Source organism: Trichocoleus sp. ST-U1 (assembly GCF_039961835.1).
In the GTDB taxonomy this organism is placed as follows: domain Bacteria; phylum Cyanobacteriota; class Cyanobacteriia; order Cyanobacteriales; family FACHB-T130; genus FACHB-T130.
On record NZ_JAMPJZ010000041.1, the window covers coordinates 1 to 54824 of the forward strand.

The following is a 54824-nucleotide window of genomic DNA, read 5'->3' on the forward strand; positions in this document are numbered from 1 at the left end:
AATTGCTTCGTCAACTTGGTCTGCGGCTTGATTGCCTACTGTCACCAGCCCAAGAAGCCTTCCCTGCTCATTGATGCGGCTTTGCCTGCTTCTGCTTAACCCGAACTGACGTTACTTAAGTTTACTTTTTATCTCAGACAGAGACTTTTCAGTTTCTTTGATTTTTGCTTCTTTTTTTAATTTTTCTAATTTCTCATCCAAAATAATTTCTATCCCTTTTTTTAGACTACTAAAATGATTCAAGCAATCTTCTTCACTTAACTCATGAATTCCTTTACTTAGAATTGAATAAATAATTGTATTTTTAACTAATGATTCAGGCAAAATATCTTTCAATAAACCGATTTTTTCATTAACTCGACTACTGTTGTAAAATTCTTCGTCCCATGCATCTGTTTTTTTAGCTTCTTGATGAGCTTCTTCGACTAAATTTTCAAATATTCTTCTTAAATAAACAAAAGAGCCAATACCGATTTTATGACTGACAAGCCCAATAGCCCTACTGAATTCCTTATATTTTGTTTCACCTAATACTTTTCTATACTTTCCTATCTCGGTCATATTCAAATCAGCAATTGAAGGATATTGACCAATTTTTTGAATTTTACCTTCGCATACTTTAAAACAAAAATGCATCCTATGACTGTTATCCCTGGCGCAGGAAAAATTGACATTAAATATTCTATTATTTAGATTAGATTCTTGCCAACGAATTAGTAAAGGATTTTGATTTTTAGCATTAGCAAGTATTTTCTTGTCCTTAATCGATTTTGACAAATGTCCTAATATAGGTTCGTTAATACCAACCATTTTTTTGAAGGTACTTGGCTTTTTACAATTCAGGCAGAAAGCATCAATCGAACCTTTGAAATTTTCAATTTCCTTAATTAGTTCGGAATTAGGCTCTACTTCAAAAGAACCATAAAGAGGAATTTCCAGAAAAAACTCTATAGGAGAAGGAAATTCATTGTTTAAATTTGCCACCTTTGATACTCCTTGGTAATAAAACTTAAAGCTAAACCTATACCCTAGAACCATAAGCTAGTAGGGTTAGGTGAAAGCTTATGAGTTACATAATAACTACCATATCATCCGATTAGCTTATGTTCACGCCTTCAATTTCTGCCTCCGATAATTCATACAATTCGCGTAACTTCTGTAATTTCTCCTCAGAAGGTTGCCAGAAACCTCGCCCATTTGCTTCTATCATTCTCGCAACAATATTGCGGAAAGCTTCGGGATTCGCCTCGCGCAATTTATTTGCCATTTCTGCATCTAAAGCATAGGTATCTGCTGCTTGGTTGTATACCCAATCATCGGTAAAACCAACCGTACCACCCCAACCAATTAGTGCTGTCATGCGCTGGGAAATTTCGTAAGCGCCACCGGAACCTTGATTCGCCATTGCTTCTGCCCATTTGGGGTTTAGCAATTTGGTACGGTACTCCATCCTCAGCAAGTCGTCTAAATTGCGAGGCGTGGTGTCTTTGGAGAAGCTTTCGACGAAGCTGGCGCTAACTTTTTTACCGCGTTGTTTTTCTGCGGCTTTTTTCAAGCCGCCAGTGTTGGCGTAATATTCTTGAATATCGGTAAGACCATATTCAACCGAGTCGATTTCTTGGACAATGCGATCGCTTGTTTGCAACAACTGCGTCAGCACTTCCGGTCTAGCTTGTCCTTTGTCTTGTCTACCGTAGCTGAAGACATTGCGATCGCGCCAAGTATCACCCAATTCATCGCCAGATTCCCAGTTACCATCAGTGACGCGATCGTTCACTAGAGAACCAAAATCACCAGCAGGGTTAGAAAATAATCGTGCTGAAGCATTGTCTACACCTTGAGATTTCAAAGCTAAGGTGTGTTTGCGGATAAAGTTTTGGTCTTCCGGTTCCTCAGCATTCGCGGCGCGTTGAAACAAATCATCCAACAATTCAATAATGTTGATAAAGGTATCGCGGAAAATTCCCGAAAGATTCCCTAACACATCAATACGCGGATGACCGACTTCTGCAATTGGTTTCAATTCATAACGGACAATTCTTCCCGTACCTTCCTTAACAGGTTCAGCACCCACTAATTCCAGCAAAATTCCCAGAGATTCGCCCTTCGTTTTAATCGCATCCAATCCCCATAACATCACTGCCACAGTTTCCGGATAAGAACCCTGTTCCTTAAGATGTTGGGCGATAATCTTTCTAGCAACTTCTCGACCCCTTTCGTAAGCGGCTGGGGAAGGCATCCGATAGGGATCTAAAGCATGAATATTCCTGCCTGTTGGCAACACACCAGCACCATCCCGCAACAAATCACCACCCGGCGCAGGCGGAATATATTCACCATTAAGCCCCCGCAACAGATTCGTAAGTTCATCGCTGTTTTGTAGTAATAAATCGCGGACTTTTATCGTTTCATCTATTAATTCTGGAAGATTAGGATTGATGCGAAACATAACATCAGGATATGTTTGTCTTATGTATTTCCAGTTTGCTGACAACGCTGCCTGTTTGTCTGCGCCTTTAGCAACTGCCTCAATAATGACTTTTGGCAATTCAAAATAAGCATCTAAATAGCTAATTAACCCTTCTTGAGTTGGTGGTTCTCCTAGTGTATGCAAGCCAGAGGAGAAAAGACGATTTTCTAGAACTTGCAGATATTCGTACAGCTCTAGTAAGTAAGCATTAAAAACATCTGCACTAAACATTCTGGCATTCTCAGGAGTGAAGAAAATTCCTAGACGTTTGGCATCCTCCAATGGGCAATCTGCATCAATTCCAGTATCTACAATCTTTTTGCAAATGGCTTCCTTAAGGGCATAATTCTTCTCTGGGTCTTCCCGATACTCGAAGATTAAATCGCGCAACGACACCAATTCTTTGTATAATCCCGCACGACCATAAGGCGGCACATTATGGGAAATCAGAACCCCATAGCCACGGCGCTTTGCCAACATTGATTCAGAGGGATTGTTCGCCGCATAGATATATAGATTGGGTAGATTTCCTAGCAGAATATCCGACCAAGAATAGCCTGTATTGCCCAGCGGAGATCCAGGCAACCATTCAACCGTTCCGTGCATTCCGAAGTGAACGACAGCATCAGCTTGAAAGTCATTTTGCAACCACTTATAAAAGGCGGCGTACTGAGGATGAGGTGTCAAATCGCGCTCAAACATTAGCCGCATCGGGTCGCCGGAAATGCCCAATGGTGGCTGTACGCCTATCCAAATATTTCCTAGTTGTATCCCACCAATTTGAAATTCATCTCCATAAGTTTTAATGCCAGTTCCAGTAAGGGATTTCCACTGTTTTTCGATGCGAGTCGTTAGCAAATATCCCAGCCAATTTTCTAGGGTTTTAGCGTTAACGCTTGTACTTCCCTGAACCCCACCGTCAACAGAGGTGAATAATCTTGCCCCCTCCCCGTTCACGGGGAGGGTTGGGGTGGGGTTCTCATCCGCTTCTTTCACCAGTTGAATTAATTCTTCCCCATCTTCTGGTAATTCTCCAACGTTGTAGCCTTGTTCTTTGAGAGCGTGGAGGAATTTAATTAGACTTCGCGGTACATTCAATAAAGCCGCTGTACCCGTCGCACCATATCCAGGCGGAAATCCATATAAAATTACGGCAATTTTGCGTTCAGCAATTGGTTTTTGGCGTAGGGAAATCCATTTTTTCAACCTTCCTGTTAAACGCTGAACTCGTTCTGGAATTAAGTAAATATCTTCTCCCACCAAACCGCCGAGAGGAACTGGATCGATTGCCCCATCCAGTTCTGGCAAAGCATATAAAACGACACTTTGCAATCCGCCAACACCCTGCCGCGTCCAAGAATGAATATCTTGAATTAGTAGCGGTGCAGCAACGATATAGGGTACATTCTTGGCGGTGAGAATGCGTTTGGCTACTTCTACTTGTCGTCCTGCCTCCATCGACCCCGCAGGGCCACCGACGAGAGGAAAACCAATCGTAGAGACAATTGCATCCACTGGCACTGCTTGATCAGATAGGGAAGGAGTTTCAATATTACCGAGTTTTCGTTGGGCGATTTCGTAATTTGTTGTCATCCAATCCCGCACCGCTACATGACCTTCGACGCCGTTGATAAAGATTGGCAAAGGTATCAACCCAGCTTTCTCAAAGTGGCGAATTAGTTGGGGAATGTATGGCTGTTTGGTAATAACGTGCTTGCGATAAAGCAGAATTCCAACAGTTGAGTAGGGACACGGCAGTGCCGTATCCCTACTTTGATACCATTCCAAATATGCCCTTGGAGATTCAAAAAAGCCTTGATAATCGGGATGCAGCAACCCCATATTTGGAGTTTCAACGGGCGGCGGAATTTCTCCCGCCTTCAACTGCAAATATTTTTCTGCCAGCGTCCAGAACATGGACGCGACATTTTCGGTTCCACCAGCGTTCCAATAACCGTAAATAATCAGCCAGTTGCGTAAGTCTTGCACTTTCTGCACTGGCACAAATTTTAATAACTTTGGCCCAACTTTTAAAAAGCTAATATAACCCGCAAGTTTGTCTTCTTCTCGCCCGTTGCTGAATTTGTCGAGGATGAATTTAACAGGTTTGGGCATTCCCTTGGGTTTGTCGCCAATTTTGAACGCGCCTATCTGCGTGAGGCTCATCAATTCCAAGGCTGACTCGAAAACGAGGCGAATCGGAATATTTTGCACCCTTTGGCGCAACCACATCACTTGGTCGTAATCAAATAGCAGACTGCCGAAAAAGACATCTGCTCCTTGGAGTGCAGCTTCTACGGCTTCTGGTTCCGTCGTGAGGGCGCGATCGCTAAACACCCGAATATCCAACTCCGGACACCTAGCCTGAGCCAAATGAGCTGCCTTCCGGTACAAGTCAGCGTTGAATGATTCAAACCCAGCAATTAGAACAATGCGTTTCATGCCCAGAGAGATTAAAGGTTCCTACTTTCGATCTTAAGCAGGAACCTTGGGGATGGGACGCCTAAGCCCACCCCGACCTCAGATTGCTTTTAGTAACTCGCCCTGAGCATCCCGCTGAAGATATTAAAGTTCTTATCAATCAAACCGATTAAACTCTGAGCATTAGAGAGCGATCGCGGTGGGTTAGAAATCAGCGTATCTAAGGCAATCAAGCGATTAAAATCAACTTTGATGTCACCAGTCCGCTCGGTTTTCCCATCGCTTTCATAAAACTTGACCCCCGCCTTCTTGTGCATAATCTCAATCAACTCCTGCGCCATGATGCCATAGCCAATGGTAGTAGGATGAATACCATCCAAAGAGAATAAGCCGCCTTGAGTGCGACCCGTTGCATCAGATTTAAAAAAGCGGGAATCTGGTACAGGTGAAAGTGCCTGAAGCTCAGGTGGCAACTCGTACTGACCACCCACTTCATCCCACCAAGTCGGTCTGGCTTCCGGGTCTTGGATATAGCGCCTGGATGCCAAGCGATCCAACAAGCCAGCCATTTCAAACAGATACCAATCTCTGCCTTCCTGTCGAGCCTGACGCACCGCATCGGTTATATAGTCGTTGTACTGGTCGATGGCACTATCGATTGCTCGTGCCTCCTCCTCTGTCAGGTACGGGTGCTTATCCGGATCGAATTCTTCTTCGGTAAGCCAAGGCAAGGAGTAGTAAGGGAAGTATCGAGATCCCGGATTAGCTTTATTCCCCTCTTTATTTTTGTTGATACCACGGGCAAAAGGAACGATCGTGACGTGAGGAACCGTTGCCAAGATTACATGGCGAGCGCCGATTTGCTTAACTTCCTTAACTAGCTTGTCCAGTTCCGCCTTAAAGTGAATCGGACGCCAGACGGTATAGCGATCGTTGACCGCCATATCGTCATAGCCATCAGCGCTCCAAGCCGCCTTGAATGTCAGAATACTACCCAGCGCATTATTGCCACCGATAACCACAATCAGCGTTTCAATGCCGTCTCCATCGCCAGTTTCTTGCATCCCCTCAGCACCTAGTGCTGCTGCCGCTTGTAGTGGTGTCAGCGCGTTGCCTCGTGCATCTCGTGCCGAATTCAAAACTCGGATAGCAGCGCGTTCGTTATGGTACTCGACAACCTGCCGGAGATAATCGTCTTTAGGCGGATTTTTCCGAATGATGTCTAGGCAAATGTCCGCAGTGCGCGACAGGGTATTCCGCAAATCCCACCCATAGACTGCCAGGTTGTGATTAATCCCTCGTTGAATTGGGAAGCGGGAACCTGCGTCACGTTCCCAATAATCCTCTATATCGTCCATGTAGCGGCGTATAAACAACAGCGCTGGGGCGAAATCCAACCAGTTGATGTCACCAAATTCCCGATCGAGTTGTCGAGCCAGATGTTCTAGGTTGATCGGAAACCCATCTCCTGGCCCCTCATAGGTGGGATAACGCATCTGGTTAGACCAGCCCATTTCCTTGGCAATCATCATCGGATAGGAGAGGCTAGTATTAAAAATTGCCCCACTTTGAAAGCCGTGAGAGAGAGAGTCCCCAATCGTGACCAGCCGATGCTGGGGAGTGCCTTGTCTATTCACTTCAACGGAAATGCCCAAGCTGGGATCTGTAATGGGTTTCCGCGCCTGTGCCTGAATAATTACATCGTCTGGCGTGCGATCGCGCATTCGATTTCCAGAGTCTGCCATAAAGTCTCCTTATTAAAAAAAGCGAACATTCGTTACCAGATGCTCCACAACCGATTAGATAAAATCCGGAATTTGTGTTAAATCAGCAGCGGTTTCAAATTAGCCGGTAGAATCTCTAAGACGATAAGATTCAATTAAATATTGTAGCAATTTGTAACAATATTTAAATCTTTTATTTGAAAACTGGACAGAAGATTAGGTAGAGGTTTTACTATAAAAGCCACCTCAAGTTCAAGAAAATTTAATTTCATAAAAAAGCCAGATAATTAATTAACTATTAATTATCATAAGTTGGAGGATTGATTTTAGGCATAATGTATTTTCCAAAATGTAATTATTAGAATTAAATAAGAAGATAAACAGAAGATGGAAATAATAACTAAAGTTATATTATCGAAACTTATTAAGCATTAAGTTATAAAATGCAAGTGTATCGCACAAGCAGTGTAACTCTCATCTGCTGCGTTCTTTTGTAGCGTTAAAATAGCACAAAAGCTAGACTTGCTCGATGGCTTTTTCTTGGCTAGTTAACAGAAAAGTTAGCAATACTGAATTCAGGTGGAATCTATGGCTTTTAATATCAGTGCGCTGAAATTACCTACACTCAAAATCGGCTCTAATGGAGCAGCAGTCAGTGCTTGGCAAAGCTTTTTAAAAGAGGCTGGTTATCCGATAGGAACCGTTGATGGAGACTTTGGCAAGATTAGCGATACAGCTACCCGTAGTTATCAGCAAAGGAATAACTTGCCGGTTAATGGAGTTGTGGATAATACCACCTACACCAAAGCTTTGAGCGACGGTTTTCTTTATAAAGTTCCCAATCTTACGGCAGCAATGTTGCTTGCTTATCTGCGCTTTGGCGAGGCAGAGGTTAAAGATTTACAAAAGTCTTTGAATACTATATTGGTTCCCGACTTAACCGTAGATGGAGACTTTGGAGCTAGAAGTAGCCAAGGGTTAGCCCAAGCTTATCTCCAAAGAGATGTGCGCTTGCGTGATGAATTGGAAAATCTACTTTCTGCAACGACTAAGCAGAAATTAGGCGCAGATTTTATCCCAGCAATGGATATCCTCAACGCCTATGCCAAAAGAATCCGATTTCGCTTGAGTGGTCCGCATTGGTATGACAACTTTCCGACTAGCCGCTCGATTTCTGATTTAGCTTCGCCTTTCCGAGAAAAGGTAGCAGCTTTTCAAAAAGCTTTAATTGATGCGGGTGCCCAAACCATTATTGCCGCTACCTATCGACCTCCACAAAGAGCTTATATGATGCACTATTCGGCTCGGATTAGTCGAGGAGAAATCAGAGCAGAAAATGTACCAAATATGGCGGGAGTTGACATTGAATGGGTACATTATACGAACGCTGTAGCTGTGCAAGCCGCACAACTGATGGTAGATGAATTCGGCATTGGGGGGAATCCGGTGGCTCTAAGATCTCGCCATACTGAAAGGCTAGCCATCGATTGGAACATTACCTGGGAAGGAATTCTAAAAATAAAAAAGAGAGATGGCACCCTGGTGAATATTGGCGCTCCCACGAATGGTGCCAACAATACGGCTCTCTATAGTGTGGGTGCATCTTATGGCGTATTTAAGCTAGCAAATGACCCGCCCCACTGGTCAGTTGATGGTCGCTAAGGCTGAGGAGTTTTTTGAGTTAAGATTTTGAGTTTAGATTGTAGAGACGCGATTTATTGCGTCTCTATTTATCGATAGTTCAGAAATTTAGATTGGGCAACAGTAAAGCAAAATGGTATGAAAACAAAAGGTAAACTTTGCTGATTGCCGAACATCTACCCAACTGAGAGCTATGCAAGTTCAAAGATTTGACCTTAGCGCGGTTATCATCCGCACTACTGCGATCGCTCTACTGGCATTAATTGCTGGCTGTTCATCCGATCCCTATACAGAATCAGCACTCCAGCCAACCAAATCCTCGAATCGCGCCGCTACTACAGCAGAAGTGGGTTTAGCACGTCACTTGAAACGCACCAAAGCCAAATTTTACGGTGCATATTGGTGCCCTTTCTGCACAAAACAGAAAGAACTGTTTCCAAAAGAGGCGCTTGGCTATATAAACTACATTGAGTGCGATGCGGGCGGTAAAAATCCGCGTCCAGACCTCTGCACGAAGGCAAAAATCAAAGGCTTTCCCACTTGGGAAATTAAGGGGCGGCGTTACTCAGGTCTGCTTTCTTTAGAAGAACTCGCCGAGCTATCCGGGTATAAAGGCGATCGCAACTTCCAAAACCGAATTTGATCCGTGTCGCCAAACGCTTCGCTCAAACGAACAATGCCATGCCCCTCCGATGGTTCCCTCATTGTGGCTGCACAGCGGCTGGAGAGGAAATGGGTTGTGCTTGTCCGGCTTGTACTAGAGCTTGATAAATTGCAGCAGCTACCTCAGCACGAGTCGCCGCTTGATTCGGTTTGAGCAAGTTTTGATTCGGATAGTTAATCACAAGACCGGCGGCTGTAGACGCTGCGACACCTTGGGTCGCGTACTTAGGAATCTCCTTGGCGTCTTGATAAGTCTGCAAAGCTTGAGCCGGATTGGACGGTGGTTTCAGCCCTAAGCCGCTAGCAAGCGCAACCAAAACTTGCGCTCTCGGAATTTCTTGGTTGGGTAGAAACCGATTTCCCGGATATCCTTTCAGAAAACCCGTTGCTACAGCCTGCTTGATCCCTGTTTCAGCCCAGTACCCAGCGGGGACATCTTGAAAGTTTGAAGCATTCTGAGCCGGTTTTTGACTAAAAGCTTTTCGCAACGGAGCCGTAAATTCCGCTCTCGTGATCGGTTGATCGGGGCGAAAAGTGCCATCGGTGAAACCCGCGAGGATGTTGCGTTCAACCAGCGCTTGAATGTAAGGACGCGCCCAGTAATTGTCGGGGATATCGGAAAAGTTGATCGGTTTAGCTGGGGCAGAAGCTGTGGGGGCTGGTACGGGAACAACCGCCGCTGGCGCGGAAGGCGCAGGCGCGGGTACTGTGGCGGGGGCGACTGACGGCGCTGGGGCGGAAGGCGCGGGTACGGGTACGGGAATAATCGGGACGCTTCTCGATACCGTGTTTGGCTCGTCCGGTATGAGTAGCGTTGAGTTTGGGTCGCTCGGTGAAGCAGAAGGTGCCGGAAGCGTTTGTTGAGTGGGCGATTCTCCGGGTATCACCGTTGGTAGCGGCGCTGCTGGCGTTGGACTCGCCGTGGCGTCAGGAGTCGGCAATCCGGTCAAATTCAACCCTGGCTCCCTTCTACCAATTGACCAGAAGAAAATCGTGCCAATCACGCCGAAGGCAACAACAATGCCAATCAACTCATCAAAGCCAAGCCGAGAGGAACGTGGATCGGGGGGAGGTGATGTCATTTACCTGAGTTCATGCAGCAAGTAGCTTATACCCTAAAATGCCTAGCTAAGTCATCCTTCTTAAAGCAAGAATTAAAAATTTTTGGAGGACAGAACATGAAACTTGTTTTGATAGAAAGTCCTGGCAAACGGCAGAAATGGCAGAAAAGCCTTGGTTCTGGCTACCGAGTGATGGCAAGCATGGGTCATGTTGTTGAGCTAGCGAAAGACGGGGAAGATGCACTGGGATTTGACCTATCAGGCGATCGCGTTACTTGTCGATTTGTCCCCCGTGGCGACCGAGGCAAAAAGGTTCTCACAGAATTAAAACAAGCCGTCAAATCAGCAACCGAAGTTATATTTGCAACAGACCCAGACCGGGAAGGGGAGGTAATTTCTTGGCATCTCGCACGAGAACTCAAGGTAAAAAATCCCCGGCGCGTAGTGACGAGCGAGATTACAGAAACTGCGATTAAAAAAGCAGTGAGCAAACCCCGTCCCCTCGACCAGAACTTAGTAGATGCAGCTCTTTTGAGGACGTGTCTCGACAAGCTAGTTGGCTTCAGAGGCTCCCCTCTCGTTTGGTCGCTCAAAAACGGAGCCAAGTCAGTCGGTCGGGTTCAAAGCGCAACCTTGCACCTATTATGCGATCGCGAGAGAGCGATTACAGCCTTTGTCCCTGAAGATTACTGGTCTGTTTACGTTGACTACGCCGAGGGTTTTCGAGCCTTTTATGCCGGACAAGTGAATCGTTCCGATGAGCCTGAAGTAGAGGAAACCGATGATTCTGAGTCTCCTGACAGCAAAAAAGCTGCTGAAGGAACCAGAGTGACAACACAAACTCAAGCGGCTCAACTGGTAGCGACGGCGAAGAGTCATCCTCATCAGGTAGTCAGCACCCAAGGTAAAGTGAGTTTCAAAAAACCACCCGCCGCATTTACTACCAGTTCCCTTCAGCAGGCAGCAGGAGCGCGTCTAAAGCTGAATCCAGAGAAAACAATGCAAGTGGCGCAAAAGCTGTACGAACAAGGATACATCACCTATATGCGTACAGATAGCCCAACTTTATCTGAGGAGTTTTGCGCTTCGGTGCGGAAGTATCTGGAGCAAAATGACCCAGAGAATGTCCCCCAAAAGACGACTGTTCGTAAAAGTGCAGCGCTGTCCCAGGAGGCGCACGAGGCAATTCGACCGACAGAGATTACCCGGCTACCATCCGTCATTAAAGCAGAGTTAACACCCGAAGAAGCTGGATTGTATGACTTGATATGGCGACGCGCGATCGCTTCTCTGTGTCAACCAGCGCGACTCCTGAAGACGAAAATTGTCACCAAATCTGGTAGCGTTACTTGGCAAGCTTTGGGTCAGGTGCTACAGTTTGAGGGCTATCTGCGCTACTGGCGAGATATTGGTTCAGATCAAGTGTTGCCGACTCTCAAAGAAGGGCAACCGCTGACCTGTACCCATGCGGATGCCGATAAGAAGCAGACGATGCCACCACCCCGGTATTCTGAGTCTAAGTTGATTCAGGTGATGGAGAAACAGGGGATTGGGCGTCCTAGCACCTATGCTCCGACTGTAAAGACTTTGAAAGAGCGGGAGTATGTGGTTCTGAAGAAGGGGTTGCTCGTTCCGACCCAGCTAGGGATGGAAGTGGATGAGTTCTTGGGTCGGGTGTTACCTGAGCTGATTCGTGCAGATTTTACGGCAAAGATGGAGCGGGAATTGGATGCGATCGCTCACGGTAAGCTGGACTGGCAAAAGTATTTGACTAGCTGGAACCGCGACTATTTTGCCCCAGCACTCAAGAAAGCCGGGGCAAAAATTCCCGTTTCTATGCCGACTGTAACGAATCCAAGCCGAGTTAAGGTCACTCCACCTGTTTGTGAACCCCCGGATACTCGCACCGATACTCGCACGGAGACTCGGTCTGAACTTACTAATATTCGGTGTCCGAAATGCAAACATCCAATGACGAGGGTTTACTCGAAGTCTAAAAAACTTCAAACAGACCATTTTTTGAGCTGTGATGAGCGCAATAATGGCTGCGGTGCTGTAATGTTTTTTAACGTATCCACGCTAGAGTATGAATTGCCTGACGCTAAGCGTAAAAATCCGCCGCGTTCTGACAAGCCTTCTCAGCATTCTTGTCCGATTTGTGGCTCTTCCCTAGAGCGTTACAAATACACCAAAAATGGTCAAGATAAGGTGATGTTGCGTTGCTCTAACCCGAAAACCAAACAAAATAAATGCAAAGAGGTAGCCTTCTTTGAGAGTAAAAAAGGTAACTGGTGGTCGCCAAAATTTGGCGAGCTTGGCGCGGAGTAATTCAGTAAGAATGCGTAGGTATACCTGTGGCTTGGTTTCTTGATTTACAAAGCGCCTAATTGAAGGACGTTGTTTGCTTGATGGTTGAAGGGTCTGGAGTGTACGCAATCATTATCAAGTTTTAACTAAAAAATAAACGCCAAGTCAGTCCCCCCATTCCTCAACTTGAATTGCATTCTATTGGAGATATATTTTAAACTACAGCACAACTATTCACAAAGAACAGCGGCATCTCAACACTTTGGTAGTTGCCCTTATACATAGCTGGAAATAAAATAGCTATGTGTAAGCATACTTTGGTTGGCATCAGCGGTTAATGGCACCACATTTATTTAAAGATTTTCTTCATACATAAAAATAAATTATAGCTAAATATAAAGTGATAGCAGATATTATTTTTGCTGCAACGCTTAATAAATTTAAAAAGTATTTTTGTTGTTTTTACCGTTGTTTTAATAAAAAGTTAAACCAAGAGAACTCACCTATTTTTTTATAGGTTCTAAAATCAAAACTAAAATAAATACACTCTTCTACCTTTTCAAATTGAATACAATTTAAATTGTAAAAAATTGAAACCTGTAGTTCCAGCGTACTTGCGATTCTAAATTACCAATTTTAAATACTCTAAGTTTTGCTGTGCCTGGGTTTTAACCCCTAAAAATTTTTTTAAACACGATCCCTTAGCTTTATACCCTGTACCCAAGGCTGGGTAGGGAATTTCAAAAAAACCGTTTATTATACCATAAAAATTCAACCACAAGAAAATTTGTTAAAATAGTTAACTTGCTTCAAGGGACTGAAATTGCTATTATTTAAATTCCTGATTTTGCCTATCTCCGTGCAGCCTACAAAGCTTTCACCCAAGCTGAGAATATAAAGCTGGGTGTACCCACTCGTGTGAAAATAAACAGCAAACTTCCACAGGTTTAAATTGAGTGGATATACAACTACACTAAAGCGGAATAACTTGGTATCATAACCCTTTGAACCAGGAACGTCACTAGCGTCAGGTTGAGGAATGAAGTCTGATAAATCATTGATAAACAACAAAATTAAGCGGCAACTGCAACAAACACCAGTGGCGATTATCGGAATGGGTTGCATTTTTCCGCAAGCCAGGACTCTAGAAGAGTATTGGGAAAATATCATTACAAAAACCGATTGTATCTCTGATGTTCCTCCCTCACGCTGGCGGATTGAGGACTACTACGATCCAGATCCCAAGGCACCGGATAAGACTTATTGCAAACGAGGCGGATTCATCCCGGATATTGATTTTGATCCGATGGAATTTGGTCTGCCTCCCAATATTCTAGAGGTGACAGATGTCGCCCAAATGCTCTCGTTGGTAGTTGCCAAACAGGCAATGGAAGACGCTGGTTACGGTGAATCCAGAGATTTTAATCGGAAAGGCACAGGCGTCATTCTGGGCGTAGGGGGCGGGCAGAAACTAATTACGCCGCTAACTGCCCGTTTGCAATATCCCGTTTGGGAGAAGGTTCTTAAAAACAGTGGTGTATCTGACGAAGATACCCAAAAGATTATTGAGAAGATAAAACTTGCCTATATCGGCTGGGAGGAAAATTCTTTTCCGGGCATGTTGGGGAACGTGATTGCCGGACGAATTGCCAACCGCCTAGATTTAGGAGGGATTAACTGTGTTGTAGATGCAGCCTGTGCCGGGTCATTAAGCGCCCTGCGGATGGCTTTGAGTGAATTGACCGAGTATCGTAGCGACATGATGATCGCGGGCGGTGTGGATGCCGACAATTCGATCTTCATGTATATGTGCTTTAGTAAAACGCCTGCCTTTTCTAAAGAAGGGAATTCTCGTCCCTTCGATATAAATTCCGACGGGATGCTGTTGGGTGAAGGCATGGGAATGATGGTTCTCAAGCGGCTTGAAGATGCCGAACGAGATGGCGATCGCATTTATGCCGTCATCAAGGGAATGGGCACCTCCAGCGATGGCAAATCTAAGAGCATTTATGCTCCTCGTTCGGAAGGGCAAGCCGTAGCGTTGCGTCGAGCTTATGAAGATGCTGGATTTGCACCCTCAACAGTCGGTCTGATTGAAGCTCATGGTACAGGAACCGTCGCTGGCGATCCGACAGAGTTTGCAGGCTTAAATGAAGTTTTTAGCCAAAACAACTCCCAAAAACAACATATTGCCTTGGGGAGCGTTAAGTCTCAGATTGGACATACCAAAGCAACAGCAGGTGCAGCCAGCCTGATCAAAACGGCTTTGGCTTTGCACCATAAGATATTACCCCCGACGATTAATGTTACCCAACCCAACCCTAAACTTAAAATAGAAGACTCACCCTTCTATTTGAATACCGAAACCAGACCCTGGCTTGGCATTGATGATGAAACGCCAAGAAGAGCAGGGGTCAGTGCGTTTGGCTTTGGAGGCACGAATTATCATGTCGTCCTCGAAGAATATCAAAGGGAACATCAACAGGCTTATCGTTTACACAGTACGCCAGCGACCATTCTGCTGGATGCTCCAACAGTAGGAGAATTATTGGCGAAGTGTGAAACCCTAGAGTCGCAATTAGCAAGCGATCGCGGCACACAACATTACACAGAACTTGTCAGCGCTGCGAGTTTAAAAATTCCCGTTGTCTCAGCCAGAGTGGGATTTGTCGCCACCTCTGCCGCAGAAGCGCGTGAATTATTGCAGATTACGATTGACTTACTGAAAAACAAACAGCAAGCCCAATCGTGGGAGCATCCCAAAGGAATCTATTACCGCAAAACTAGCCTGAACCCCCAAGGGAAGGTAGTGGCGCTGTTTTCGGGGCAAGGTTCGCAGTATTTGGAGATGGGTAAGGAACTTGTCCTTAACTTCCCTCAGCTTCGCCAAGCTTACAGCGATATGGACAAATACCTGGGCAAGAATGGGTTGCCACCGATTTCCCAAGTCGTTTTCCCGTGTCCTGTTTTTGACAACGCCCAAAAGGATGCCCAAATTGCGGCATTACAACAGACCGAAAATGCCCAACCCGCAATTGGTGCCTTGAGTTTTGGTCTCTACAAGATTATAGAAGAGGCAGGGTTCAAGCCTGATTATGTGGCAGGGCACAGCTTCGGGGAACTGACAGCACTATGGGCGGCGGGCGTTCTGAATGACGAAGATTACTTTTTCCTCGTCAAAGCCAGAGGTCAAGCGATGGCATTCCCCGACGATCCAAAAGTTGATACCGGCATGATGCTGGCGGTGAAAGGGGATATTTATAAAGTCAAAGAAGTTGTCGAGAATTTCCCCAAAATCACCATTGCCAACTGGAACTCTAACAATCAGGTGGTATTAGCGGGGGCGAAGGGAGAAATCGCCAAAGTCCAGCAAAAATTGGAGCAGCTTGGGTATTCGGTTGTTTTACTACCCGTTTCCGCAGCTTTCCATTCACCGTTTGTCGCTCACGCTCAAAAACGGTTTGCAGAGGTGCTGGATCGCGTTACTTTCAATCAGCCGAAAATCCCGGTATACTCCAATACAACCGGAAATCTTTATCCAGACAATTCCCATACCATCGGACAAACCTTAGCTGCACATATTGTCAATCCTGTGCATTTTAAGCAGGAAGTTGAAAATATTTACGCAGCCGGGGGATATTTCTTTGTCGAAATTGGTCCCAGGAATATCCTGACCAATCTGGTGAAGAATATCCTCGAAGATCGACCCCATTTAGCGATCGCCTTGAATGCCAGTAGCAAAGGAGATAGCCAGCGCCAGTTGTGCGAAGCCTTTGTTCAGTTGCGCGTGGCTGGCTTGTCTTTAGATAACCTCGATCCTTACCTAGTTAAATCAAAAACATCCAATTCTCAGCAAAAGAAGAGATTGAATGTGCCTTTAAACGGCGCTAACTATGTCAGTGAGAAAACCAAAGCTGCTTTTGAACACGCTTTGCAAAACGGACACCAAATCAAGGGAAATCCAGAAAGGGAAAACAGGAATGGGAAATTGACACAGGAGCCGAAGAAATCTTTAGCCCCGAAACCAACACCACACATCGCCCCAATCCCTACCCCTCAACCCGTAATTCCCGTACCCGTAATTCCCCAAGTCAAAATGCCAGAGCCGATACCAGTTCCACCCGCAACCAAATCAGAGGCGCAACCAATGCCACAATCTTCTGTAAATAATCAGGGTCTTCTAGAAAGTTTAGAGCGCAACATGATGCGCTTTCACGAACATCAAGCTGCCAGCCAGCAAGTTCACGAACAATACCTGAAAAATCAGTTGGAATATTCCCAAAGATTTTTCCAGCTCATGCAGCAACATTATTCCCTTTTGGGTGCTGGTAACGGTGCCAATGGGTCAGTTGTGAATGGTCAGGCGTCACTAGCGCCCGTTCGGAACTTGGAACAAGGGCAAAACGGACAAGGAACCTCTGACAAACTACAGTACTCGGTTGTTGCCCCCACTACCCCGGCTGTCGTGCCGATGCCGGAACTGACGATTTCTGGGCTAGCTGCCCCAGATGCCGTCCCTACAGCGCCAGTATCCCAACCTGTTTCCAGCAATGGTTCGCAGCCAGCCCAGGCTCTCCAAGTAGAGACAAGTCTGCAAAATCAAATCGCTCAAGCAGAGCAGGTAGAAGTTGCGCCATCGGTCATCGAAACAACCTCTAGCTCATCTGTAACAGCGCCAGCGGTAGATTTGACCCCCCTGATCGAATCCCTGTTAGAAGTAGTCAGCGAGAAGACTGGCTACCCCACGGAAATGCTAGAGCTTTCAATGGATATGGAAGCGGATTTGGGGATTGACTCGATAAAGCGGGTGGAAATCTTAGGAGCAATGCAGGAGTTATTCCCTGATTTGCCGCCGGTGAATCCAGAACAGCTAGCCGAACTCCGCACCCTCGCTCAAATTGTTGAATATATGGGCAACAAAGCGCCATCAACAGAGGTTGAAGTTTCTGCTCCAACGGCAGCAGTTTCAGCAAAGGCAGAAAACGGATTTGTCTCCCAGGAGAAGGCGAATGCTCTGATCCAATCCCTGTTAGAAGTAGTCAGTGAGAAGACTGGCTACCCCACGGAAATGCTAGAGCTTTCGATGGACATGGAAGCAGATTTGGGGATTGACTCGATCAAGCGGGTGGAAATCTTGGGAGCAATGCAGGAGTTATTCCCTGATTTGCCGCCGGTGAATCCAGAACAGCTAGCCGAACTCCGCACCCTTGCTCAAATTGTTGAATATATGAGCCAGGAATCGCGGGTGGCTGAAAAAAAAACTTAACCCCAGAATCGCAGCAAGTTGAAGCTGAAGCTGAAGCTGAACACAAGATTCAACGCGGTCGGGCGAGGCTCCAACCTCTAAGTGAGGCAGATTATCTGGATTTCACCTTGCCCGACCATCACATTTGTTTGCTGACCGATGACGGTAGCCCTGCCAGTATCAGATTGGTCAAGTCTCTTTCAGACCGAGGGTGGAAAGTGGTTGTATTAAGTTTCCCCGAATCTGTTATTGCCAAACGGCTACCGTTACCGGGAGGAATTAGCCGTGTGGTGCTGGCAGATTTGAGCGAGGAGCATTTGAAACAACAGCTGATGGCGATCGCGCAAAACTACGGCTCGATTGGCACGTTCGTTCATCTGCATCCCTCAATTCAAGCAAGTCTTGGGCAGGAATCGGAAAGAGCCATCCTCAAGCATATTTTTCTGATTGCTAAGCACCTCAAAAAATCACTGAATGAAGCAGCACGTCAAGGACGCAGTTGTTTCCTCACCGTGAGCCGCCTGGATGGGCAATTCGGTTTAAGTCGCAAAACAGAGTTTAGCGCCATCGGTGGGGGGCTGTTCGGCTTGACGAAAACCCTCAACCTGGAATGGGAACGGGTGTTTTGTCGCGCCATCGATTTGAGTCCCGCTTTCGATGAAGAATTTGTCGCCCAATCGATTGTCGCAGAACTTCACGACCCCAATCGGTTGATTACCGAAGTCGGGTACAGTTCCCAGGGGAGAACCACCCTGGTAGCCGAGATGTGTAGGGTTAAGAAGAACGCTCGCGGCACAACACATCAAATTACTCCATCCTCGGTGTTTCTCGTCAGCGGCGGTGGACGCGGGATTACTTCCCAGTGTGTCATCAAGCTAGCGCAACGCTACCGATGCAAATTTATCCTCCTCGGTCGCTCAAGCATCAATCCAGAGCCAGCATGGGCAAAAGGCTGTGTTGATGAATTTGATTTGAAAAAGCGGATTATGGCAGATATTACTGCACGAGGAGAGAAACCCACCCCAATCAAAGTCCAAAAGACACTGAAGGGGATTTTAGCCCAACGAGAAATCGCCCAAACGCTGGAAGCGATTGAGCAAGCGGGTGGGAAAGCAGAATATCTCAGCGCCGACATTACCGATGCGATCGCTTTAAAGGAAAAACTAGCAGATACCGTCCAGCGTTTTGGAGCGATCTCCGGAATTCTTCATGGCGCTGGCAATTTGGCAGATAAATTGATTGAGAATAAATCCGAACAGGATTTTGAAGCCGTTTATACTGCCAAAGTCAAAGGGTTGGAAAATCTGCTGAGTTGTGTCAATCCGAATCAAATCAAGCATTTGGTGTTGTTCGCTTCAGCGGCTGGGTTTTACGGGAATATTGGTCAATCGGATTATGCGATCGCCAATGAGATTCTCAATAAATTTGCCCATCACTTTAAGCGCCTCCATCCCGAATGTCACGTAGCTTCCTTTAATTGGGGACCTTGGGATGGCGGGATGGTTACGCCTGAGTTAAAACAGATTTTTGCCGAACGCAAGGTTGAGGTAATTCCCGTTGAAGTGGGAACTCAGATGCTAGTTGACGAACTAGATTTTGGCGAACGGGAAACAGTGCAAGTTTTGGTGGGGAGTCCTCTGGTAGTCGTGTCTGGAGAGCTAGATTCAGAACTCCGGACTTACCAAATTCATCGAAAATTAAACCTGAAAGCAAATTCCTTTTTGCAAGATCATGCGATTGGTGGTCAAGCGGTATTACCAACCGTTTGTGGTTCAGTATGGCTTGCCAATGTTAGCGAACAGCTATATCCTGGCTACAAGTTTTTTAGCTGCGAAAACTTCAAAGTCTTAAAAGGCATTGTTTTCGATGAAACATTGGCAAGCGAATACATCTTGGAAGTGAAGGAAGTCAATAAATCCCAGAACGAGCAGCTCGAACTCGCAGCGACAATATGGAGTGAAGCGGAACCCGGAAAACGCCGCTATCATTACAACGGGCAGGTGAAACTCCTGAAAGAAATTCCGGAAGCTCCCACTTATGAATTTGATGCAACTCAAAGTCAAGAGTTTGCGTTCCTATCGCCTTATCAGGATGGCACCTTGTTTCATGGCCCTAGTTTTAAAGGGGTCAAACAAGTTTTAAATATTACGCCAGAAACCCTGACGATGGAATGTGTTTTACCCCAAATCGCTGAAGAACAGCGGGGACAGTTTCCGGCACAGGCATTCGATTTTGTCGCCAAAGATGTGCAATTTCAGTGCATGTTGATTTGGGTAAGGCATTTTTATCAGGCGGCTAGTCTCCCTTTACGCTGCCAGAAAGGAGAGCATTTCCAAACGATTCCCTTGGGTAAACCATTTTACGTGTCGATGGATGTCATTTCTAGCAATGAGACAAAGTTAGTGGCGAACATCACTTCCCACGATATCCAAGGAAAAGTTTACTCGCGAGTATTTGGGGCAGAAGTGACGATTAGCAAACAACTGAACCGTCTATTCTTTAACTCAGAAAAAGTAGGAGTTAAGTAATGGCGAGTTAAGAAACCATTCAGCGTGCTGTAGTCGCGATCGCTGCTACAGCACGATGGTTAGAGCCTATTTAAAATAAAGTAGTTTTTGATTAAATTTTTTAGGAATATTGAATGGAAAAAATTGCAATCATTGGTTTATCTAGTTTGTTTCCAGGCGCAGAAAGTCCTGAGCAATATTGGCAGAATTTAATTGCTAAAAAAGATTTTAAAAGCTTGGCAACAGCCGAACAAATGGGAGTAAATCCCCAAGAATTTTATTCGACCGAAAAAGGGAAGCTAGATAAATACTATTGTTTGAAGGGAGGATATATTCGAGATTTTCAGTTAGATACCAGCGAGTATCAGATGGCTCCTGAGTTACTGAAAAACTTGGATGAAATTTATCAATGGTCTCTATATGTTTCAAAACAAGCTTTAAAAGATAGCGGTTATTTAGGAAACGAATCAGCTCTAGAAAAATGCGGCGTAATTCTGGGTAATCTTTCTTTCCCTACCCGGTTTTCCCATCGTTTTTTTGCACCAATATATCAAAAATTTCTCGATTCAGTCCTTCAGCAACTTTTAAAAGAAGAATCTTTTCAGATAAAAAAACCACCTTCTGATGTCTCTCTTTTAAATGGAATGTTATCCGGGTATCCGGCAGCAGTTATTGCTCAAGCGCTGTCTTTATCTGGTATCAATTTATCTCTGGATGCAGCCTGTGCAACATCGCTTTATTCAATCAAATTAGCTTGTCACTATCTGTTATCCGGCAAAGCTGACTTAATGTTAGCGGGTGCTGTGAGTTGCGCCGATCCGTTCTTCATCAATATGGGATTTTCAATTTTCCACGCTTATCCAGAAGATGGGATATCGCGTCCTTTTGATAAGTCATCCGGAGGACTCGTAGCTGGAGAAGGAGCCGGAATGGTTGTCCTGAAACGATATAGCGATGCGCTGCGAGATGGCGATCGCATCTACGCCACAATCTGCGGCGTTGGCTTATCGAATGACGGGAAAGGGAAATTCGTCCTCAGTCCCAATCCCAAAGGGCAAATCTTAGCCTTTGAACGGGCATATACCGAAGCCGGAATTCATCCCAACAGTATCGATTACATTGAGTGTCATGCCACGGGGACTCCAGTCGGAGATATCACCGAACTCAACTCGATGGAGACTTTCTTCGGTCAGTCTCAAACAGTGCCTCTGATTGGTTCTGTCAAATCCAATTTTGGTCACTTGTTGACGGCTGCGGGAATCGCAGGTCTTATCAAAGTGATTTTGAGTATGGGTGAAGAGGTCATCCCGGCGACAATCGACGTAATTGACCCTCTCCGTTCGGAAAAAGGCGCGATCGCTGCTGAACAGATGGTCACTTCCCCGACACCTTGGCCTCAAAAACAACCAACAAAACGCGCTGCCATTAATGCCTTTGGTTTTGGTGGAACCAATGCTCATTTGATTTTAGAATCTTCAGAGGCAACGGCAGGAGAGGGCGAGTATTCTCAATCTTCAATTCCCAATCCCCAACTCAACACTCAACACTCAACACTCAACACTCAACATTCATTAGCCATCGTCGGCATGGATGCCTTCTTTGGCTCCTGTAAAAGTTTAGATGCCTTCGAGCGCACGATTTATGAGGGAACGCAGCATTTTATCCCCCTTCCGCCTCAGCGCTGGCAAGGTATCGAAGAGCAACCCCAATTACTCAAAGACTATGGCTTAGCAAACGGCGAAGCGCCTCTGGGAGCCTACATCGAAGATTTTGAACTCGATTTTCTCAATTTCAAAATCCCGCCCCGCGACGAAGATCAACTGATTCCTCAACAGCTATTGATGCTAAAGGTGGCGGACAACGCCATCAAAGATGCAAAACTCGCTCAAGGGGGAAATGTCGCCGTAATTGTGGCGATGGGGACAGAACTCTCCCTACACCAGTATCGGGGTCGATGCGACTTGTCTTGGCAAATTAAAGAAAGCTTGGAACAAGCGAATATTTCTTTGTCTCCCGAAAAACTTGCCGAACTGGAAACCATTGCCAAAGATAGCTTGCATCCTCCGGCGCAAGTCAACCGATACACCAGCTTCATCGGCAATGTGATGGCTAGTCGCATTTCCGCCCAGTGGGATTTCACTGGCCCCTCTTTCACGATTTCTGCCGAAGAAAATTCGGTTTTCAAAGCTTTAGAAGTCGCTCAATTACTTCTGTCTAATGGAGAAGTTGATGCTGTTGTCGTCGGCGCTGTCGATCTCTCTGGTGGATTGGAAAACGTATTATTCCGCCAGCAGTTAGCACCGATTAATCAAGGAATTCCTACCTTAAGCTTTGATGAAAACGCGAATGGCTGGATGGTCGGGGAAGGCTCAGGTGCCGTCGTTTTAAAGCGGCACGAAACAGCCAAACAAGAGCAAGAGCGAATTTATGCCGTTATTGATGCCATCAGCTTAATTCAGGATAATGCCAATCATCAAGCGACGAGCGATCGCACCCTCACACAAGCTTGCCAGCAGGCGTTCGATTTAGCAGGGATTCACCCTAAAGACATTGGGTATCTGGAAGTTTTTGGCAGTGGCGTCGCCTCAGAAGATGAAGCCGAAATCAAAGGTTTACTCTCTGCCTATCAAACTTCCCAAGCGAGTTTGAGTTGTTGCCTGGGAAGCGTCAAAGCCAACATCGGTCATACTTATACCGCTTCCGGGATGGCGAGTTTAATCAAAACTGTCCTCTGCCTGTATCATCGGTATATTCCTGCGACTCCCCAGTGGTCTAGACCGAAACTGCCTCAGATGTGGCAAGGAAGTCCCTTCTACGTCACCACCGAATCGAGAACTTGGTTCTTGGAACCCGAAGCGTCGAAAAGAGTGGCTGCAATTAACGGCTTAGGCATAGATGGTACTTATTCTCACATCATCCTCTCGGAAGAATTGAGCCAAAAAGAGCGTCCTAGCAAGTATCTGGAACAAACGCCCTTCTATTTATTTCCCCTCACCGCTAATCATCAATCTGCGTTGCTCGAACGCTTGCATTCGCTCCAAAATCTGATTGAAACGGGTGACGATCTATCCGTTGCAGCAACACAGACCTTTACAGCTTTTGGGAAATCGCCCCAGGCGACTTATACCCTAGCGATTGTCGGTTCTCATAAACAGGAAATCCTGCGGGAAATCCACTTAGCGATCGCAGGTATCAAAAAAAGCTTTGAAACTGGCGGAGAATGGAAAACACCGCTTGGCAGTTATTTCACACCGAAACCTTTAGGAAATGAGGGTAAAGTTGCCTTTGTTTACCCTGGTATGGCTAGTTCTGGTCTGGGGCTGGGACGGGACATTTTCCAGCTATTTCCTAAAGTTTACGATAGCTTCTCGGCTCTGACTCCCTATCCAGGTCAGGTCATGCACGAGAAACTTCATTATCCCAAAAGTTTAGAAAAACTTTCCAGTCAAGCACAAGCAGAGAAACAGGCAGAATTTTTGGGTGACGGAGTAGCAATGTGCCAAACCGGAATCAGTTTGGCAGTGCTATATAGCCTGATTCTCAGACAGTATTTCCAAGTCCAACCCCAAGTTGCATTTGGGTATAGCTTGGGTGAAGCTAGCAGTATGCTGTTTGCCCTTGACATTTGGCGCGATGATGGGAAATTAAGCGAAGCTTTAGTGTCCTCTCCTCTATTTAGAACTGATTTATGCGGTCCCTGTTTAGCGGGACGTAGGTTTTGGGGTTTGCCAGAAAGCGATCGCTCGGAAAAATTTTGGATTTCCTATGTTCTCAAAGCGCCCGTATCGACAGTTAAGGAAGTCCTAAAGCAGGAAGAACGTGTTTATCTGTCATTTATCAATACTCCAGAAGAAGTAGTAATTGGTGGAGATCCGCAAGCTTGCTTAAGAGTGATTGAAACTCTCAAGTGCAAATATTTCCCCATCAATTTTGACAGTGTATTGCACTGCGAACCAACAAATACTGAGTATGAGGGATTGGTTGAATTACACACAATTCCCATCCAAAATGTACCCGATATTCAGTTTTATTCTGGAGTAAATTACGCTCCGATTAAGCTAGATACTAATTCTCTGGCCCATAACGCCGCCAAAATCTGCTGTATAACGGTTGATTTCCCTAGAATTATTCATCGTGTCTACGAAGATGGTGTCAGAATCTTTATTGAGGTAGGCGCAGGAAACAACTGTTCTCGATGGATTAGCGAAACCCTTAAGCAACAAGAGCATATTGCCATATCCATCAATACCAAAGGCGTTGATGACCATACTGGAGTGGTCAGGGTTTTAGCAAAAATTGTGAGTCACGGCGTCTCTGTGGATTTGTCCCCACTTTATTCTCAAGTGCCAGAAAAATCTATCCAACGTCAATCAATTGTTAAAAAAGTTACTTTGGGTGGAAGCCGAATTTATTCTAAAATATTGACCGCTGAAAATTGTGAGATTTTCCGAAAAGAGATAACAAGAGGTAATAAAGCAAAAGCAATGACACTAGCAAAAGAACCCCAACATACAACTAATCATCAAAACCAAATGATGAAGATATTTCAGCTACAAATAGCTGTAGCCGAACAATTATTGAATCAAAATATATCAGCTCAGAGCAATGGTCAGATAGCCCCTGCAACTTCAGATCCTCAGCGCAATAGTTACACAAAGCCTTCTAATATTGTTTGGGATGAAGCAGATTTACTAGAATTTGCTGAAGGGAAAATTTCCCGTGTCTTCGGTAAAGACTATGAAATTATCGATTCCTATTCCCGGCGAGTGCGGCTGCCAGTCCCTCCCTATCTCTTGGTGAGCAGGGTTACTAAACTCGATGGGGAAATAAATAGCTTTAAACCCTCTTCAATTACAACCGAATACGATATTCCACAGAATGCCTGGTACGCTGTTGATGGTCAAGCTCCTTGGGCAATCAGTGTAGAATCTGGTCAATGCGATTTATTATTAATCAGCTACCTAGGAATTGATTTTGAGAATAAAGGCGACCTAGTTTATCGCTTGCTTGATTGCACCCTAACGTTTCTGGATGATTTACCCAAAGAAGGACAAACCCTGCGTTATGACATCCGCATAAATTCTTTTGTGCGAAGCGGAGATAACCTACTATTTTTCTTTAGTTACGAGTGCTTTGTTGGGGATAAAATGATCCTCAAAATGGACGGAGGCTGTGCCGGATTCTTTTCCGACCAACAACTCGAAAATGGTAAGGGAATTATTGTTTCCGATAAAGAACTTGAAGCGCGAAGCAAGATTCCAAAGCAAAAGTTTGAGCCTCTGCTAATCTGTCAAAAATCAAGCCTAGATGAGTCAGATATGTTATCCCTCACCGAGGGTAATATTGCTGCCTGCTTAGGAGACCATTATTGGCAAGATGGCTTAAATCCCTCCCTGCGCTTGCCCCCGAAGGCAATGCTCATGATCGACCGCATCACATCAGTAGAACCGACAGGAGGGGCTTGGGGTTTAGGTCTAATTATCGGCGAAAAATTTCTTGACCCAGATCATTGGTATTTCCCCTGCCACTTCAAAGACGATCAGGTGATGGCTGGTTCCCTGATGGCAGAAGGGTGCGGTCAACTCTTGCAGTTCTATCTTCTCTATTTAGGATTGCAAACCTACACGGTTGATGCTAGATTTCAACCGATTCCCGGTTTGCCACAGGTCGTCCGTTGTCGCGGACAGGTGACTCCCATTTCGGGCAAATTAATCTATCGGATGGAAATCACTGAAATTGGCACTACACCAAAACCTTATGCAAAATGTAATGTTGAAGTCATCCTGAACGGCAAAATTGTTGTTCACTTCCAAGACCTAGGCTTGCAGCTATCTGAAAAGAACCCTAATCATTCAATTTCTGTTGAACAAGCGATAAACAACTCTCAACAAAAGGCAGGATTACCCCGGAAACCAGCCTTATTAAATGAAGATCAAGTCAACGAATTTTGTCTGGGTTCGGTTGCTAAGTGTTTTGGCCCAGAATTCGAGATTTATGACAACGGTGGCGTCAAAGCTTCGCGAATGCCCAATACTCATCTCAATTTGGTGCATCGCGTTTTGGAAGTGAATGGTAAGCGCCATGAACTAACAAAAAATTCCAGTATTGTTACTGAATACGACGTTCCCACAGAGCCTTGGTATTATCGCCAAAACTCCTCTCCGACAATACCGTACTCAATTTTAATGGAGATAGCTCTGCAACCCTGTGGTTTTCTCTCTGCTTATTTAGGAACTACTTTGTTGTATCCAAATCAAGACTTGTACTTCCGCAATCTTGATGGACAGGGTCGCCTTCTCAAGGATATAGATATTCGAGGAAAGACGATTACGAATACAGCCCGGTTACTGTCTTCATCCAATATCCAGGGAGTGATTATTCAGAGTTTTGATTTTCAAATGGTTTGCGATGGCGAACCGTTTTATGAAGGAACTGCCGCATTTGGTCATTTTAGCCCCCAATCTTTAGCAAATCAGGTAGGACTGGATCGCGGTAAGGATGTTCCACCCTGGTACGAAACTGAAAATACCACCGGACTCGCGAAAGCAAAAATCGACTTAAGGAGTCCAGAAAGTAGAGCCAAGTTTTATCGCCTTAATCAGGCTCGACCCCATTATCGGCTTGCTCAGTATCAGTTAGACCTCCTGAATGAAGTACGAATTATTCAAGGAGGAGGGAACTATCAGCAAGGCTACATCTATGCCCGAAAAGAGGTAAAGCCGAATGACTGGTATTTCAAGTGTCATTTTTACCTTGACCCGGTCATGCCTGGTTCATTAGGAATTGAGGGAATTTTGCAAGCGATGCAAGTCTATGCCTTGCAGAACGATCTTGGTAAACAATTCAAATCTCCCCGTTTTGTCCAAGCCATCGACCATCTAATCGTTTGGAAATATCGCGGACAAATTCCTCATGGTCATACCGAGATGTATTTAGAGGTTCATATTTCCAAAGTGGATATTACTCCAAACAAAGTCACCTTAATCGGTGATGCCAGTTTGTGGAAACCCAACCTGAGAATCTATGAAGTTAAAGACATCGCTCTTTGTTTAGTTGAGTCTGATTAAAATCTATCAAACTCACACTATGGTTCAGTTAGTACTGTTGGTGAATTAAGAACCTAACCCCCAGCCCCCTTCCCTAGTAGGGAAGGGGAGTCCGGAAGCCCCTCTTCTCCTAAGGGAGGGATTTGGGGAGTCAACCCAACCGACAATCTACAATCTGTTATTGGCTTGAATTGGAAAAAGAAACTATGTTGGCAATACCTTTAACGCAAAACAAAAATGGTCTTCGTTTCTCAGGAAATCCGAACAATCAAAATCCAGTCTGGCAGGGTTCTTTAAATTCTGTAGCTTTTGATGAAGAAGGTATCAAGACTAAACTGCTGAATTTAGATAAACCCTGTTACATCGTTAGCAAGCAAGGCCAAATTGGGGTCACGAACGAAGGTTATTTAGGGGATGCTAATAACGGCAAAACTGAATCCGTGGAAACTTTGACAGCAGTGCCACCGCTAGTTCCTCAACAGTTGGGAGACCCCAGTTTCCTGACTTTCCACGGGGTAAAATATGCTTATAGTACAGGGTCAATGGCGAATGGCATTGCCTCCGAAGAAATGGTAATTGCCCTTGGTAAAGAAAAGATTCTCAGTGCCTTTGGTGCCGCGGGCTTAGTTCCTTCTCGCATTGAAACTGCTATTCACCGCATTCAGCAAGCACTTCCAGAAGGGCCTTATGCATTTAATTTGATCCACAGTCCTAGCGAAGCTGCAATCGAGCGGGGTGCAATCAATTTATATCTCAAATACGGCGTCACCACTGTTGAAGCTTCCGCATTTCTGGATTTGACACCCAACATTGTTTATTATCGGGCAGCGGGACTTAGCCTCAATTCAGCGAATCAAATCGAGATCAAAAACAAAATAATTGCCAAAGTTTCTAGGACAGAAGTTGCAACTAAATTTTTGCAACCAGCCCCAACTAAAATGCTCAAGCAATTGGTCGCTCAAGGGCTAATTACTGAATTGCAAGCTTCCTTGGCTGAAAAAATTCCAATGGCTGACGATATCACTGTAGAAGCCGATTCTGGCGGTCATACAGATAATCGTCCCTTGGTTTGTCTCTTGCCTTCGATTCTGACTCTCAGGGATGAAATTCAGGAAAAATATGGTTACGAACAACCTGTCAGAGTTGGAGCTGCTGGAGGAATTGGTACACCGCAGTCAGCGTTAGGGGCATTTATGATGGGAGCCGCTTATGTGGTGACTGGCTCCATTAACCAGTCCTGTCTTGAAGCGGGAGCTTCCACTCATACTAAAAACTTGCTAGCTCAAGCGGCTATGGCTGATGTGAGTATGGCACCAGCGGCGGATATGTTTGAAATGGGGGTGAAATTGCAAGTCCTGAAACGTGGCAGTCTCTTCCCAATGCGGGCGCAAAAACTCTTTGATTTCTACAAGAACTATGACTCAATTGAAGAAATTCCGGTTGTGGAAAGAGAGAAATTAGAAAAAGAAATCTTCAGGAAGAGTCTAGAGTCAGTTTGGGAAGATACGGTTGCTTATTTTTCTCAACGCGACCCGGATCAAATAACCAGAGCAGATAACAATCCTAAACGTAAAATGGCTCTGATTTTCCGCTCGTATTTGGGCTTGTCCTCCCGTTGGTCTAATGCGGGTGAGAAAGGTCGTGAAATGGATTATCAAATCTGGTGTGGCCCCTCAATGGGATCGTTTAATGAATGGGTGAAGGGTTCTTATCTGGCTCAAGCGAATAATCGTCGTGTAGTTGATGTTGCCGATCACATAATGATTGGTGCTGGCTTTTTGTACCGGCTGCAAAACTTGAAACTACAGGGGTTATCGATGCCTGCACAATACTGGAACTATTGTCCAAAACCTCTTTTTTAGGATAGTCTAAACATTTTTGGTACCAGGGGCTGGCATTTTAAAGAACTTTGCCGTAAAAAGCCTCTGGGCTGTCTCTATCGGTATGCCTTAAACTGTGGAGGCAAGCGATCGCGTATAGGCGTTTTTATGTTTTGATTAAGACGCTTTTGAGTTAGTCTGCGCGATCGCTTTTGTCACTTCCAAGAACTCGCGCAAAGTCGCTGAGGCATCGTCCTGTCGCCATACAGCCGCCATTGGGACAGTTGGTGTTGGTTCAGCGATGTTTTTGTATAAGACACCCTTGCGTTGAAGATTTTGGACATTAGCAGGTAGCAAGGCAACTCCAACCCCACCAGCGACTAAGCCGAGTATTGTTAGCATCAGCGTTCCTTCCTGGATGACAACGGGGGAAATACCCGATTGTTGGCACAGATGTTCGAGCTGTTCAGATAAGACTGGAGAGAATTGACGAGAAGGAAGGATGAACACTTCCTGTGCCAGTGCTTTTAAGGAAACTTGAGGTTGGCTCGCCAGTGGATGAGTCTCTGGTAAAGCGACAATTAAAGACTCATGGCAAATCGTCATCCAGGATAAATCAACTTCTTCTTGCATCCAGGACGGCAAATGGAAAAAGCCAACATCCAGATGGCGATCGCGCAGTGCTTGCATTTGGATGGAAGTTGCTAACTCTCGCCAGACGAGTTCCACAAGCGGAAAACGTTCAAGATAAACTCGCAGAATATCTGGCAAAAAGCTGTTTGCCACTGAGCTAGTAAAGCCGATTACCAAACGCCCGATTTCTCCCCGACTAGCACGCTGCACCATGTTGACCGCACGATCTACGCTAGCGATCGCGCTTCGAGCTTCGTCTAAAAAGACTCTTCCAGCTAGGGTTAACTGGAGCGGTCGCTGGGTGCGATCGAACAGCTGCACTCCCAGATCGTCTTCGAGATCGTGAATTTGTTTGCTCAAGGGAGGTTGCGCGATATGCAGACGAGCAGCAGCACGAGAGAAGTTTAACTCCTCTGCAACCGCGATGAAGTAATGCAAATGCCGAAGCTCCATTCGTTCTTCACCACTATGTCTTTGCCCTAATCTTGGCAAGATAGGAATGCAAATGTCAAATTAATATCAGTTTTTAAACACTATATCTTTGCAATATAGTTGCCTAGTCAAGAAAGTATTAGACATCTAGTAAACCCTTCGTTAATCTAGATGAAAAGACGTTATCAACCTCAACACATCTAAGTTAATAGATAGTGTTGTAAATAGGTATAGGGAGCCATTATTTTATGAAGAAGATCGAGCGTGTTGCCATTGTGGGGGGAACGCACGGAAACGAACTCACCGGAATTTACTTAGTGAAGAAATTTGAGCGATCGCCAAACTTGATTCAGCGATCTAGCTTTGAAAGTCTTACCTTGTTAGCGAATCCCAAAGCCTATGAAATTGGGAAACGGTATGTTGATACCGACCTTAATCGCTGTTTTCTTCGCCAGGATTTGAAGAATTCGAGTCTTTCTAGTTACGAAGCGCAACGAGCCAAGGAGATTTATGGAAAATTTGGCTCTGGGGGGAGCCATCAGGCAGATTTGGTTGTTGATTTACACAGCAGCACATCCAACATGGAGCTAACAATTATTCTCGCTAGCAAGCAACCTTTTAACCTTCAGCTAGCCGCTTATCTCACATCTTTTTATTCAAACGTGAAGGTACTTTATTCGACAACCAGAAATCAAGGCACCCCTCATCTGGACTCAATTTGTGAATTCGGCTGCACAGTTGAAGTCGGTGCGGTGGCTCAAGGGGTATTGGATGCAACTTTATTTCAGCAAACGGAGGAACTTGTCCAGGCAATTTTAGACTACACGGAAGCCTACAACCAGGGAACGCCACCTCCTGTAAGAGATACCCTCACCGTTTATCACAGCATCCAGACAATAGACTATCCCAGGAATGAGTTTGGAGAGATTCAGGCAATGATTCATCCCCAGCTTCAATTTAGAGATTATGAAGCGCTTCATCCCGGCGATCTCATGTTTTTAACGTTTGATGGTCAAGCGATCGCCTATGAAGGTGAATCAACAGTTTATCCAGTCTTTATCAATGAAGCAGCCTACTATGAAAAAGGAGTTGCCATGTGTTTGACTGAAAAGCAGCAAGTCACCATTTAGCAAAAGTCTCAAGTGTCGAATTCAGATTAAATCATTTCTAACTCTTCGTCAGTTAAAAAATATCGCGAACTTGGAATTGTGGATTTTATTGATCAACAAAAATAAAAAGTAAATCGGTAATTCAAAAACACAAAGGAGTCATAAATGAAGGCGCAGCAGGCAGAACTTTACCAAAGTATTCAAGAATTTTCTCTTGACGATCCTGGGGCTGCTTTTCCCTTTAGTAAAAGGTTAGCAAGAGAAAACGGTTGGACAGTTCAATATACTCAGCGTGCCATTAACGAATACAAAAAATTTATCTTTCTTGCTGTTGTAGCTGGGCATCCAGTCACGCCTTCCGATCAAGTAGATCGAGTTTGGCATTTGCACTTAACTTACACCCATTCCTACTGGAATGAGTTTTGTGACAAAGTTTTAAAAAAACCATTGCACCATCACCCAACGAAGGGCGGTTCCAGCGAACAGGATAATTTTTATAGGTGCTATAACGAGACGCTGAATAGCTACGAAAAACTCTTTGGACAGCAACCTCCTAGCGATATCTGGTCGCCACCCGATACCCGATTTGGGAAAGACATCCAGTGCAAACAAGTCAACACTCATCGGTATTGGCTCGTACCCAAACCATCTTTTACTCTGGCTTGGTTGCCATCTATTTATCTCCCTCGCTTGCCTTTGGGGCAATTCCTAGCGATCGCTCTATTGTCATTTATATTAGTTCTAACTATCAGCAGCTCTACGCTACTGATAGCAGGGATTTCTACCCAGACAACTCACTCTACAAGCTCTGAATTAGCACTGGCTCAAACAAGCGAAAATTCTCCGCTACCTCGCAAGACTCCAACTCCTACTCCTAAGAACAAAGATCGTCCTACTTCGGAAAAATCTTCAGGATCGTTTTGGTGGTGGCTACCAATATTCCTCATTTTTTCCCTGTTCGGAAGTCGCGGCAATAACAGTCGTGGTGGTAGTAGTGGTAGTAATGATAGTACGAACAACGGCTGCGGCTGTGGCTGTATGTGATCGGGCATCTGTTCAAGACTGGACAAGAGACATACAACTAGACAAACCCTGTCCAAAACCCTTGAGTGGGCGTCATTTTTGGCGTTACCTTCAGCAATCAGATATCACCAGGATGGATTTCTGATTGATCAGTGCAAACCCCAAAAATCTTCTAACAGCGACTGTTCTCGTAATTCTTAATTGCTTTTTACTTGGCTACCGTGGCTGCGAGGATCATCCTGACTAACTTTGGCGGGTGTAACGGGTGATTGGAAGGCAGAAACCTGTCCCCCAGCTTGGGCGTAAGGCAGAGGTACAGAAGCAACAAGGGCGTCAATGTTTGCCTGCATGACGGGACGAGGCACCTCTCCAATCGTTTGAGCGATCGCGTCTCCGTTATTGCCGAAATAGACGAAATGGGGAATCCCATCAACGCGGTAGCGCGTCATCTCTGGCAACCACTTATTGTTATCCACATTCAGCATGACAAAATTCATCGAATCAGCATACTGCTCTTTCAGCTCGCCCAGATCCTTTGCCATCGCCTGACAGCTGGTACACCAGTTCGCATAAAATTCCATCAACGTCGGCTTGCCATTGCTCAAAGCCACTTCTAACGGTGTAGATTGCTCAGCTTGGGTGTCAAGGGAAACTGAACTTGTCTCAGTTTGCAGTCCCAAGAATAGGAAAACACTGAGGACAATCGCTACTAAAGCAATCAAGAAGTTTGTGACACGTTTCGCGCCGGTTCCTGGCGACGGCGGCTGGGAGGTTGCAGTTGATTCAGGTGAATTCACAGCCATCGAAGATTTTTTCACGATTGTTATAGATGAGCTACCTTTAGTGTACCAACTCCCTCCAGAGCTACCTTTGCCGTGAAAAAACGAGTAACATTGACTTTTCCCAAACGAGCGATTCAGATGCCAGTGACTTATCGACTGGCGAAGGATTTTAATGTAGCGGCGAATATTATTCGTGCCCAAGTGGCACCCAATCAAATTGGGAAGCTAGTGGTGGAACTTTTGGGCGATATTGATGCAATAGATGCGGGAATCGAATGGATGCGATCGCAAGACATCAGCGTTTCTTTTGCCAGTCGCGAGATCGCGATCGATGAAGACGTTTGCGTTCACTGCGGGTTATGCACTGGCGTTTGCCCCACAGAAGCTTTGACGTTAGAACCGCAGACATTTCGACTTAATTTTACGCGATCGCGCTGTATTGTCTGCGAACAGTGCATTCCCACCTGTCCCGTAGAGGCAATTTCTACTAATTTTTGAATTGAAAATGCCTCTTTTTGGCGAATTGAGTCCAAGACTAGGCGATCGCATAATTGTAGTAACCGCACCGCTCTTGAATGGCAGCGATCGCATCAAGGATCGTGCTAAGAGCAACGCTATTCTCTGATTTAAATAGCATCTGGCGCAGATAAGGCAATGCTCCAGCGCTGCCGATTTTCCCTAGACTATAGGCAGCCTTCTCCCGAACGCTAACGTCTTCGTGGTTAACAGCTTGCCTGAGCGCCCCTACAGCCGACGGGCTATTGATTTGACCTAATGCCCAAGCAGCACTCCCTCGAACGCTAGCGTCTGGGTGGTTGAGAGCTTGTCGCAGTGCTGCTACCGCCGCTGGAGTGCCGATTTGACCTAATGCCCAAGCAGCGCTTCCACCCACAGTCGCGTCTTCATCGTTCAACGCCCCCAACAGCCCCACCACCGCAGCCGGAGAACCGATTTCCCCTAAAGCCTCCGCAGCCTTCTCGCGCACCCGATAGTCGGTATCGTGCAAAGCCTCCAGCAGCCCGGTTACGGCAATCTGGCAGCCAGTGCTGCCTAAAGCAGAGGCAGCATTTTCGCGCACCCGATAGTCGGTATCGTGCAAAGCCTCTAGAAGTCCCGCTACCGCTGCTGGGGAGCCTATTTTTTCTAGCGCAGCGGCAGCACTTTGACGAACCCCAAAGTCTTCATCATGTAACGCTTGTCGCAGCCCCACAACGCTGACTTCACTGCCGATTTTCCCTAAAGCCTCAGCAGCTTTTTCTCGAACATCAAAGTTTGGATGGTTTAAAGCTTTCAGTAGCGCCGCTACGCCTTCCTCCTTGCCCATAGAACCCAGGGCATAGGCAGCCATCCAACCCACCCACGAATCGTCATCGTCCAAAGCTTCTAAAAGCCCAGCTACCGCCGCTTGGGCAGGCGCAGGCTCGATGCCCTTTCTGCCGATTTTCCTTAAAGCATAGGCAGCACCCCTGCGAACATAAAAGTCACGATCCTTTAAAGCTTCTAGCAACCCTGACATTGCCGCCGGAGAACCAACTAAACCTAACCCATAGGCAGCACAACTGCGAACCTCATAATCTTCATCTTTCAGCGCCTTCAGCAGCCCCGATACTGCCAACGGATTGCGGGTAAGACCTAAGCCGAATGCAGCCCTCTCGCGCACCCGATAGTCTCGATCCTGCAAAACTTCCAGCAGTGTCGCCACCGCCTCCTCGCTGCCAATTTTCCCTAAAGCATAGGCAGCTCTTCGGCGAACATCAAAGTCGTCATCGTTCAACGCTTGCCGTAGCGCCATCACCGTTTCTTGCGTGCCAATCGAACCTAACGCTTCGGCTGCTTTTTGACGCACCCGATAGTTTTCATCGTTCAAAGCTTCCAGTAGCGCTGATACCGCCTGCTGAGTGGGAATTTGGCCTAAAGCATAGGCAGCATTGTAACGCACCCGAAAATCTGCATCGTTCAAAGCTTCCAGTAGCGCTGACACTGCTTCCTCAGTGGGGGTTTGACCTAAAGCGTAGGCAGCTCTCCCACGGACATCAAAGTCCCCATCGTTCAATGCTTGCCGCAGCACCCCTACGGCTGCCTGGGTACCAATCGCGCCTAAGGCATAAGCTGCACTCTCGCGCACCTGAAAATCTTCATCGTTCAACGCTTGCCGCAACCCCATCACTGCGGCATCGGTGCCGATAGAACCTAATCCATAAGCTGCACTCAAGCGAACACCAGAGTCCTCATCGTTCAATACTTCCAGCAGCGCTGTCACAACTGCATCAGTGCCGATGGAACCTAAGCCATAAGCTGCACTTTCACGCACCTTAGCGTCAGGGTGGTGAAGCGCTGGGAGTAGGCTGGGGATTGCACTATCAGAGCCAGTGATGCCTAAAAGTTGAAACTTCAACTCTTGAGGAACTTCTAGAGAAGCAACTAAACCGACAGTTGCAGCTTGAAACTCCGGTTTAACAGCTCCTGCCATCTGTGCGCCTAACCTCAAATCCACTTCTAAGGCTAACTTCACGACTCGCACTACCTGAGCTTTTTCCTCCAAGCGCTGTAACATCTGCACTATGGGGTCTGTCCATTTTAGATAATTTAAATACTCCTGCTTGAGCTGGTCATCACTCAGTGAGAGTACCTGTTGGAGGAGGTTTTCGGCGGTGTAAGATTCCTGAATCGGTTGGTGATGCAATTCCATCTAGTTGCCTTCTCACATTTGAATCAATGGGTGCTTGAGCAAACCGTCTAGGCTACGTCCGACTCAGCAAAAAAATATATGACTTTGATTTTAACGAACGACGACGGAATAGACGCTCCTGGAATCCGAGCGCTGCACAAGGCGATGAATGGCAAGGGGGTGATTGTGGCTCCTAAAGACCATTTATCCGGATGCGGTCATCAGGTGACGACGACTCAAGCGATTCATGTCCGGCGTCGCTCGGATTTTGAATATGCGATCGCGGGTACTCCCGCTGATTGCGTTCGCATTGCACTTACACATCTTTGCCCTACTGTCAAGTTTGTCCTTTCTGGCATCAACGCCGGTGGCAACTTGGGAGCCGATGTTTACATTTCAGGGACTGTCGCCGCTGTGCGCGAAGCAGCCTTTCATGGCATTCCGGGGATTGCCGTTTCCCACTATCGCAAAGGCAAACTGAATGTTGATTGGGATGTGGCGGCGAGGTGGACGGCTGGAATTTTAGCCGATCTACTCAACCGTACCATTGAACCGGGAACGTTTTGGAATGTGAATTTGCCGCATTTGTTACCCGGAGATCCCGATCCGGAAGTGGTGTTTTGCGAACCTTCTCGGCAACCCTTGCCAGTTAACTATCGCGTTGAAGGCGATAATTTTTACTACGTCGGAGAATATGCCAAACGCGATCGCACGCCCGGTAGCGATGTTGATGTCTGCTTTTCCGGCAAAATTGCTGTAACTCAGCTGCGACTTTAAAAAAGGTGAGGTAAGATACCGCTCCCATAAGAGTTAGCGAAAATCCCTTAAAGCATTCCCTTCGTGTAAGATAACCAAGGTTAAATTGAACTCAATAGTGGTGGAACCATCCGAAGCACAATACCTAATTCTCAACGCCTTAGATACCTTAGAGCTACTTAGCAATGCGGTGTATGATGAAGACACAGGAATTTGGGTAATTGAAACCCCTAGCAATGTTTTACCCTATGCTCGACTCCTGCAAAATAGCGATATTGTTCCTATCAAATGGGTATCGGAACGATGACAAAACCTACTGAGATTGAAAAGCAACAGTATGCAAGAATAAAAGAACTTTTTGCTTTATCTCGACAGCGCTACTTGGATGCAGGGGGCGATCCTCGAAAGCGCCCAAGTGGTCTTAAAGGGGATGACTACTTGACAGATGAAGAAAGGCAAGAACTATTTGCGATCGCTCGCGGTGGAGTTAAAATCATCGGGGACGAAGTTCACTGTGAAGGGCGGTCTTGGAAAATATCCGCAAAAGATATAAATAATTAGAATTAATCAAAATGCGAATTTTAATCATGGGCGGAACCCGTTTTATCGGGGTTTATCTAACAAAAATTTTGGCGGAACAAGGACATGAAGTGGTGCTGTTCAATCGGGGAAATAAACCAGCGCCCGTTGAAGGTATCAAACAAATTCAGGGCGATCGCACAGATGCTTCGCAACTAAAAGAAAAGTTATCTCAAGAAAAATTTGACGCAATTTTTGATAACAATGGTCGGGAATTGAGCGACACTCAACCTTTAGTAGAAATTTTTAAGGATCGGGTGCAGCATTTTATCTATATGAGTTCTGCGGGTGTGTATCAAAAGTCAGATCAGATGCCTCATGTAGAAGGGGATGCCGTCGATCCAAAAAGTCGTCACAAAGGTAAGCATGAAACGGAAGCTTACCTAGCACAGCAGAAAGTGCCTTTTACGTCGATTCGTCCTACCTATATTTACGGCCCTCAGAATTATAACGATCTGGAAGCTTGGTTTTTCGACCGGATTGTGCGCGATCGCCCAATTCTGATGCCCGGACATGGCTTCCATCTCACCCAACTCGGTCATGTGAAAGACTTAGCGGTAGCAATGGCAGCAGTGCTGGGCAATTCTCAGGCAGTGGGACAGATTTATAATGTGTCGGGCGATCGCTATGTTACTTTTGATGGTCTAGCGCGTGCTTGTGCGATTGCAGCCGGGAAGTCCCCTGAGAATTTACAAATTCTCCACTACGAACCCAAAAAGTTTGACTTTGGCAAACGTAAAGCTTTTCCTTTCCGACTTCAGCACTTCTTCGCCTCAGTAAATAAAGCCAAGACTGAACTAAGATGGCAACCAGAATATGACTTAATTTCTGGCCTAAAAAACTCGTTCCAGAAAGATTATCTTGCCTCTGGTCGGAACAAAGCCGAGATAGATTTCTCAATTGATAACGAAATTCTAGAAGCAGGCTAAATCAATCACAAACACCCGAAGACCCAAAAGAGCGATTAGTAGTAGAGATACGATTCATCGTGTCTCTACTAGCTAACCGCTGAGGGTTGCTCGGTTTTTTGGGGGAGAAGGTAAATAACTCCAGAAATCAAAGTAAAGGCAACGGAAATCCAGAAAGCAATTATGGCGGGAATTTCCCAAGAGACAGGCAGGGGTGCGATCAAAAGCGCGATCGCAATAATTTGACTGACTGTTTTTAACTTGCCCCAAATATTCGCTCCACTAATGGTCGTTTTGTTAACGCGCCAACCAGCGATCGCTAACTCTCTTGCCAAAATTAGAAATACGCCCCATGCCGGTACTTGACCGAGTTGAATGAGCGGCAATAGGGGAGCCAACACCAGTAATTTATCAACTAACGGGTCAAGAAATTTACCCAAATCAGTAACTTGATTCAGTTTACGAGCCAAGTAGCCATCCAACCAATCGGTAGCCGCCGCAACCAGAAAAATTACTAACCCCACAGTGCGAGTTTCAGTTGTTGGGGTGTCCAGGCAATAAAGCAGAACTGGCAACGCCAGTAAGCGAGATAAAGTAATCCAGTTGGGTAGCGTCATAACAAGCATCGATCTGATAAGTTAAAAAGACTGTAGACTCCGGACGGTTTCGCGTCCAGAGTCTACAGCCTGAAATTCTAAATTTACAGCTAGCGATTCGCGATTCGCTTTTTAACAAGCGCCCTTTTTATTGACAACTGCCATCACCGTCTTGAAAATTAAGCTGAGGTCGTAAGCAACAGACCACTTGTGCTGGTAGTCAATATCCATGCGAACGATGTCTTCAAAGTCTTGGACGCTAGAACGACCATTCGCTTGCCACTCGCCAGTAATTCCCGGCTTAACATTCAATCTTTCCCAGTGATGAGCGTCGTAGCGCATGACTTCATCAACGGTCGGCGGACGGGTTCCTACTAAGCTCATGTCTCCCATCAGAACGTTCCAAAACTGCGGGAATTCATCTAAGCTAGTGCGACGTAAGAACTTACCGATGCGGGTAATCCGGGGGTCATTTTCGTTTTTAAAAATATGCCCTTTCGCTTGGTTATCGACCAGATGCTTGAGCTTCTCTGCACCAACAACCATCGAACGGAATTTCCAGATGCGGAACTTGCGTCCATTCAAACCGCAGCGAATCTGACTGTAAAAGACAGGACCTGGGTTATCCAGTTGCATTGCGATCGCAACTGGAATTGTAATTGTCGCTGCGATCGCTAACCCCACGACGCCTCCCAAGATATCAATCAGGCGCTTCTCTTTGCTAGTGACAGATGGATGACAGCTTGGCTTTGCAACATCAACCAGGTAGATTTCATCAAACGCCGACGAAGCAACGTCGAGGGATTCGGGGAGGTGGGAAGTAGTAATCACTGTTTTTAAGTTGGCTTCTAGAATCAGGTTGCTCTTATGTCAATATAGGCAACACCCCTTACAGATGAATCGTTGAAAGCCCTTACTTTACCGAATCTTTAAGGGAATCGGTATTTTTTTAAGTTTTGTTAGAAGTACGGTTGACAAGCTACAGATTTCAATTATTTAATCCTCTGCCTGTAGGAGGATTGAGAATGGATAATTCTTTTTACCTGAAAGTACGTCGTTACGCGTCTCTTGCGGGTCAGAACTTACCCGGCAAGGATTGAGAAGGATAATTTTTCACCTTGAAGTACTCCTCCCCAGTCTTTTGCAAACAAAGATTTTTCCCGATTTTCCTCCGCACGTAGGGGGAATTGCGGAGGGATGTTCTTGTGACTGAATACAAGCAGTCTCGGATCTCATCGCTAAACTGTTGCCGGTACTAACAAGTCAAAAACTAATGGTTCTTCTAGTTTTTGATAAGTGCTTGTCAGGATAGTGTTTAAATAGCGAAGATAGCGATCGCCCTGCTGAGCATTCAGTCGATACATCTGGGTCGCTTCTTTCTCAAAAAGTGGAGCCTCTGCGATCGCTTGATAGTCAGGATTTTGCTCGGAGGTGGAACTCAGCAGTCCAAACTCGGCTTCCGACGGCACGATACCCGCAGGCAGCTTTCCTTCCAAAAGCGCCATGACGCGAGAATAACAAACCCGCGTATTAATGCCGCGATACTCTAATAACTGCATAATTTCATTCAGCGGCAGCGGTTCTTCCGGTAAAGCGCGTAAAAGTTCCAAAAGCAGAAAATAATCGCTGTACTGCTGCGTTTGTTGCTCCAACAGTTGAGGATACAGCGGTAACGTAGCCAAACCGTAAGCTACTGGACTACAGTTTAGGGTTGAGTCGTTTGCGCCAGTATCCCGAATCAAGACTGCTTTTGGGAGTTTTTGTCGTAGCCATTGAGCGATTTCTCCGACGGCTGCGGTTCCGCCAGTACAGATAATTTGATGAATTCCTGATGCGGGTATCCCTGCCTGAGTTAGCAGCGCATTCAATTCTTGATTCAGTTTTTCAAGAAACGGTTTGAACACGCGGTTTTCTAAATCTCGGCGTGTCACCAAACAGGACTTTCCGCCCAATTCCACAGTATAGCTGTCTTGCTGTTGCAGAATTCGTTTGACAGAATTGGCAGCTTCCAGAAGCGCTTGTCCTAGAGGAGAACTTTGCAATAACGATGCCAAGCGATCGCGCGTTGCTAAATCGGGTTCCCCGGCTTTGGGAAGGCTCAAGGATGAAGAATGCAGGATGAAGGATGACTCGAATTCATCTTTCATTTTGCCTTCTTCATCGTTCAAGAGTAATTGACCGATGATGTCTTGATCGATAGCGTTACCTGCATAGGCAAGACTCCGACAAGCAAACTGAGAATACGTTAAGTCTTTAAGATTTTCGGGCAAATTCACCACAGCGAGTTCGATGGTCGTGGCACCCGCGTCGATCACTAGAGTCCCGCCTTGCCAGGGAACTCCCGGTAAGGTTGCACCTTCAATTCCTGCTAACAAAGTAGCGATCGCATCTTCAAGAAAGAAGATTTCCTCCGGATTTTCCACCAGATGGGCACCCAGTACGGCTTCGCGAATGTTAAAGCGGTAGGTATCTCCCCATTTAGCCGGACAACCGACAATCACACCACTCAAGCAACTCATCGCTGCATTCAGCGTAGAGGGCTTTAAACCAGCAGCACCCACCAAATTAGGTCTCGATTGTTCTGTGGGGGATAGCGGGTTTCCCTGCCTTCCTAGAGGTCTTAGAGTGGCAAATAACGCTTGCAATGAGCGCCCCAGCCAGTAAAGGGAAATTGGCTGGTCGAGCGACCACTGCAATATCGGCTCCCATTTTTTGGCAGATGAATAGTAAGGAATTCCCACCTTCAAGTACGGTTTAAAGCCTTGAATAAAGACTCCTTCTTTACGATTGGCAAGAGAAGACGCCAGAACACCCACTGCGATCGCCGCTGGCGTATGCGCGTAAGTGTTACTCGCGGCTGGTGTATCGGCGTAAGCGCTACTCGCACCCCCCGATGACTGCTCTGAATTGCTCCAGGCTGGCCCCGTGTAAGTCACTGCGGGTAAACGAAAGCTGGTTTGGGTAGATTCTGTCTGTCCTTGGCTTATCCAATAGATGGGATATCGTTCACCCGTCGAACCATTTAACAAAACCGCAGACACGCCAGTTGTGCCAAAGTCAATACCTAAGTACCAGGCATACTTGCTGACATTCTCCGCAGGCGATGGTTTTGCAGACTCAAGGACAGTGGAAGAATGTATTGAATTTGGATTCATTATCCCGATCGGGAGCAATTTTGTACTTTCTAAAACGAATGGAGATTCAAGGGTAATTTCCTGAGTGGGTATCCCTACGGAGTTTTTTTTTCCGGGTTCGATGAGTCTGAAAATATATCCAGATCCAGATCAAAATCGTCAGTTTGAGGCAGCGTCGGCTCAGAAACGGCTTCTTCCTCGGTTGCCATTGGTGGATTGTTAGGGAACTGACCGATCGCATCGTCTGGTGGAGCGATCAGTTCTTCCAATCGCAATAATTCTTCCTGCCAATCCGATTCCCCTAGGTGTGTTATTTCGACTTGCGAAATTTCTGGCATTTCCTCAAATTCCCAGTCGCCTAAATCTTCTTCCTGCAACCCAGTTAGCGCATCAATATCGGCATCGGACGCGATCGCCCTTTCTCTGGGTGTTTCTAGACTCTGTTCCTCATCGGCAAATAATTCCCACGATTCATCGAACTCAATCGATACTGCTGTCTCCCCATCAGTAATTTCTGGCGTCTGTTGTGCTTCCGAGTCAGAGACGTATTCTTGCTCTAGCGCCGCCGTTTCAGTAGGTAGTAGATTGACTTCTTCGGGGAAGAATGACAACGATTCATCGAAATCAATGGTGGCTGGTGCCTCCCTTGACGGATTGGCTGACTCCTCCCACTCCCAGTCGGCAACGTATTCTTGTTCTAACGCCGCCGTTTCGATTGGTGGTAGCTCTAAATCGACTTCTTCTTCGGGGAATACCAACGATTCGTCGAAATCGATGGCGGCTGGTGCCTCCCTTGACGGATTGGCTGGCGGTGGCATTTCTTCCCACTCCCAGTCAGCAACATATTCGTGTTCCAGCCCCGCCGTTTCTGTAGGTAGCTCCAGATCGACTTCTTCGGGGAATACCAACGATTCATCGAAATCGATGGTTTCTGGCATCTCTTCTGGCGTTTCTGTTGACGTGATTCCTAACGTCTGTTGCTGGGAATCGGCTATGTATTCTCGATCCTCCTGTATTTCTAGTTCTGCTTCTGTTACTGAACCCAGCGAGGGCGATACTTCCGACGATTCATCAAGATTAGCGGGGGGAAGAAAAGCGATCGCTTTGTCTGGCGCTGGGTCTAAGGGTTCTACAGGGAACAAGGAAGCCAAATTCCAATCCGCTCTTTCATCGGCTGTTGTCGTGTTCGCCGTTTCCGGTTGCTCCTGATGGGAATTTTGTGGATGGTGAGCGATCGCGTTTTCTGTTTCTGCTAAATTGAATTCCTCAGACAGCAATCTTTCGGACTCCCCATCTGTTCCAGGAACAGAATCCTCCTCCACAAAGCTATCTAGGGCGAGATCGTCCCAATCTTCCATCAACAACTCATCCAGTTCCGTTACTGGCAAAGCTTCCTGGTGTCTCGTCCCCTGGGTTACTTCTGACCCTTGTTCCGCTTGTGTTTCAACAGCGTCAACCGTCCCTTCTGGTATCTCCGTCCCAAAAAGATCTTCCTCCTCTGCGAACCAGTCATCTTGAGTCTGGATCTCTATACCGTTATCGCTAAAATCCGCCTCTCTATGGCTCCTCTGCTCCTCTGATTGAGGGAATACGCCCCCCTGTGGTGCCTCAAAGCTAGACAAATCTTCACTCAGCAGTTGCAGTGTATCTCTATCCAGCCAAAAAAATTCGTCTTGGTCAACTGAGAAAGTATCCATCGCCAGCAGATTCTCGTCTGGCGAAGCTGGAATGTAGATATCTTCTTCCAGACTTGCAGCTTCCTCGGTTGCAGGTTGCTCTGTATCCTGGATTTGAGTGTCCTGGATTTGGATGTCCTGGATTTGAGCATTCTGGATTTGAGTGTCCTGGATTTGAGTATTCTGGATTTGAGTGATTTCCTCCAGACTCAGAGGTGTAACGATCGGTAAGGGAGATTCCGCTGGCAGTACTTCCTGCTCCTGGAACAGATCCTCCTGCAACAGATCGGTTAGTGCCGAAATGACCAGATCCCCTTCTTCCACTGTTTCAGGATTGAAGGCTTCATTGGTTTCGACATTTTGATCGTCACTGGCAATCGGCGGAGCGATCGCCCACTTCTCAACTTGGATAACCGTCTTTTCCCAATCTTCGGGAAATAAGACATTTTCCCAAGAGTCCTCAACTTGCTCGACTCTCGCAGGTGGTTGCGCGATCGCGGCATCTTCAGCGGGATCTTCCAAACCTGCAAACAGGGCATCCTCTAAAGAGTCCTGACTGCTATAAGGGCGAGGGTTCCTCTCTCCGGCTGAATCTTGAGGAATGATTGGATTTATACTTTCTGCTTGAGTTTGGGTATCTCCGGCGGGATTATTCTCCGGTTGTTTCTCAACTTTTTGAGCTTGTTGTTCGGGACTCTGTGAGATCGGCGGCGTCCCAAACAAGCTTTCAAAAAAATCGTCGATTTCGTCGCGCTTCCTGTCGGGAATCGTGGGAAGGATAGGCTCCGTCTGGAAGATAGTTTTCATATCATCGTCATCAAGCGATGCCATCTCCAGATTGCCCAATTTCTCTAGATTCAAGTCTTCCAGACCGCTACTCTGGGCACCAGAGGTAGGGTTCGATGGAGTGCTAGCAGACGATGCTGTCCCAAAAAGATTATCCTTTGATGAGGCTTGCCTTTGTACCGACTCCCCTAAGCGGTCCGTTGGCAGATTGAACTGGGGACTTTGCGGCTGCTCCTGTTCCACCGAGCGGAGGGGCAATTCAACCCCCGGATACGGCAATGGCTGTCTGGCGACAGGAACATCATTCGGCGAGAAATTGAATTCGTTGCGATTAGAAGGTGGAGAGGAGGGTTGATCCAGCGTTTGGGGTTCCCTCTGGGGATAGGGCAGTTGCAGAGCGCCGATTCCTGGTGTTGTCGCAGCCGGACTCGCGCTACTTGCATCTACTTGTGACTGCCGAGACGATTGCAAAATTGCTGAGGCTTCTTGCTGGAACTGCTCGGTGAGCTGATTTACCAACTCTGTAAACATCACCTCGCTTTGCTGCCCCAAGTTGTGCATTTTATCAAGTCCTTGGGCCAAGGACTCTTGATAGCTAACAAGATTGCGTTGCAGTGCCTCGAAGACTGTACGAATGGTTGAATCCAGCGTTGCTAGCAGTTGATCGGATTTTGCCTGTAACGTTTGCAGTTGTTCCAGGCGCTCTCGCGGATGTAAAGGTAAAGAATTGCTAGATATCGCGTCTGAATAGCTAGGTGAGAAATTATACGGTTGTTTTTGACCTTCTGGAGGGAGTACCTCAGCACTCAAAAACTGAGTTTCCAAATTTCTCAGGGTTTGAGCCATCTGTTGCGTGAGAGTTTCCTGCAAGCGACTAGAAAGTACCTTCAAAAATTCGGAAATTAGTTGCTGCTGTGCCGCTTGTTGCTGGGCAAGCGTTCGATGGTGCAGCCGATAACTCTCCATCTGTCGAATCTCTAAAACCAGAGATTCCCGCTGTTGGCGAAGACTCTCCAGATCCCCCTGCAAGGACTGCATCAAGCTGGTTCGCACCGCTTCCATGTCTTGCTCAACCGCTTGCACAATCTGTCGTGCTGTTGCCTGCGGTTGGTAGTTTTCCTGATGCTGAGCTTCATCTCCAGCGCCTGATTGTTGCCGTGAGACTAAATAGGTACGAACCTGCTCCAGAAGCCGACGCTGCTCTTGGACATCAACTGACCTGAGCCAAGGCCGACGGGAGCTGGCCTTGTGGAGGATGCTGTCAATGTTAGCGATTAGTGTAGAAATCGCATCCGTCTCGTGAGTCACAATGGAATCCCTGGCTAGAACGATTGCACAGTTATCAGAAGTTACTATACTGCCACTGCCTATAATGTTAGACTGCCCAACAAGAACAACTTATATTAAACAGGGTGTTGCATCTACCGGGTGAATTATTTCAAGACTGGTAATTCTAAATGTAGATAGAATTTTGGGTTGTAGCGTTTTGTCACCCAATGGGTACAAAGAAAGCGATCGCCCAAAATCAAAGCGTTTTGGATTAAGATGTGAGTTTTGCTAGATGCGTCAGCAGCGAGTCGCGGGTTTCCTCTATGAGGATAATAAAGATAGGGTCACTGGCTCAATGGGTGCCTCCTAACTCTAATTGGTACGCTGCCAAGAGCCTCCTGTTCAGCCTAATTATCTTCGAGAGCGTAAACACCATATTCGGGAGATGCCGACCTGATTGCTGAAAGTTTCCGGCTCAACGGTTGCTCTTGATTCAAACGCTACCAGCTAGCCCCACTCCAGTGGGCCACTCTTTATCAGTTCTTAGCTTTTTCATTTGTGTTGGCCCGATGGAAGACCGATACACCCCCCGCGAACCGAACTCTAACATGAATGCGTTGATTCGCTCCACACCTTTGTTTACCGGCTTACCAGAGACCGTTGTGGAGAAAGCCACTTCCCATGTCGTCACTCGTACCCATCCTGCAAATCAGGTGATTTTGCTGGAAAATGACTGGGGCGGCTCTGTCTACTTTATTCTGGAGGGTTGGGCGAAAATTCGCACCTACAACCTTGATGGTAAAGAGGTAACGCTGAATATTCTTGGCAAAGGAGAACTTTTTGGCGAAATGGCAGCGTTGGATGAGGTTCCTCGTTCAACGGATGTGATTACGCTAACTCCTACGACGATTGGCAGTATGCCTGCTCAAGATTTTGTTCAGTTAATTCATAACGAACCACTAGCAGGCGTTCGCTTGGCTCAGCTGATGGCAAAACGCCTGCGTCAAGTCAACCGTCGCCTCCGATTGCGAGAATCAGATAGTATGTCCCGCGTTGCCGACACGTTATTATTCTTGGCAGAAGGACAGGGAAAAACTGCCCAAAAAGGAACGATGATCCCCAATTTACCCCATCGTGAGTTAAGCAGCCTCAGCGGTCTGGCGCGAGAAACGGTGACACGGGTTTTAACAAAGCTGGAAAAAAAGGCGCTGATTATGCGCGACCACGATATCTTGTGCATTCCCGATTTGGCGGCTTTGGAACGGCTAATCGTCTAATAAATACACGGCAGCGGCACTCTGGGTGCCCGACTGCCATTTATCTGGGTGCCTAGTCATGGGTTTTCAGAAAATATTGGTTGCTATCGACGACTCTTCTTTATGTCAGGCTGTCTTCGCTCAAGCGCTGGAATTGGCGCAGGCGAATCGTGGAGCAATGATGCTGCTACATTGCCTCAATAGCGAGATACTCGGTGAAATAACGCCACGGCTCTCTGGTGAGATGGGTTTGTATCCTCAGATGATGACATCCTATGAGAATCACCACCTCACGCTCGAAAGGCGAATCCAGCAGGTGCAAGATTTGCTCCGAAGTTACTGCGAAAAATCTACCCGTCAGAAAGTGCCGACGGAGTTTGATTACAAAGTAGGCGAGGCTGGGCAAATGTTATGTCAAGCAGCTGAGAATTGGGGTGCCGATTTGATTGTGATGGGACGTCGGGGGCACAAGGGATTGACAGAAGCTTTGCTGGGGAGTGTGAGTAATTATGTGCTGCACCACGCTCCCTGTTCGGTGTTGGTAATTCAGGGCATAGATACGGAGCATCCTGAATCACTGGCGACTGGGGAAATAGCGGATGGATAAAGGGATACTGGAAATTGGTAATGGGTCTTGTAATTCTCTCCTGAAGCTGCTGAAGCTCGGCTCAAAACGGGAATAGAGGTTAAATTTAGGATCTGGCTTTGTTTTTTAATCTGCATGAGCGATCCTTTTGAAGACGGTCAAGCTTCTGGTCTGGGGAATTCTCAGAAAATCGAAGATGAGGCGAATCTAAGCGAAACGCCCCCGGCAACCAGTGCCCAAGGGAACAATTATTCCGAACCCCAGGTGAAAGCAGTTGCTCCCCTGATCATGGTGGAAACTGCCTTTCTGGCTAGTACTTGTAGTCTGATTTGGCTGATTAATTATTACTTTCCAATGGGACCGCTGCTGCGGATGTTTTTCCCAATCCCGATTGCCCTCGTATACCTGCGATGGGGACACCGGGCGGCTTGGATGGCAGCGTTGGTTTCTGGGTTGCTGTTGTCCGTCCTAATGGGACCAACTCGCAGCATTCTGTTTCTGATCCCCTACGGTCTCATGGGTGTCCAACTGGGGGCTTTGTGGCGGCGCAGGAGCAGCTGGCTGTTCTCGATTGGTACGGGGACAATTATTGGTACGTTTGGATTCTTTTTTCGGTTTTGGCTGCTGTCGATTTTATTGGGGGAAGACCTCTGGGTTTACATGACTAGCCAGGTGACGGAACTGGCAGAGTGGGTATTTGTCAAGATCGGGTTACTGCAAGAGCCGAGTCTATCTTTGATTCAAGCGATCGCATTCGGCATGATTATTCTCAATAACGTTATCTATCTGTTTGTCGTACATTTGGTGGCTTTGCTGCTACTCGATCGTTTGGGTAACCCGATTCCCCGTCCCCCTCATTGGGTGCAAGTGCTGCTGGATTATGAAGAATGAGGGAGAAAAGTTAAAGGTTGATTTCGCCTTTTTCCAGTTGCTTTGAGCCTCACCACGACTCAACCCTCAATCCAAAATCCAAAACTCGATGATTCATGTCTACACTCAGATAGAACCGGGACATCGATGGCTCCAGCGATATCGGGGACGTCCATCGGTGTTTGCTTGTATTTTGGGCTTTACCGCCACCGGGCTGATCCCCGGTATTTCAGCAGCTGGAGCAACGCCAGAGGATCGACAATATACAGCGATCGCAGATGCGGAATTTTTGTATAAAGGCCCTCAGCCTCAGCCTCAATATCCTCTGCCTCCTCTGCAAGCGGGTGCCTCTCCAGTGCTAATCTCCCGCGCGGTGGTTGAAGCACTTGGTATTCCCGTTTATTTATTCAATGCTGGATTGCCCCAGCCGCCAACTGTTCCAGTCATTGATTTGGAAGGTGCCCCTGCCCAGTGTCTCAGCGGCGGAAATGCTTTGCCTCTCGCGACAGTGAAACATCTGTGGGAACAAGGACTAATTTGGGGGCAAAAACTAGCGGCAAGTATCCCGGATGGATATTTAATTCTGGGAGAGTGCGTGGTAGGGGGAACGACAACGGCTTTGGCAATTTTAACGGGCTTGGGTGTCCCCGCTGCCGGTAAGGTCAACAGCAGCTATCCTAGCTGCAATCACGCGCAAAAGTGGGCGGTGGTGGAAGCTGGGCTGAAAGCCTTTAGGAGCAGAGGAGACGAGGAACATCCTTTCCAAGACCCGTTATATCTGGTTGCGGCAATTGGCGATCCGATGCAAATTGCGGTTGCGGGGATGGCGATCGCTGCGAGTCGCACTTGCGGTGTCATGCTGGCTGGTGGAACGCAAATGCTGGCTGTCTATGCCTTGATGCAAGCGCTTGGGCGTCAATATTCCCTATCTTGGGAACCCGAACAAGTTGTGGTGGGAACGACTCGCTGGGTGGCAGAAGATCCAACTGGTGATACGGTCGGCTTAGCAAAAACAATTAGCCCAGTCCCCTTATTGGGGACTGGGCTGAGTTTTGCGCCCTCTCGTTATCCTCAACTGCGGGCTTATGAGCAGGGATACGTTAAAGAAGGCATGGGTGCGGGCGGATGTGCGATCGCGGCTCATTTAACTCAGGGTTGGCACCAGGAGCAATTACTCCAAGCCATTGAAATGTTAATCGAGCGTTGTTGAAGTCCGAAATATGAAGTGTGAAGCATAAAGCCAGTGTTTATTCTTTCTTCTCTATCTGCAAGCCTTCTAGCTGTATCCCGCCTGCCGATTGTTTAAGAGTGAATTCTCTGAGAGAGTAACTGTTCTTCTAAAGCAGCAATGCGATTATAGGCAGCGGTGAGCTGTGCCGTTAGCCGTTGGATTTGAATGGTCGGTGACAAATCTTTCTCGCTGCTATGAGAGTTACTATCTACAGAGTTTGTATCAACTAAGACATCTTTGTGCTCCATTACTGGAGACTGATTGCTGTAGCTTTTATAGGCATAGCGGCTATTACTGACTCCTAAAGGTGCGGGTGTACCTCCTTGGATAGCCGCTGCTTTGCTTTTAGACAAAGCTTCAGAGACTTTTTCGCTCAACTGGTCAATCATTTCGTAAAGGACATCAACTTTATGATTTAAAGTGATGACTTGCTTTTGAAGTGAATCCATGCAATTCCCACTAGGCGTTAACTTGATTTCTTTCATGTTATAAAAAAATAGTTAAAAAACTGTTTTACTTACAAATTATTTAACTATTGAGCAAGATGAATTTATGAAGCTGGAGTTGGGATCGATTGAGCCTTTTTAGGTCAAGGCTGAATAAACATGAAAAGCGGTTTTTCTAGCAGGATTTATGATGTAGAAATATTAAATTCTCAATTCTGAAGATTTATTGGAAATTTTCGCGATTCTAGCCCTATATTCCGTTTATTTTGATTTTCAGCCCTAAGAAGTTCCTCTATCAAAAGGAGGAACAGAAAATATACTTATCCAATATACTTATCGAATAGATAAAGAAGATGGCAACGGCGATCGCAGTGCAAAAAACTGTAGCAAAGGCTAGAACCTTTATCAGCACCGAAGAACACGGACGTATGCTAAGTTAATCAAGCAAGCTAATTACCTTTTACTTGCGTTAAATATTGCTTTTTTGGAAAAAATGCTCAGCATCAGAGAGTTTTTTACCGCTTGCACGGGGGTATGGACAACAGAAAGAATGTATCATTCTGTCCTTAGCGGTCAGATTGAACGCTCTCATACGGAATATTCGGTAAAAGCCCTGACATGGGAACAAAAGCAGCAAATTTTGTCCTTTTCTTCGTCAAATGGCATAAAGGTAAATCTTGCCCAAGCAACCGAAGAACAAAATGCCTGTCCTGGGTTTGCGATCGCCTTTGATACCGTCTCGGAAACGGGCGAACGAGTATCCATGAGTTTGAAGGCTTTATTTGTGCCGGATGCCTACGTGGTGCCTGGGGAATCGCCCGCCGAAATCCCCGCTCCACCGATCGTGGCGGAAGTTGTAGATGGGGAAGCGATTAAGGGTTTTTATCTGCGGGATGAGGGATACTCAGAAGCGGGAGCGATCGCGGGGCGGTTTACCTATCAGCCCACTCGCCAAACGCTGGAAATGATCACCTATTATCGACGTTCTGTTGCGGTCGATCAAATGCGGATTGTAGCGCCGGATACGCGGCTCAGAACGATTATTACTTACCAACGACCCGAACCCGGAGAACAACCAACGGTAATCGATTTGGTCGGCTTTGGCGTCGAGCGCCGACAAGCGCTATAAACAGCGAATAGCGAATTGCTAATCAGAAGGATTGCTAGTTGCTACAACTATGAAGAGACGGTCTTTTCTGCTGGGTGCTGGAACGCTGACCTTGAGTCAGATGCTTGCAGGGTGTGGAAATTCCCAAAACCCCACACTAAGAGTTAGACTTCTGAAAAATTCCATTCCCGCTCAGCTGTTAACTAAATTTCGCCAGAGCCTCAAGCAATCGGCAACTCTAGATTTTACGCCAGCCACACAGTTAAAAGATTTATTTGCGAGTCTAGAAACTTGGCAGAATCCCGGTAAAGCGAACCAGGGCTGGGGTCGGAACTTACCGCTGATTACCCCGAAAAAACCCGTCATTGCCGATCTAGTGACTTTGGGAGATTTCTGGTTAGCACAGGCAATTGAGCAGAAACTCATTCAACCCCTCGAACTTACACAGGCGGGAGGGTGGAATCAATTGCCAATCCGATGGCAAGAACTTGTGAAACGCAATAGTCAAGGTCAATCTGACCCCGCTGGAAAAATTTGGGGTGCGCCCTATCGCTGGGGAAGCACAGTAATTATCTATCGCCGCGACAAATTCAAATCTTTGGGATGGACACCGACGGATTGGCAAGATTTGTGGCGAGAAGAACTGCGCGATCGCATTTCACTTTTAGATCAACCGCGAGAAGTGATTGGTCTAACCTTAAAACGGTTGGGTCATTCTTACAACACGGAACGGATAGACAGAATTCCTGAGTTGAAAAATACCCTGCAAAAGTTGCACCAGCAGGTGAAATTTTACAGTTCCGATACCTATCTGCAACCGTTATTGCTAGGAGACACCTGGCTGGCGGTGGGTTGGTCAACAGATGTATTGTCGGTGATGAAGCGCGATCGCAACATTGCTGCGGTGGTTCCTATGTCTGGAACCGCCTTGTGGTCAGACTTATGGGTGCAACCTGCTGGTGCTGCGGCGAATCCTCTGTTGCAAGATTGGATTAATTTTTGTTGGGAATCCAAACCTGCTACGGAAATTTCTCTGTTCAGCCGCGCTGCCTCACCAGTTGTTGCTGGCATGAACCCAGCAGAGTTACCTGAATTTTTAAAAACGAACTCGATCTTGCTGCCAGATACTCAGATACTGGACAAGAGTGAATTTCTGTTTCCGCTTCCCCAGTCTACGGCGCTTGCGTATCGTTCCCTGTGGCAGGAAATCCGCCCAACGGTTTAGAACGAACTCGCAGACTATTTTGACCAGAGGAGACAATATCCAGATCGCAGACGACTGGACTGGTACTGAAATTACAAGTGTAGGTTGCTAGCGGTTCTTGTGGTTGATTGGCAATAAACACCCTGGTGTTATAGCCATAATCTCTGGCAACCGTCCCAAAGCTGTTGACAAAGCTATAGCGTCCTATATAGTTCAGAAGGCTCCAGAGTTGTCGGTTTACAACCAAATCCACCCGCTGGCGATCCGGGTACGCTAGCCAGTTCTCTAGTAATTTGCCACCAAACTGTTCCTCCGCCCACCAAAGGCTGGGAACCGTTGGTTTAGCTTGGGACATACTATCGGCTCTAATGACTTGACTTCTCGGTGGGCGAGACTCTGGATCGAGTAGTTTTAAGTCTAAAGGTTCGGGAGAAGGCAGCAGTGTGGGTGGTGTTTGTGCCTGCGTTAACAAAGGGAAAACACACGAAGTAAGAATTGCTAAAGCTGATAACAGCAAGGAAGAAGCAATCTTTTTCCCTGTTTGATGGATCTGACTTCTCGCAGCATTGTCATCTGCCGTGTACGCCTGCCTAAATTGTTTAAGTTTCGCCCCAGATTTGGTTGGTTCCTGTAGAGGTTCCATGTTTACTCGCGCTAATTCATGCAGTTATTGTCTGGTAAGAATTGCTAATAGTTCCAGCGATTGATTCAGCGAACGGTTTGTAAATAAACGTAGATTAATTCATACAACTTGCATCGGCAACCGTTTACCGGCACTTAACAAGGTTTCAAATTCTGCTGCGGGTACGGGACGACTAAATAGATAGCCTTGCATGGCATCGCAATGCTGCTGGCTTAAGAAAGCTAGTTCAGCGCGAGTTTCTACCCCCTCAGCCGTAACTTTCAAATTCAGATTGTGAGCGAGTTGAATCACAGCGGTCATAATCGCTCGGTTTTGGGTATCGCTAGTAACATCCTGAACAAAGCATCGGTCAATTTTCAAAGTGTCAAAGGGAAATTGTTTGAGATAGCTTAAGGAAGCATAGCCAGTACCGAAATCATCAATTGCGATGTGAATCCCCAACTGTTTCAGTTCATTTAAAGTAGCGATCGCCATCGAAGCATTTTGCACGAGGATACTTTCAGTCAGCTCTAATTCCAATGCATCTGGGTTCAAACCTGTAGTTTCCAATACTCGGACAATTCGCTGGCTTAAATCAGCTTGGCTAAATTGACGCCCTGACAAGTTCACTGACACGCGGAACGATATAAATCCAGCGTCTCGCCATTTTTGCGTTTGGGCACTGGCAGTTTGCAATACCCACTCGCCAAGCGGGACAATTAAACCCGTTTCTTCTGCCATAGGAATAAATTCAGCGGGTGAAACCAGCCCCCGCGTCGGGTGCTGCCAACGCACTAAGGCTTCTGCACCGCTAATTTCTCCGGTTTGGAGATTTACTTGGGGCTGATAGTACACTTGAAATTCACTGTGTTCTAAGGCACGGCGCAGACTCGCTTCTAGCACCAGCGCTTCGCCATAATCAGCCTTGATGTCCGTCGCATAAAACTGATAGTGATTTCCTCCCAACTTTTGGGTGTAGGACATCGCCGCTGCTGTCATCTTCATCAGGGTGTCTAAATCTTGCCCGTCGTTGGGATAGAAGGTAATGCCAATGCTGGCAGTGAGGAAGATTTGACCGTCTTCTAAGGAGAAGGGTTCATTCAGCGATGACAAAATCGCTTGGGCCACACTGGCAACCGTTTGTCTTTGACTTAAGGTTGCCAGAATAATTGCAAATTGATCTACATTCAATCGCGCAATCGTGTCCTGTCGGCTGAGACAGGTGGTGATTCGTTCGACAATTAGTTTAATTAATCGGTCACTCCCTTGATTTCCCAAGGTGTCACTAATCCGTTGAAACCGATCTAATCCTAGAAACAGCAGCGGGACAGGTTGAACGTTGAGTGGCTGCTGGGCAGAGGCAAGAGGCGATTCGTTCTCCTGGGTTTTGGAATCGCTTTTGTGTTCATCTTGCCGCTTACTGATAACTTGATTAAACCGCTCTCGCAATAGCAAGCGATTGGGAAGGTTTGTCACGCTATCGTAATGAACTAAGTGATTGAGTCTTTCTGCTGCTTGCCTGAGCGCTAAGGTATAGGGTTGAGTAATGGCTCGTTGTCTTTCGAGTCGGGCAGCGATCGCTTTGAGTATTTCCTCAGGCGTACAAGGCTTGGTTAAATAGTCGTCTGCCCCTAATTCCATCGCTTGACGCAAATCGGCTTTTTCAGCTTTGGCAGTCAGAAAAATGAAGGGAATTGTTGCGGTGACAGGATCTTGACGCAGCGCCATCAAAACACCAAAACCATCTAAATCGGGCATCATGACATCGCAAATAATTAAATCTGGGCGAATCGTTCTTGCTATCTGTACGCCAGCAAGACCATTTTCTGCACCTGTCGCCTCGAACTCTTCTGCCTCCAATAGTTCTAATATGTTTTCGCGGATTGCTTCTTCATCTTCAATAACTAGAATTTTTGCCATTTCTCTAAATTTCCTTTAATTTATGGTTTTTCTTACAAAATCAAACTTTTTATTTCCCCGATGTTGTGCAAACTATTTAATTTATAAAGGTTGTCCTGCTTCCTGAATTTAGATTTTATCAATCTGTAATAACATTTATTTAAGTGAAATTATGCACCATCTCACTGGATAAAAGTCTATTTTTATACTTTTTCAAAGCCAAATCTACCAGCAATATTTATGGGGTTATCCATAAATATTAGACAATTAATTCATTATAATTTCACTCGCAAGGGAAAGTAAATTAATTGAATTCAAAATTTTATATTTAATGCTTATCATAAAT

At 46.3% G+C, this 54824-nt stretch carries 34 protein-coding genes; 20 read left to right on the forward strand and 14 right to left on the reverse strand.

What is annotated here, in order from left to right:
• Positions 1-111 precede the first annotated feature (111 nt).
• The 3 genes from NDA06_RS15565 to NDA06_RS15575 form a co-directional block, all read right to left on the reverse strand.
• Entirely contained in the window at positions 112-984 is an 873-nt protein-coding gene (locus tag NDA06_RS15565) for a short-chain dehydrogenase (protein ID WP_190985969.1), read from the reverse strand.
• A 112-nt stretch (positions 985-1096) separates the two neighbouring features.
• Positions 1097-4912 (reverse strand): magnesium chelatase subunit H, encoded by a 3816-nt coding sequence (gene bchH, locus NDA06_RS15570; RefSeq protein WP_190985968.1) that lies wholly within the window; start codon positions 4910-4912, stop codon positions 1097-1099.
• A gap of 89 nt (positions 4913-5001) precedes the next feature.
• Positions 5002-6636, reverse strand: coding sequence for a hypothetical protein (locus NDA06_RS15575; protein WP_190985967.1), 1635 nt, complete (start codon positions 6634-6636; stop codon positions 5002-5004).
• A gap of 567 nt (positions 6637-7203) precedes the next feature.
• Between NDA06_RS15575 and NDA06_RS15580 the strand changes: the two genes are divergently transcribed.
• Positions 7204-8277, forward strand: a complete 1074-nt coding sequence (locus tag NDA06_RS15580; protein ID WP_190439772.1) for a peptidoglycan-binding protein — start codon at positions 7204-7206, stop codon at positions 8275-8277.
• A gap of 172 nt (positions 8278-8449) precedes the next feature.
• Positions 8450-8899: a hypothetical protein gene (locus NDA06_RS15585; protein ID WP_190412768.1), complete on the forward strand. Its 450-nt coding sequence runs from the start codon at positions 8450-8452 to the stop codon at positions 8897-8899.
• Between the two features lie 58 nt (positions 8900-8957).
• Here the strand turns inward: NDA06_RS15585 and NDA06_RS15590 are convergent, their stop codons facing one another.
• Positions 8958-10001 carry an S-layer homology domain-containing protein gene (locus NDA06_RS15590; RefSeq protein ID WP_190985966.1) on the reverse strand — a complete coding sequence of 348 codons (1044 nt, stop codon included), beginning with the start codon at positions 9999-10001 and terminating at the stop codon, positions 8958-8960.
• Positions 10002-10097: 96 nt separating this feature from the next.
• On the opposite strand from NDA06_RS15590, the gene topA reads away from it, so the two are divergent.
• From topA to NDA06_RS15615, 5 genes are all read left to right on the forward strand, one after another.
• Positions 10098-12308 carry a type I DNA topoisomerase gene (gene topA, locus NDA06_RS15595; RefSeq protein WP_190985965.1) on the forward strand — a complete coding sequence of 737 codons (2211 nt, stop codon included), beginning with the start codon at positions 10098-10100 and terminating at the stop codon, positions 12306-12308.
• Between the two features lie 1018 nt (positions 12309-13326).
• Positions 13327-17553, forward strand: coding sequence for a beta-ketoacyl synthase N-terminal-like domain-containing protein (locus NDA06_RS15600; RefSeq protein WP_348251769.1), 4227 nt, complete (start codon positions 13327-13329; stop codon positions 17551-17553).
• Between the two features lie 107 nt (positions 17554-17660).
• Entirely contained in the window at positions 17661-20060 is a 2400-nt protein-coding gene (locus tag NDA06_RS15605) for an SDR family NAD(P)-dependent oxidoreductase (RefSeq protein ID WP_199324098.1), read from the forward strand.
• Positions 20061-20173: 113 nt separating this feature from the next.
• Complete coding sequence (locus NDA06_RS15610) at positions 20174-27106, forward strand: PfaB family protein (protein WP_190985964.1); 6933 nt, start codon at positions 20174-20176, stop codon at positions 27104-27106.
• A gap of 185 nt (positions 27107-27291) precedes the next feature.
• Positions 27292-28947, forward strand: coding sequence for a PfaD family polyunsaturated fatty acid/polyketide biosynthesis protein (locus NDA06_RS15615; protein ID WP_190687012.1), 1656 nt, complete (start codon positions 27292-27294; stop codon positions 28945-28947).
• Between the two features lie 135 nt (positions 28948-29082).
• On the opposite strand, the gene NDA06_RS15620 is transcribed toward NDA06_RS15615, so the two are convergent.
• A complete protein-coding gene (locus tag NDA06_RS15620; protein WP_190985963.1) occupies positions 29083-29991 on the reverse strand; it encodes a LysR substrate-binding domain-containing protein in 909 nt (302 codons plus the stop codon).
• Between the two features lie 227 nt (positions 29992-30218).
• Between NDA06_RS15620 and NDA06_RS15625 the strand changes: the two genes are divergently transcribed.
• Together NDA06_RS15625 and NDA06_RS15630 are read left to right on the forward strand one after the other, a co-directional pair.
• Positions 30219-31100 carry an aspartoacylase gene (locus tag NDA06_RS15625; RefSeq protein ID WP_190985962.1) on the forward strand — a complete coding sequence of 294 codons (882 nt, stop codon included), beginning with the start codon at positions 30219-30221 and terminating at the stop codon, positions 31098-31100.
• Between the two features lie 144 nt (positions 31101-31244).
• Positions 31245-32123, forward strand: a complete 879-nt coding sequence (locus NDA06_RS15630) for a hypothetical protein (protein WP_190985961.1) — start codon at positions 31245-31247, stop codon at positions 32121-32123.
• A gap of 176 nt (positions 32124-32299) precedes the next feature.
• Here NDA06_RS15630 and NDA06_RS15635 read toward each other — a convergent pair whose 3' ends face one another.
• Positions 32300-32905 carry a thioredoxin family protein gene (locus NDA06_RS15635; protein ID WP_190412892.1) on the reverse strand — a complete coding sequence of 202 codons (606 nt, stop codon included), beginning with the start codon at positions 32903-32905 and terminating at the stop codon, positions 32300-32302.
• A gap of 72 nt (positions 32906-32977) precedes the next feature.
• On the opposite strand from NDA06_RS15635, the gene NDA06_RS15640 reads away from it, so the two are divergent.
• Positions 32978-33382: an NIL domain-containing protein gene (locus NDA06_RS15640; protein WP_190412776.1), complete on the forward strand. Its 405-nt coding sequence runs from the start codon at positions 32978-32980 to the stop codon at positions 33380-33382.
• Between the two features lie 37 nt (positions 33383-33419).
• On the opposite strand, the gene NDA06_RS15645 is transcribed toward NDA06_RS15640, so the two are convergent.
• On the reverse strand, positions 33420-35573 hold the full coding sequence (locus NDA06_RS15645; RefSeq protein WP_190985960.1) for a HEAT repeat domain-containing protein: 2154 nt from the start codon (positions 35571-35573) through the stop codon (positions 33420-33422).
• A 78-nt stretch (positions 35574-35651) separates the two neighbouring features.
• Here NDA06_RS15645 and surE point away from each other — a divergent pair, with 78 nt between their 5' ends.
• From surE to NDA06_RS15665, 4 genes are all read left to right on the forward strand, one after another.
• Positions 35652-36329, forward strand: a complete 678-nt coding sequence (surE, locus tag NDA06_RS15650) for a 5'/3'-nucleotidase SurE (protein WP_190429682.1) — start codon at positions 35652-35654, stop codon at positions 36327-36329.
• 100 nt (positions 36330-36429) lie between these two features.
• On the forward strand, positions 36430-36615 hold the full coding sequence (locus NDA06_RS15655) for a hypothetical protein (protein WP_190412893.1): 186 nt from the start codon (positions 36430-36432) through the stop codon (positions 36613-36615).
• Positions 36612-36869 carry a hypothetical protein gene (locus tag NDA06_RS15660; protein WP_190412779.1) on the forward strand — a complete coding sequence of 86 codons (258 nt, stop codon included), beginning with the start codon at positions 36612-36614 and terminating at the stop codon, positions 36867-36869. Before NDA06_RS15655 ends, NDA06_RS15660 begins: the two co-directional genes overlap by 4 nt.
• A gap of 11 nt (positions 36870-36880) precedes the next feature.
• Positions 36881-37816 (forward strand): NAD-dependent epimerase/dehydratase family protein, encoded by a 936-nt coding sequence (locus NDA06_RS15665; RefSeq protein ID WP_190412780.1) that lies wholly within the window; start codon positions 36881-36883, stop codon positions 37814-37816.
• A 68-nt stretch (positions 37817-37884) separates the two neighbouring features.
• Here the strand turns inward: NDA06_RS15665 and pgsA are convergent, their stop codons facing one another.
• The 4 genes from pgsA to NDA06_RS15685 all read right to left on the reverse strand — a co-directional run bounded on the left by pgsA (position 37885) and on the right by NDA06_RS15685 (position 45295).
• On the reverse strand, positions 37885-38412 hold the full coding sequence (gene pgsA / locus NDA06_RS15670) for a CDP-diacylglycerol--glycerol-3-phosphate 3-phosphatidyltransferase (RefSeq protein WP_190412894.1): 528 nt from the start codon (positions 38410-38412) through the stop codon (positions 37885-37887).
• 111 nt (positions 38413-38523) lie between these two features.
• Positions 38524-39162 (reverse strand): sugar transferase, encoded by a 639-nt coding sequence (locus NDA06_RS15675; protein WP_347277035.1) that lies wholly within the window; start codon positions 39160-39162, stop codon positions 38524-38526.
• A gap of 467 nt (positions 39163-39629) precedes the next feature.
• The gene (locus tag NDA06_RS15680) at positions 39630-41546 is read right to left on the reverse strand and encodes a hypothetical protein (RefSeq protein WP_190985958.1); all 1917 of its coding nucleotides are present in this window, start codon (positions 41544-41546) and stop codon (positions 39630-39632) included.
• Positions 41547-41620: 74 nt separating this feature from the next.
• Entirely contained in the window at positions 41621-45295 is a 3675-nt protein-coding gene (locus tag NDA06_RS15685) for a hypothetical protein (RefSeq protein WP_190985957.1), read from the reverse strand.
• 530 nt (positions 45296-45825) lie between these two features.
• Between NDA06_RS15685 and NDA06_RS15690 the strand changes: the two genes are divergently transcribed.
• The 4 genes from NDA06_RS15690 (at position 45826) to cobT (ending at position 49178) form a co-directional block, all read left to right on the forward strand.
• Positions 45826-46533 carry a Crp/Fnr family transcriptional regulator gene (locus NDA06_RS15690; RefSeq protein WP_190412784.1) on the forward strand — a complete coding sequence of 236 codons (708 nt, stop codon included), beginning with the start codon at positions 45826-45828 and terminating at the stop codon, positions 46531-46533.
• A 58-nt stretch (positions 46534-46591) separates the two neighbouring features.
• Complete coding sequence (locus tag NDA06_RS15695; protein WP_190439805.1) at positions 46592-47119, forward strand: universal stress protein; 528 nt, start codon at positions 46592-46594, stop codon at positions 47117-47119.
• Between the two features lie 114 nt (positions 47120-47233).
• Positions 47234-47989: a DUF2232 domain-containing protein gene (locus tag NDA06_RS15700; protein WP_190412786.1), complete on the forward strand. Its 756-nt coding sequence runs from the start codon at positions 47234-47236 to the stop codon at positions 47987-47989.
• Between the two features lie 88 nt (positions 47990-48077).
• Positions 48078-49178 (forward strand): nicotinate mononucleotide-dependent phosphoribosyltransferase CobT, encoded by a 1101-nt coding sequence (gene cobT / locus NDA06_RS15705; protein ID WP_190686995.1) that lies wholly within the window; start codon positions 48078-48080, stop codon positions 49176-49178.
• 92 nt (positions 49179-49270) lie between these two features.
• On the opposite strand, the gene NDA06_RS15710 is transcribed toward cobT, so the two are convergent.
• A complete protein-coding gene (locus tag NDA06_RS15710) occupies positions 49271-49684 on the reverse strand; it encodes a hypothetical protein (RefSeq protein ID WP_242029081.1) in 414 nt (137 codons plus the stop codon).
• Positions 49685-50138: 454 nt separating this feature from the next.
• Here NDA06_RS15710 and NDA06_RS15715 point away from each other — a divergent pair, with 454 nt between their 5' ends.
• Together NDA06_RS15715 and NDA06_RS15720 are read left to right on the forward strand one after the other, a co-directional pair.
• Positions 50139-50774, forward strand: coding sequence for a phycobiliprotein lyase (locus NDA06_RS15715; protein ID WP_190686993.1), 636 nt, complete (start codon positions 50139-50141; stop codon positions 50772-50774).
• Positions 50775-50823: 49 nt separating this feature from the next.
• Positions 50824-51978: an extracellular solute-binding protein gene (locus tag NDA06_RS15720; RefSeq protein WP_190686991.1), complete on the forward strand. Its 1155-nt coding sequence runs from the start codon at positions 50824-50826 to the stop codon at positions 51976-51978.
• On the opposite strand, the gene NDA06_RS15725 is transcribed toward NDA06_RS15720, so the two are convergent.
• A complete protein-coding gene (locus NDA06_RS15725) occupies positions 51926-52600 on the reverse strand; it encodes a hypothetical protein (protein ID WP_242037614.1) in 675 nt (224 codons plus the stop codon). The two genes, NDA06_RS15720 and NDA06_RS15725, sit on opposite strands and share 53 nt — an antisense overlap.
• Before the next feature lie 99 nt (positions 52601-52699).
• Positions 52700-54499 (reverse strand): EAL domain-containing protein, encoded by a 1800-nt coding sequence (locus tag NDA06_RS15730; protein WP_190986315.1) that lies wholly within the window; start codon positions 54497-54499, stop codon positions 52700-52702.
• Positions 54500-54824 lie beyond the last annotated feature (325 nt).

Coding starts and splice junctions, on each gene's coding strand:
- bchH (WP_190985968.1), bottom strand. CDS start 4,912: ATGAAACGCATTGTTCTAATTGCTGGGTTTGAATCATTCAACGCTGAC.
- NDA06_RS15575 (WP_190985967.1), bottom strand. CDS start 6,636: ATGGCAGACTCTGGAAATCGAATGCGCGATCGCACGCCAGACGATGTA.
- NDA06_RS15580 (WP_190439772.1), top strand. CDS start 7,204: ATGGCTTTTAATATCAGTGCGCTGAAATTACCTACACTCAAAATCGGC.
- NDA06_RS15585 (WP_190412768.1), top strand. CDS start 8,450: ATGCAAGTTCAAAGATTTGACCTTAGCGCGGTTATCATCCGCACTACT.
- NDA06_RS15590 (WP_190985966.1), bottom strand. CDS start 10,001: ATGACATCACCTCCCCCCGATCCACGTTCCTCTCGGCTTGGCTTTGAT.
- topA (WP_190985965.1), top strand. CDS start 10,098: ATGAAACTTGTTTTGATAGAAAGTCCTGGCAAACGGCAGAAATGGCAG.
- NDA06_RS15600 (WP_348251769.1), top strand. CDS start 13,327: ATGAAGTCTGATAAATCATTGATAAACAACAAAATTAAGCGGCAACTG.
- NDA06_RS15610 (WP_190985964.1), top strand. CDS start 20,174: ATGGAAAAAATTGCAATCATTGGTTTATCTAGTTTGTTTCCAGGCGCA.
- NDA06_RS15615 (WP_190687012.1), top strand. CDS start 27,292: ATGTTGGCAATACCTTTAACGCAAAACAAAAATGGTCTTCGTTTCTCA.
- NDA06_RS15620 (WP_190985963.1), bottom strand. CDS start 29,991: ATGGAGCTTCGGCATTTGCATTACTTCATCGCGGTTGCAGAGGAGTTA.
- NDA06_RS15625 (WP_190985962.1), top strand. CDS start 30,219: ATGAAGAAGATCGAGCGTGTTGCCATTGTGGGGGGAACGCACGGAAAC.
- NDA06_RS15630 (WP_190985961.1), top strand. CDS start 31,245: ATGAAGGCGCAGCAGGCAGAACTTTACCAAAGTATTCAAGAATTTTCT.
- NDA06_RS15635 (WP_190412892.1), bottom strand. CDS start 32,905: ATGGCTGTGAATTCACCTGAATCAACTGCAACCTCCCAGCCGCCGTCG.
- NDA06_RS15645 (WP_190985960.1), bottom strand. CDS start 35,573: ATGGAATTGCATCACCAACCGATTCAGGAATCTTACACCGCCGAAAAC.
- surE (WP_190429682.1), top strand. CDS start 35,652: ATGACTTTGATTTTAACGAACGACGACGGAATAGACGCTCCTGGAATC.
- NDA06_RS15660 (WP_190412779.1), top strand. CDS start 36,612: ATGACAAAACCTACTGAGATTGAAAAGCAACAGTATGCAAGAATAAAA.
- NDA06_RS15665 (WP_190412780.1), top strand. CDS start 36,881: ATGCGAATTTTAATCATGGGCGGAACCCGTTTTATCGGGGTTTATCTA.
- pgsA (WP_190412894.1), bottom strand. CDS start 38,412: ATGACGCTACCCAACTGGATTACTTTATCTCGCTTACTGGCGTTGCCA.
- NDA06_RS15680 (WP_190985958.1), bottom strand. CDS start 41,546: ATGAATCCAAATTCAATACATTCTTCCACTGTCCTTGAGTCTGCAAAA.
- NDA06_RS15690 (WP_190412784.1), top strand. CDS start 45,826: ATGGAAGACCGATACACCCCCCGCGAACCGAACTCTAACATGAATGCG.
- NDA06_RS15695 (WP_190439805.1), top strand. CDS start 46,592: ATGGGTTTTCAGAAAATATTGGTTGCTATCGACGACTCTTCTTTATGT.
- NDA06_RS15700 (WP_190412786.1), top strand. CDS start 47,234: ATGAGCGATCCTTTTGAAGACGGTCAAGCTTCTGGTCTGGGGAATTCT.
- cobT (WP_190686995.1), top strand. CDS start 48,078: ATGATTCATGTCTACACTCAGATAGAACCGGGACATCGATGGCTCCAG.
- NDA06_RS15710 (WP_242029081.1), bottom strand. CDS start 49,684: ATGAAAGAAATCAAGTTAACGCCTAGTGGGAATTGCATGGATTCACTT.
- NDA06_RS15715 (WP_190686993.1), top strand. CDS start 50,139: ATGCTCAGCATCAGAGAGTTTTTTACCGCTTGCACGGGGGTATGGACA.
- NDA06_RS15720 (WP_190686991.1), top strand. CDS start 50,824: ATGAAGAGACGGTCTTTTCTGCTGGGTGCTGGAACGCTGACCTTGAGT.
- NDA06_RS15725 (WP_242037614.1), bottom strand. CDS start 52,600: ATGGAACCTCTACAGGAACCAACCAAATCTGGGGCGAAACTTAAACAA.
- NDA06_RS15730 (WP_190986315.1), bottom strand. CDS start 54,499: ATGGCAAAAATTCTAGTTATTGAAGATGAAGAAGCAATCCGCGAAAAC.